General features: G+C 63.3%; 50 protein-coding genes and 1 pseudogene (2 of these 51 cut by a window edge). 11 read left to right on the forward strand and 40 right to left on the reverse strand.

The annotated features are described in order from the left end of the window. The 6 genes from ACX12D_RS14815 to rfbB all read right to left on the reverse strand — a co-directional run. On the reverse strand, positions 1–942 hold the 5' portion of the coding sequence (locus ACX12D_RS14815; RefSeq protein ID WP_459371695.1) for an NAD-dependent epimerase/dehydratase family protein. Its footprint begins 189 nt before the window's first position; 942 of the gene's 1,131 nt are visible here — the first part of the coding sequence; the start codon lies at positions 940–942; its stop codon lies beyond the left edge, outside the window. Between the two features lie 19 nt (positions 943–961). Further along, on the reverse strand, positions 962–2,239 hold the full coding sequence (gene tviB, locus ACX12D_RS14820; protein WP_459371697.1) for a Vi polysaccharide biosynthesis UDP-N-acetylglucosamine C-6 dehydrogenase TviB: 1,278 nt from the start codon (positions 2,237–2,239) through the stop codon (positions 962–964). 87 nt (positions 2,240–2,326) lie between these two features. Beyond that, on the reverse strand, positions 2,327–2,881 hold the full coding sequence (gene rfbC / locus ACX12D_RS14825; protein ID WP_459371698.1) for a dTDP-4-dehydrorhamnose 3,5-epimerase: 555 nt from the start codon (positions 2,879–2,881) through the stop codon (positions 2,327–2,329). Further along, positions 2,878–3,756 carry a glucose-1-phosphate thymidylyltransferase RfbA gene (rfbA, locus tag ACX12D_RS14830; RefSeq protein ID WP_459371699.1) on the reverse strand — a complete coding sequence of 293 codons (879 nt, stop codon included), beginning with the start codon at positions 3,754–3,756 and terminating at the stop codon, positions 2,878–2,880. The genes rfbC and rfbA overlap by 4 nt, the downstream gene beginning before the upstream one ends. Positions 3,757–3,766: 10 nt before the next feature. Then, on the reverse strand, positions 3,767–4,684 hold the full coding sequence (gene rfbD, locus ACX12D_RS14835) for a dTDP-4-dehydrorhamnose reductase (protein WP_459371700.1): 918 nt from the start codon (positions 4,682–4,684) through the stop codon (positions 3,767–3,769). Next, positions 4,674–5,738 carry a dTDP-glucose 4,6-dehydratase gene (gene rfbB / locus ACX12D_RS14840; protein WP_459374028.1) on the reverse strand — a complete coding sequence of 355 codons (1,065 nt, stop codon included), beginning with the start codon at positions 5,736–5,738 and terminating at the stop codon, positions 4,674–4,676. The genes rfbD and rfbB overlap by 11 nt, the downstream gene beginning before the upstream one ends. A 252-nt stretch (positions 5,739–5,990) precedes the next feature. Here rfbB and ACX12D_RS14845 point away from each other — a divergent pair, with 252 nt between their 5' ends. Beyond that, on the forward strand, positions 5,991–6,827 hold the full coding sequence (locus tag ACX12D_RS14845; RefSeq protein ID WP_459371701.1) for a symmetrical bis(5'-nucleosyl)-tetraphosphatase: 837 nt from the start codon (positions 5,991–5,993) through the stop codon (positions 6,825–6,827). Between the two features lie 123 nt (positions 6,828–6,950). Here the strand turns inward: ACX12D_RS14845 and ACX12D_RS14850 are convergent, their stop codons facing one another. Next, positions 6,951–8,003 (reverse strand): hypothetical protein, encoded by a 1,053-nt coding sequence (locus ACX12D_RS14850; RefSeq protein WP_459371702.1) that lies wholly within the window; start codon positions 8,001–8,003, stop codon positions 6,951–6,953. Positions 8,004–8,992: 989 nt separating this feature from the next. Between ACX12D_RS14850 and ACX12D_RS14855 the strand changes: the two genes are divergently transcribed. Beyond that, a complete protein-coding gene (locus ACX12D_RS14855) occupies positions 8,993–10,537 on the forward strand; it encodes a hypothetical protein (protein ID WP_459371703.1) in 1,545 nt (514 codons plus the stop codon). 465 nt (positions 10,538–11,002) lie between these two features. Then, positions 11,003–12,874, forward strand: coding sequence for a hypothetical protein (locus ACX12D_RS14860; RefSeq protein ID WP_459371704.1), 1,872 nt, complete (start codon positions 11,003–11,005; stop codon positions 12,872–12,874). A 55-nt stretch (positions 12,875–12,929) separates the two neighbouring features. Here the strand turns inward: ACX12D_RS14860 and rffA are convergent, their stop codons facing one another. After that, positions 12,930–14,078: a dTDP-4-amino-4,6-dideoxygalactose transaminase gene (gene rffA / locus ACX12D_RS14865; protein ID WP_459371705.1), complete on the reverse strand. Its 1,149-nt coding sequence runs from the start codon at positions 14,076–14,078 to the stop codon at positions 12,930–12,932. A gap of 100 nt (positions 14,079–14,178) precedes the next feature. On the opposite strand from rffA, the pseudogene ACX12D_RS14870 reads away from it, so the two are divergent. Then, a pseudogene (locus tag ACX12D_RS14870) lies at positions 14,179–15,173 on the forward strand (IS630 family transposase). 20 nt (positions 15,174–15,193) lie between these two features. Here the strand turns inward: ACX12D_RS14870 and ACX12D_RS14875 are convergent. The 14 genes from ACX12D_RS14875 to ACX12D_RS14940 all read right to left on the reverse strand — a co-directional run bounded on the left by ACX12D_RS14875 (position 15,194) and on the right by ACX12D_RS14940 (position 26,651). Continuing rightward, complete coding sequence (locus ACX12D_RS14875; protein ID WP_459371706.1) at positions 15,194–15,955, reverse strand: class I SAM-dependent methyltransferase; 762 nt, start codon at positions 15,953–15,955, stop codon at positions 15,194–15,196. 107 nt (positions 15,956–16,062) lie between these two features. After that, complete coding sequence (locus ACX12D_RS14880; RefSeq protein WP_459371707.1) at positions 16,063–16,509, reverse strand: GtrA family protein; 447 nt, start codon at positions 16,507–16,509, stop codon at positions 16,063–16,065. Between the two features lie 211 nt (positions 16,510–16,720). Further along, positions 16,721–17,407, reverse strand: a complete 687-nt coding sequence (locus tag ACX12D_RS14885; RefSeq protein ID WP_459371708.1) for a metallophosphoesterase family protein — start codon at positions 17,405–17,407, stop codon at positions 16,721–16,723. Further along, positions 17,388–18,362, reverse strand: coding sequence for an ATP-grasp domain-containing protein (locus ACX12D_RS14890; protein WP_459371709.1), 975 nt, complete (start codon positions 18,360–18,362; stop codon positions 17,388–17,390). Before ACX12D_RS14890 ends, ACX12D_RS14885 begins: the two co-directional genes overlap by 20 nt. Further along, complete coding sequence (locus ACX12D_RS14895) at positions 18,359–19,084, reverse strand: class I SAM-dependent methyltransferase (RefSeq protein ID WP_459371711.1); 726 nt, start codon at positions 19,082–19,084, stop codon at positions 18,359–18,361. Before ACX12D_RS14895 ends, ACX12D_RS14890 begins: the two co-directional genes overlap by 4 nt. Next, positions 19,068–20,021, reverse strand: a complete 954-nt coding sequence (locus tag ACX12D_RS14900) for a glycosyltransferase family 2 protein (RefSeq protein ID WP_459371712.1) — start codon at positions 20,019–20,021, stop codon at positions 19,068–19,070. The genes ACX12D_RS14895 and ACX12D_RS14900 overlap by 17 nt, the downstream gene beginning before the upstream one ends. After that, positions 20,018–20,707 (reverse strand): WbqC family protein, encoded by a 690-nt coding sequence (locus tag ACX12D_RS14905; RefSeq protein ID WP_459371713.1) that lies wholly within the window; start codon positions 20,705–20,707, stop codon positions 20,018–20,020. Before ACX12D_RS14905 ends, ACX12D_RS14900 begins: the two co-directional genes overlap by 4 nt. 308 nt (positions 20,708–21,015) lie before the next feature. Then, positions 21,016–21,831 carry a lysophospholipid acyltransferase family protein gene (locus ACX12D_RS14910; protein WP_459371714.1) on the reverse strand — a complete coding sequence of 272 codons (816 nt, stop codon included), beginning with the start codon at positions 21,829–21,831 and terminating at the stop codon, positions 21,016–21,018. Between the two features lie 21 nt (positions 21,832–21,852). Further along, positions 21,853–23,127, reverse strand: coding sequence for a dihydroorotase (locus ACX12D_RS14915; protein WP_459371715.1), 1,275 nt, complete (start codon positions 23,125–23,127; stop codon positions 21,853–21,855). A 75-nt stretch (positions 23,128–23,202) separates the two neighbouring features. Further along, positions 23,203–24,174, reverse strand: coding sequence for an aspartate carbamoyltransferase catalytic subunit (locus ACX12D_RS14920; protein ID WP_459371716.1), 972 nt, complete (start codon positions 24,172–24,174; stop codon positions 23,203–23,205). Positions 24,175–24,279: 105 nt separating this feature from the next. Continuing rightward, positions 24,280–24,807: a bifunctional pyr operon transcriptional regulator/uracil phosphoribosyltransferase PyrR gene (gene pyrR, locus ACX12D_RS14925; RefSeq protein ID WP_174422641.1), complete on the reverse strand. Its 528-nt coding sequence runs from the start codon at positions 24,805–24,807 to the stop codon at positions 24,280–24,282. Then, positions 24,804–25,241 (reverse strand): Holliday junction resolvase RuvX, encoded by a 438-nt coding sequence (gene ruvX, locus ACX12D_RS14930; RefSeq protein WP_441633340.1) that lies wholly within the window; start codon positions 25,239–25,241, stop codon positions 24,804–24,806. Before ruvX ends, pyrR begins: the two co-directional genes overlap by 4 nt. After that, the gene (locus ACX12D_RS14935; protein WP_043348720.1) at positions 25,234–25,806 is read right to left on the reverse strand and encodes a YqgE/AlgH family protein; all 573 of its coding nucleotides are present in this window, start codon (positions 25,804–25,806) and stop codon (positions 25,234–25,236) included. Before ACX12D_RS14935 ends, ruvX begins: the two co-directional genes overlap by 8 nt. 137 nt (positions 25,807–25,943) lie before the next feature. Beyond that, positions 25,944–26,651, reverse strand: a complete 708-nt coding sequence (locus ACX12D_RS14940) for a pseudouridine synthase (protein ID WP_441633478.1) — start codon at positions 26,649–26,651, stop codon at positions 25,944–25,946. Positions 26,652–26,838: 187 nt separating this feature from the next. On the opposite strand from ACX12D_RS14940, the gene ACX12D_RS14945 reads away from it, so the two are divergent. Next, positions 26,839–28,425: a cryptochrome/photolyase family protein gene (locus tag ACX12D_RS14945; protein ID WP_459371718.1), complete on the forward strand. Its 1,587-nt coding sequence runs from the start codon at positions 26,839–26,841 to the stop codon at positions 28,423–28,425. Between the two features lie 121 nt (positions 28,426–28,546). On the opposite strand, the gene ACX12D_RS14950 is transcribed toward ACX12D_RS14945, so the two are convergent. From ACX12D_RS14950 to hemC, 3 genes are read right to left on the reverse strand one after another with little or no spacing between them, the layout of a single operon-like run. Beyond that, positions 28,547–29,737 (reverse strand): heme biosynthesis HemY N-terminal domain-containing protein, encoded by a 1,191-nt coding sequence (locus ACX12D_RS14950; protein WP_459371719.1) that lies wholly within the window; start codon positions 29,735–29,737, stop codon positions 28,547–28,549. Between the two features lie 3 nt (positions 29,738–29,740). Beyond that, on the reverse strand, positions 29,741–31,903 hold the full coding sequence (gene hemDX, locus ACX12D_RS14955; RefSeq protein ID WP_459371720.1) for a fused uroporphyrinogen-III synthase HemD/membrane protein HemX: 2,163 nt from the start codon (positions 31,901–31,903) through the stop codon (positions 29,741–29,743). Positions 31,904–31,912: 9 nt separating this feature from the next. Beyond that, complete coding sequence (gene hemC, locus ACX12D_RS14960) at positions 31,913–32,914, reverse strand: hydroxymethylbilane synthase (RefSeq protein WP_459371721.1); 1,002 nt, start codon at positions 32,912–32,914, stop codon at positions 31,913–31,915. Positions 32,915–32,993: 79 nt separating this feature from the next. Here hemC and ppc point away from each other — a divergent pair, with 79 nt between their 5' ends. Continuing rightward, complete coding sequence (ppc, locus tag ACX12D_RS14965) at positions 32,994–36,014, forward strand: phosphoenolpyruvate carboxylase (protein WP_459371722.1); 3,021 nt, start codon at positions 32,994–32,996, stop codon at positions 36,012–36,014. 173 nt (positions 36,015–36,187) lie between these two features. Here the strand turns inward: ppc and ACX12D_RS14970 are convergent, their stop codons facing one another. After that, positions 36,188–36,823 (reverse strand): ferritin-like domain-containing protein, encoded by a 636-nt coding sequence (locus ACX12D_RS14970; protein WP_043348737.1) that lies wholly within the window; start codon positions 36,821–36,823, stop codon positions 36,188–36,190. Between the two features lie 279 nt (positions 36,824–37,102). Here ACX12D_RS14970 and ACX12D_RS14975 point away from each other — a divergent pair, with 279 nt between their 5' ends. From ACX12D_RS14975 to ACX12D_RS14995, 5 genes are all read left to right on the forward strand, one after another. Continuing rightward, positions 37,103–37,624, forward strand: coding sequence for a sigma-70 family RNA polymerase sigma factor (locus tag ACX12D_RS14975; RefSeq protein WP_459374029.1), 522 nt, complete (start codon positions 37,103–37,105; stop codon positions 37,622–37,624). Beyond that, entirely contained in the window at positions 37,621–38,367 is a 747-nt protein-coding gene (locus ACX12D_RS14980; RefSeq protein WP_459371723.1) for an anti-sigma factor, read from the forward strand. Before ACX12D_RS14975 ends, ACX12D_RS14980 begins: the two co-directional genes overlap by 4 nt. 145 nt (positions 38,368–38,512) lie before the next feature. Then, a complete protein-coding gene (gene argH, locus ACX12D_RS14985; RefSeq protein WP_459371724.1) occupies positions 38,513–39,922 on the forward strand; it encodes an argininosuccinate lyase in 1,410 nt (469 codons plus the stop codon). Positions 39,923–40,139: 217 nt separating this feature from the next. After that, positions 40,140–40,682: a TRAP transporter small permease subunit gene (locus ACX12D_RS14990; RefSeq protein WP_183036609.1), complete on the forward strand. Its 543-nt coding sequence runs from the start codon at positions 40,140–40,142 to the stop codon at positions 40,680–40,682. Continuing rightward, positions 40,679–42,427: a TRAP transporter large permease gene (locus ACX12D_RS14995; RefSeq protein ID WP_459371725.1), complete on the forward strand. Its 1,749-nt coding sequence runs from the start codon at positions 40,679–40,681 to the stop codon at positions 42,425–42,427. The genes ACX12D_RS14990 and ACX12D_RS14995 overlap by 4 nt, the downstream gene beginning before the upstream one ends. A gap of 122 nt (positions 42,428–42,549) precedes the next feature. Here ACX12D_RS14995 and ACX12D_RS15000 read toward each other — a convergent pair whose 3' ends face one another. From ACX12D_RS15000 to ACX12D_RS15065, 14 genes are all read right to left on the reverse strand, one after another. Further along, positions 42,550–43,530, reverse strand: a complete 981-nt coding sequence (locus ACX12D_RS15000; RefSeq protein WP_459371726.1) for a quinone oxidoreductase family protein — start codon at positions 43,528–43,530, stop codon at positions 42,550–42,552. Between the two features lie 143 nt (positions 43,531–43,673). After that, the gene (locus ACX12D_RS15005; protein ID WP_183036612.1) at positions 43,674–45,938 is read right to left on the reverse strand and encodes an arginine/lysine/ornithine decarboxylase; all 2,265 of its coding nucleotides are present in this window, start codon (positions 45,936–45,938) and stop codon (positions 43,674–43,676) included. Positions 45,939–46,080: 142 nt separating this feature from the next. Continuing rightward, positions 46,081–46,647 (reverse strand): dCTP deaminase, encoded by a 567-nt coding sequence (gene dcd / locus ACX12D_RS15010; RefSeq protein WP_017230746.1) that lies wholly within the window; start codon positions 46,645–46,647, stop codon positions 46,081–46,083. A 192-nt stretch (positions 46,648–46,839) separates the two neighbouring features. Next, positions 46,840–47,670 carry a formate dehydrogenase accessory sulfurtransferase FdhD gene (locus ACX12D_RS15015; protein WP_459371727.1) on the reverse strand — a complete coding sequence of 277 codons (831 nt, stop codon included), beginning with the start codon at positions 47,668–47,670 and terminating at the stop codon, positions 46,840–46,842. A 69-nt stretch (positions 47,671–47,739) separates the two neighbouring features. Further along, a complete protein-coding gene (locus ACX12D_RS15020) occupies positions 47,740–48,279 on the reverse strand; it encodes a superoxide dismutase family protein (protein ID WP_459371728.1) in 540 nt (179 codons plus the stop codon). A gap of 13 nt (positions 48,280–48,292) precedes the next feature. Next, a complete protein-coding gene (locus tag ACX12D_RS15025; RefSeq protein ID WP_459371729.1) occupies positions 48,293–48,694 on the reverse strand; it encodes a hypothetical protein in 402 nt (133 codons plus the stop codon). 36 nt (positions 48,695–48,730) lie between these two features. Then, the gene (locus ACX12D_RS15030) at positions 48,731–49,951 is read right to left on the reverse strand and encodes a formate dehydrogenase subunit gamma (RefSeq protein WP_459371731.1); all 1,221 of its coding nucleotides are present in this window, start codon (positions 49,949–49,951) and stop codon (positions 48,731–48,733) included. Positions 49,952–50,003: 52 nt separating this feature from the next. After that, entirely contained in the window at positions 50,004–50,237 is a 234-nt protein-coding gene (locus ACX12D_RS15035; RefSeq protein ID WP_150984024.1) for a hypothetical protein, read from the reverse strand. Then, entirely contained in the window at positions 50,234–50,899 is a 666-nt protein-coding gene (gene fdh3B / locus ACX12D_RS15040) for a formate dehydrogenase FDH3 subunit beta (RefSeq protein WP_459371732.1), read from the reverse strand. The genes ACX12D_RS15035 and fdh3B overlap by 4 nt, the downstream gene beginning before the upstream one ends. A gap of 37 nt (positions 50,900–50,936) precedes the next feature. Further along, a complete protein-coding gene (locus ACX12D_RS15045) occupies positions 50,937–53,960 on the reverse strand; it encodes a molybdopterin-dependent oxidoreductase (RefSeq protein ID WP_459371733.1) in 3,024 nt (1,007 codons plus the stop codon). A 55-nt stretch (positions 53,961–54,015) separates the two neighbouring features. Continuing rightward, a complete protein-coding gene (locus tag ACX12D_RS15050; protein WP_441633305.1) occupies positions 54,016–54,234 on the reverse strand; it encodes a formate dehydrogenase in 219 nt (72 codons plus the stop codon). A gap of 136 nt (positions 54,235–54,370) precedes the next feature. Then, complete coding sequence (locus ACX12D_RS15055) at positions 54,371–55,009, reverse strand: TorD/DmsD family molecular chaperone (RefSeq protein ID WP_459371734.1); 639 nt, start codon at positions 55,007–55,009, stop codon at positions 54,371–54,373. 32 nt (positions 55,010–55,041) lie between these two features. Beyond that, positions 55,042–57,216: a 4Fe-4S binding protein gene (locus ACX12D_RS15060; RefSeq protein ID WP_459371736.1), complete on the reverse strand. Its 2,175-nt coding sequence runs from the start codon at positions 57,214–57,216 to the stop codon at positions 55,042–55,044. Positions 57,217–57,317: 101 nt separating this feature from the next. Beyond that, on the reverse strand, positions 57,318–57,671 hold the 3' portion of the coding sequence (locus ACX12D_RS15065) for a DUF3306 domain-containing protein (protein ID WP_459371737.1). The gene runs 285 nt beyond the window's last position; only the last 354 of its 639 coding nucleotides appear in the window; its start codon lies beyond the right edge, outside the window — the gene reads right to left on this strand; it ends in the stop codon at positions 57,318–57,320.

The raw sequence follows: 57,671 nt of genomic DNA on the forward strand, positions 1-57,671 counted from the left end.
ACTCACACCATCAGACAAAAGATTTTCACGAAGCGAGGCAAATAGGCCATTCAAGGTCGTGCGATCACCAACTGCGACGTTGTAGACCTGGTTTCTGGCGCTAGGATTGTCCACGGTTGCGGCCAGCAAATTCGCCTGAACGGCGTTGGCAACATAGCAGAAGTCGCGACTGGTTTCGCCATCTCCATTGATGTAGACGTTCTCGCCTTTTAGCAGCGACGCCGTCCATTTTGGAATAACGGCGGCATAAGCACCGTTAGGATCCTGCCTAGGCCCAAACACGTTGAAATATCGCAAGCCAACGGTATTGAAACCGTAGCAGCGCGCGAAGACATCCGCATAGAGCTCGTTGACATATTTGGTCACGGCGTATGGACTCAACGGCTTGCCGATGCGATCCTCCACCTTTGGCAATCCCGGATGGTCCCCATACGTGCTACTGCTGGCCGCATAGGTAAAGCTCTTCACTCCGGCATCACGCGCCGCCACCAGCATGTTCAGGAAACCCGTAATGTTGGTCGCGTCAGTGGAAATGGGGTCCGCCAAACTGCGGGGAACGGAACCCAAGGCAGCTTGATGGAGAACGTATTCGACCGCAATGGATTGGCTGGCGGTCGACGCGTCCGTGCCAGGTGATCCAGCCGATTGGCCGAAGGTCATGGCGCGGCGGCAGTCATCCAGATTGCGGATGTCGCCTTCGACCAGCTGAAAGCCAGCCCACTGCCCCGCTGTCACCAGCGTTCGAACTTCATCCAGATTGCGCCGATACCCCGTGGCGAAGTTGTCCAGACCCACAACGCGCTGGTTTAGTCGAAGCAATGTCTCCAGCAAATTGCTACCGATAAAACCTGCAACGCCTGTCACAAGCCAGGTGTGTGATTCGTTGCTCAGACGCTGCTTGAGCTGCTCGAAGGAACTCGTTTGAGGAGAGAGGTCGGTCATATTGTTGCTGTCCTGGCTTTTACAGACGGCCGTCTGCCGCGCCCAGCGGCAGAATGCCCTTGACGTCAAACAGCACGGAGCCGGGCTGACCGAAAGCCTTGATACCCTGCTCGCCCAGAGCAACAAACTGGTGGTGACCCACAGCGAGCACAATGGCCGCATACTGGCCGCGGGCCGGCATTTCAGTCAGGCATTTCAGTCCGTATTCATGCTCGGCATCGGCCACATTGATCCATGGGTCATACACGTCCACGCTCGCGTTGTAGCCGTGGAGGGTACGCACGATGTCGACGACCTTGGTGTTGCGCACATCCGGGCAGTTTTCCTTGAACGTGAGGCCGAGAACCAGCACTTTGCTGCCAAGCACGGGAAGATTCTTGCGCAGCATCAGCTTGATTGTCTCGTCAGCAACATGGCTCGCCATGTTGTCGTTGATACGGCGCCCCGCCAGAATCACTTCCGGGTGGTAACCCACTTCCTGGGCCTTGTGCGTAAGGTAGTAAGGATCGACACCAATACAGTGGCCGCCTACCAGACCAGGGCGGAACGGCAAGAAGTTCCACTTGGTTCCAGCCGCTTGCAGCACTTCCAACGTGTCGATGCCTAGCTTATGGAAAATGAGGCTGAGTTCGTTCATCAGGGCGATGTTGACATCGCGCTGCGTGTTCTCAATGACCTTGGCAGCTTCGGCTACCTTAATGCTGCTGGCTTTGTGGGTGCCAGCGGTAATGATCTGCCCGTAGAGCTGATCGACAGCCTCAGCCACTTGCACGGTGCTGCCGCTGGTCACTTTCCTGATTGTGGGCAGGCGATGTTCCTTATCGCCAGGGTTGATACGCTCCGGGCTATAGCCGCAGTAAAAGTCCACGTTGAACTTCTTGCCGCTAACTCTCTCAAGCACCGGTACGCACATTTCCTCGGTGGCCCCTGGGTATACGGTGGATTCATAGATCACCACGGCGTCTTGCGGCATGACCCCACCAACGGTTTCGCTGGCTTTGATAAGGGGAGTCATGTCGGGACGGTTTGCCTGATCTACTGGAGTAGGTACCGTGACAATGAAGACTTGGCAGGCCCTCAAATCGTCCACATTGCTGCTGAAGCGCAGATTACTTGCGGTCTTCAGTTCTTCCGGACTGACTTCGAGCGTGCCGTCCTGGCCGGATTGCAATTCGGCGATCCGGCCAGGATTGATATCAAAACCCACCACTGCGCGCTGTTTACCAAATTCCACGGCCAGGGGCAGGCCAACGTAACCGAGGCCAATAACGGCGATTTTTGCGTGGTTCAAGTTCATGGGCAGAAAAAAACGTAAAAATTAAGCAGGTTCATCGACGTCCAGCAATAGCCATGGGGATTGCAGGCAGCAACTAACTACGCATCCTCAATCGAACACCTCAGCCTGCGTGAGCCTTTTGCCTTGCTGATCCTTGGCGGACAGCACGGGTGAGCCGCCAAGATCGGGCCACTCGATGGCGATATCCGGATCGTTCCAAGCAATGCAACGCTCGTGCTGCGGGGCGTAGTAGTCAGTGGTCTTGTAGAGGAATTCAGCCGATTCGCTCAGCGCAACAAAGCCGTGCGCGAATCCCGGTGGAATCCAGAATTGCTTGTGGTTGTCCTCCGTCAACTCAACGGCCGCCCAATTTCCAAACGTGGGCGAATGCTTGCGGATATCCACCGCCACGTCAAACACAGCCCCTCGCACCACGCGCACTAGCTTTCCTTGCGGCTGCTGAACTTGGTAATGCAAGCCACGAAGCACGCATTTGCTGCTCCTGCTGTGGTTGTCCTGCACAAAATTCAGGTTAAGCCCAGTCGCGTCGAAAAAGGCCTTCTGGTTAAAACTCTCGAAGAAGAAGCCGCGCGCATCCCCGAACACTTTGGGTTCGATGATCAGCACCTCGGGGAGGTTTGTACGAGTGACGTTCAAGCTCATTTGATCGCTTTCAGAATGATCTGCTGCAGGTACTGGCCATACCCGTTCTTGGAAAGCGGCGCAGCCAATTGCGCCACTTGATCGGCGCTAATCCACTTGCTGCGATAGGCTATTTCCTCCGGGCACGCCACCATTAGCCCCTGCCGGTTCTGCAGGGTCGCAATGAATGTGGCCGCTTCCAGGAGAGAATCGTGCGTGCCTGTATCCAGCCAGGCGTAGCCCCGCCCCATGATCTCCACGTTCAACTGCGCCATCTCCAGATAGCGCTTGTTGACGTCGGTAATCTCCAACTCCCCACGCGCTGACGGCTTGATGTCTGCTGCGATATCGCATACCTGGTTATCGTAGAAATACAAACCGGTAACTGCGTACTGAGAGCGCGGCTTGACAGGCTTCTCTTCAAGCGACAGCGCTCGGAAGCTATCGTCAAACTCGACCACGCCATAACGCTCGGGATCAAGCACGTGGTAGGCAAACACTGTCGCGCCATTTTGCTGAGTGCCCGCGTGCTCCAGTTGCCTCACCAGATCGTGGCCGTGGAAAATGTTGTCGCCAAGAATTAGTGTGGACGGATCGTTACCAACAAAGTCGCGGCCGATGATGAAGGCCTGCGCCAGGCCGTCTGGCGAGGGCTGCACTGCATATTGCAGATTGATGCCCCATTTGCTGCCGTCACCGAGCATGTCGGCAAAGCGCGGGGTATCCTCCGGCGTGGAGATAATCAAAATGTCACGAATCCCTGCCAACATTAGCGTGGACAACGGATAGTAGATCATCGGCTTGTCGTACACCGGCAGCAGCTGCTTGGACACCGAGCGGGTGATCGGATATAGCCGGGTGCCGGAGCCGCCCGCGAGAATAATGCCTTTGCGCATAGTGTATGAATTAGGGAAGAATCTGATCCAGCAGGTGCTGCATCCCCTGCCACCAATCTGGGAGATGGATGCCGAAGGTTTGACGCAGCTTGCTGGTATCCAGGCGCGAGTTCCCCGGACGCGGCGCCGGCAACGGGTAGGCGGCAGATGGAATCGCTTCGATACGCGTTAGATCCACCTTCAGGTCAACGCCACGTGCCGAGGCATAGCGCAGTACTTCAGTAGCATAGCCGTGCCACGTGGTTTCGCCGGCGGCGGCCAAGTGATACAAACCCGAGGGGAACGCTTCACGCTCGCCGTGCAGCCAGTAACGCGCCACGATCTGTGCGGTGACGTCTGCGACCAGTGCAGCGCTTGTCGGTGCGCCGAACTGATCGGCAATCACGCGTAGGCTATCCCTTTCGCGGCCCAACTTAAGCATAGTTTTAGCGAAGTTGCCGCCATGAACGCCTGCCACCCAACAGGTACGTAGGATGAGTGCCGCGCAGTCGGCGGCGGCAATAGCCTGCTCGCCCGCTAGCTTGCTCTTGCCATAGACGGATTGAGGATTGGCTGTATCCGTCTCCGTGTAAGCGGCGCCCTTGCTACCGTCGAACACATAGTCGGTGGAATAATGCACAAGCAAGCTACCCAGCGCCTTGGCCTCCTCAGCGAGCACTCCTGCTGCAGTGCCGTTGATGGCGTAGGCGGCATCAGCGTCCGTCTCGGCCCTGTCCACTGCTGTATACGCGGCCGAGTTGATAATCACGTCGGGGCGCAGCTCGCGCACGACGCGGCGCAACTCGTCCGGACGCGATAGGTCGCATGCAGCGCGACCCAGTGCCACCACCCGGCCCAGTGGCATCATGCTACGGCGCAACTCGAAACCAATCTGGCCGTTGCTTCCGGTTACAAGAAGGGTGGGAACGGAATACGCCTTATACGTCATATTGCTTGGCAACCCAGTTCCGATACGCACCAGACATCACATTTTGCACCCAAGGCTGGTTTTCCAGATACCACTGGACGGTCTTGCGAAGCCCGCTCTCGAACGATTCGGCGGGCTTCCAGCCGAGTTCGCGCTCAAGCTTACGAGCATCGATGGCATAGCGCTTGTCGTGACCCGGGCGGTCCTTGACAAAGGTGATCTGGTCCCGGTACGACCCCGCAGCTTTGGGGCGCAATTCGTCGAGCAGGTCACATAGCGTGTGCACTACCTCCAGGTTGGTCTTCTCGTTCCAACCACCAACGTTATAGGTTTCGCCCACCTGACCACGTGCAAGTACTTCGCGAATGGCAGCGCAGTGATCACCAACATACAACCAATCACGCACATTCAAGCCGTCGCCATAGATCGGTAGCGCCTTGCCGCCGAGCGCGTTGGCAATGATCAGCGGGATCAGCTTCTCCGGAAAGTGATATGGCCCATAGTTGTTCGAACAGTTTGTCGTCAGAACCGGCAAGCCATAGGTGTGATGATAGGCCCGCACCAGATGATCGGAGGCGGCCTTGGAAGCCGAGTAGGGGCTATTCGGTGCGTAGGCCGTGGTTTCCGAGAACTGCGGGTCGTTCGAGCCAAGGGAGCCGAACACCTCGTCTGTGGAGACATGGAGAAAGCGGAAGCCTGCACGAGCAACACCATCAAGCCCCCCCCAATACGCACGGACTGCTTCAAGCAACGTAAAGGTGCCGACGATATTAGTCTGGATGAACTCAGCTGGACCGTGAATCGATCGATCAACGTGGCTTTCGGCCGCGAAATGAATCACGGCACGTGGCTTGTAAGCCACGAAAAGCTGATCCAGTGCTGCCCGGTCTCCAATATCGGTTTGCGAGAAAACGTGACGGTTGTTGCCCTCCAGCGAGGCCAACGTCGCGAGATTGCCGGCGTAAGTGAGCTTGTCTACATTGACAATGCTGTCCGCCTCCTCCCTGCCTAGCCAGTTCAGGACAAAGTTGGCGCCAATGAACCCCGCGCCGCCCGTAACGAGAATATGAGACAAAACCTTTGCTCCCTGCTTATCGATATGTTCCGAGAACCCGACCAATGCCGAGCGCCCGCCTTGGTCCATTGTGGGGACGGCGGGATCTTAAGTGCCTGCAGAAGTGGCGGTATTCTAGCTGACCGAGGGCGGGGACTACCCTTCACCCCCCATCTTTTTGTAGCCTGATGTAACTCGTTGACAAATTTGTAGGCACAATGGTGTAGTGAAACATCAATTTAGCTGATCTGTCACGCTTAAGAATAGGTATTTGTGCCCACTACGCCTCATTACGCCATCGGCGACCTCCAGGGCTGTGCTGAGTCCCTTGACGATCTCGTTGCCAGGCGGCTACCGCCTTCAAGCCATTTGCGCTTCGTCGGCGACCTCGTCAATCGAGGACCAGACTCTGCCCGCACACTACGCATTGTTCGGAATCTAGGCAGCCGCGCCGAAAGCGTTCTCGGCAACCATGATATTCATTTGCTTGCTGTCGCCGCTGGCGTGCGCAAACAGGGTCGCAACGACACGCTAAACAACATCCTTGAGGCACCAGATTGTGATGAACTGATAACTTGGCTTCGTCACAGGCCACTAGCCCTCTTCGAAGACGGCTTTCTGCTCGTGCATGCGGGAGTCCTGCCACAATGGACCGCAGAACAGACACTCGAACTTGCGCAAGAGGTCGAATGTGAATTGCGCGGCAGCAACTGGAAGACGTTCCTATCTGAAATCTTCGGGAACACGGCGAATCGATGGGATCCGCGCTCGCACGGTATCGAGCGCCATCGCGTCGTGGTCAACGCGCTCACGCGCCTGCGCTTTTGCACCGTGGATGGGGTAATGGATCTCAAGACGAAGGACGGGCTTGGTCATGCATCGGACGGCTTCATACCGTGGTTCGACGTGCCTTATCGACGCACGGAGAACGTGACTGTGGTCTGCGGGCACTGGTCCACCTTGGGCCTGCTGATGCGCCCCAACCTGATGGCATTGGATACGGGCTGTGTCTGGGGAGGTAGGTTGACGGCAGCGAGGCTCGTTCCGGATCCTCTCGCACGTACCATTGTCCAGGTTTCTTGCCCGCAATCTTGCGATCCACTTGCGTAAGCTAGTGAGCATGCAACGACTTTGGGAACGGGGCTGCCCAGCTTCAAGGCTGAGCCACTACGGAATTCACGAGCACTGAAAATGGCGCATTGAGCCCCGCGGCATGGCATCTCCTCTCACGCTTCAAGAACCCCCACCCGGCTCCCCTGCGCTAGTTCTCTTGATGGCGTCCAATGAGAGCAGACCCAGGCATACGATCAACGTCGCCCCCAAAAGAGAAACAAGCAATAGCACGAAGAGATTCGGCCCCGAGCGATGATCCGCTATGGTCGGGCCGGAAACAAACCTAGCGTTCAGAAGATGCTTGGTTTGAAGTTGTTCGGCTATCACGTCTACGTCATTGAATACTTGTCGGATACTGTCGTCCTCAAGACTTACATTATCAAAAACCTCTTTTTGCAGCAACGAGTAATCCGCGAGCAATGCATTACCCGCTTTTGGCAATCTGCCTAGTACTTCCGCACGCGAAAAAAACTCTCCACGCAGCTTATTTTGCGCGGCCTCACGTTCAAGTGAAACAAGCTCAGCTCGAAGCCCAACAATCTCCGATTCGGCACCGACAAGCTGTATTACCGGAGACAAAAATTTCGAGCCATCGGAGTCAGAAGAGAGAAACTGCCTGTACCCGAGCCTGGAGGCTGCGGGATATTTATCCGCAATACCCTGCAAGGCATTCAACCTCCCAATCACCTCGTCAAGCTGCAACTTCTTCAAAATCAGCCGATTATCGATCGCCTGCTTCTTGACCTTGAATTCGGCGACCTTGGCATGCAGAATTTCCAGGAGCTCCTGGCGCAGCATCGCATCTTTGAGAAAATCACCCATCAACTTTACCCTCGCCGCAGCCTCAGCAGGCGACGAACCCGTGAAAGAAATGGAAAATCCCAGGATATCCGGATCGACGGCGCTCTTGAGATCGCCAATGTATTTGAGATCCGCCTTCGAATATGGCAGCACAACTCGCACATGCTTCTGCAGAAAGCTGTCCTTCAGGGCATGGGCCAGATAGATCCCGGCCGGATTATCGTTCAAATTATTGGACGCAAGGAAGCGCGACAGGGAACTTCTGTCGGAAAACGACGACTTTTGCGCATTATATTCAGTTAGCTTTCTGTACGCCTTCAGGAAGCCCTCACTCTTATAGTTAGAGCTGAGTGAGAACACAAAGAAAAACAAAAAAACTGCGACAAGCGGGACGCAAAATAATAAATGACTCCGACGCTCCCGAAGCGAAAGGCACATAGCACGAAGAGTGCTGACGAGATCCTGCTGATTCCTCGTTACCTCGCTTCCCTGCATAAATAGCCTGCCTAGTAACTATTCAATCGGACGTCAATAACCCACGATGACAGAAGTCAACCCCCACCCGATCGGACGTACATTATTGGTTGGCGCACAATGCGTCAAACATACTCTGAAGCGGGGCGGGCGGAAAAAATATGTCCACCAGTGCGATCTTATGCAACCTAGCATCTATGAAGTGTAACGCCGACCATACTAAATAAGTATTCTCGAGACAATTGTCACAATGTTCCGGGTGTTGTCGGCGGTTAGGTAAGCCAGCAGGACCTATCCGTCTTTGCTGCCGGAGGGGTCAGCCCTTGCCAATCCTGACCAGCCGCATTCGCAGCCATGTAGGCATCCAGTCACGTAGACGATCAAGCAAGCTGAACTTGGTGCTGACCACGTGGCTCGATATTTGGCACCTGCCCCCCTTGTGCCGGGAAAGCCGCCCCGGCGAACAATGCAGCATCATATAGCGCAAAACATAGGGACATTAGCGTCCACGCAGTCGACACTAGGGCAAGCCCCATCAAGCGCCACGCCCTTTCGTCAGCGACGCCTTGTCAGACGGCGCGCAGCCCTGTGCACGCTTTCGTTCATCAACCGTTGTTGCGTTCGCAGTGAAGTCGCTCCTGAATTCGGCGCACCGCCGAAGAGTCAGTACAATCGCGGGGCAAATGGAACACCCTCTCGTCAGAACGGCTAGTCGGGGAGCAGAGGAGACGCGGCAGTCATCTGGATTCTCATTGCAGCGCTTCATGAAGAATTCGGTGGGCTTGGCAGTCTGGAGTTGCGCTGATGCACCGAGTCGTACTTGGGTGGAAACGGGAGCCCTCCCCCGGGAATCCCGCGCGGACATTCTTAGAGTCAATTGGCTAACGATGCATTACCTGTCACAAAAGAAATTCAAACAGAATCTCCAGATACTGTTACTGGCAGCGGGAACCGTGCTGGCGCTCTTCCTCTGGCAAGGCCACAAGGGCTTTGAACTGTGGGATGAGGGCTACCTGTGGTATGGAGCACAGCGCGTACTGCATGGCGAAACGCCGTTGCTCGACTTCATGTCCTATGACCCCGGCCGCTACTACTGGTCAGGCGCATGGATGGCGGCTTGGAACGATACAGGCATCGTCGCCCTGCGCATGGCCGCCGCCATCTTTCAGGGGCTCGGACTCGCCCTTGGGCTCTGGGTCATTTCGAAGGAAGCGAAACGCGGGATGTGGCCGCTCATCGTGGTGGCGTCCGTCGTGCTGACAGCCTGGATGTTTCCCGCATTCAAGGTATTTGATGTTGTCTCCTCGATTGTGCTGGTCAGCGCCTACGCCGCACTGGTCCGGGCGCCGTCGGCCGCGCGCTACCTCCTCGCCGGTATCGCGGTTGGTCTGATGGCTGTCGTTGGCAGGAATCACGGCGTCTATGGCGTCTGCGGCGGCCTGGCGATCCTGGCTTTTCTCGCTGGCCGCACCGGCGGCCCGGGCATCTTCCGAGCGGTACTTTACTGGGGCGCAGGCATCGCGGTCGGATATTCACCACTACTCGTGATGGCAGCCACGATCCCGGGCTTTGGCGCCGCCATGCTGGACAGCATCATCTTCCTTTTCCAGATCAAGGCCACCAATCTGGCATTGCCAGTTCCCTGGCCCTGGACTGTCCAATACGGCGCACTTACGGCCTGGGAAGGTCTGCGTGGCTTTGTGCTCGGATGTCTCTTTATCGCCGTTCCACTTTTCGGCATCGTGAGCATCATCGCCTGCATCGTGAAGCGCATACGAAATCAGGCCGTGTCCCCGTTACTGGCTGCGTCGGCCGCCATGTCATTGCCGTATGCCCACTACGCACTCTCGCGGGCCGATATTGTCCATCTTGCCCAAGGCATCATGCCTTTCCTGCTCGGCGGTTTCGCGTGTATCGCTGCGGGAAGACATCCGGCGCGGTGGCTGGCCGCCATCGCATTGCTCGCCGCAAGCCTTGCCATCATGTTCCCGGTGCAGCCCGGCTGGCAATGCCATATCAGCCCAAGCTGCGTGAACGCAACCGTCGGCAACGACCGCATGAAGATCGAACAGGGCGCTGTCAACGATCTTGCCATGCTCGACGATCTGGCGAAACAGTACGCGCCCAGGGGACAGACATTCATCGCCGCGCCCTTCTGGCCCGCCGCATATGCGGTCTTCGACCGCAAATCGCCAATGTGGGAAATCTACGCACTGTTTCCCCGCGATGAGGCATTTCAGCAAGCGGAAATCGATCGAATCAAGGCATCGAATCCGGGTTTCGCGCTGATTCTGGATATTGCCATCGACGGCAATGAACAGACTCGGTTCCGCAATTCACACGCCATGGTCTTCGAATATATCGAATCGCATTTTGAGCGGCTCGGATCTTATAAAGGCAATTCCGCCTACCAGGTATACCATCGCCGCTAGCGCAACGGCAATCGATCTAACGTGCACCTTGCAAGGTGCGACAAGGGCAGATGAAACCAATAACCAGACTTCCCGATTACCGGTTGGCATTCCTTGCGTATGCGCTGCTGTTCGCCCTGTTGACATTCCGTTACTGGGGCGCACGGCGACGTCATCGCGCCGCACCGCCAGGCCCAGGAACTAGGTGTACCGTCCGCCATCGTCAATGAATCTCCAAAGAATCGGAAGTTTTCGGACTATACGAATGCTTATATTCCGGAGATCGAGCAACTGTTGCACGGCCGCCGCTCTGGCTGGCTTGGGCTGTGGTCCGACGCAAACGAGTTGGGCCGCCCGCTATTTCACCTAGGTGGGTTCAGTCCCGCTTACCCGCCAGCGGCGATACTCGCATACGTCGCGCCAGACCCGCAGCGATTCATTACGTTCCTGTCCCTGGGCTCCTGCCTGCTTGGCGGACTATTCATCATGCTGCTCTGCCGACAACTGGGGCTAGCGCCCTTGGCCGGGTTGATGGCGGGGAGCGGCATGGCCACCTCGCCATTGTTTATGTACTGGCTGACGTTCCCGGTATTCTCCGCAGTCGCTACGTGGTCTGCAGCCACACTGTATGGCATGACCCGACTGTCGAAGAGCAAGGACCTCGGTGGCTGGGCAATACTTTGCTTCAGCGTCTACAGCCTATTGATGACCGCGTATCCGCAGCCGGTTGTGGTTCACACTTACATGTTCGTTGCCTATGGCCTGGTATTGGTCACGCGACAATGGCGCGAAGCTGGAAGAATGGCGGCGCTACGCTATATCGGCTTACTGGTTGCGGCCTGTGTCGTGGCTGGAGCCCTGTGTGTGCCGGTCTACCTTGATCTGTATCGAATCACATTGGAATCGACGCGCCTCACCGCAGATCCATTGTTTTTTGTTGAGTATCTGCCTCATATTGAGAGCTTCGCAGATCTCGCGCGCTTTCTGACTTTGGCGCTCTATCCCGAAGTACTTGGCAACCCGATTGCGTCCAATTTTGCGTTGCCTTATGACGGGCTCAGCATGACACCCCCCGCTATCTTCTTTGCCATCTGTGCGCTGTTGATTGCGTTCAGGCGATGCTGGGGATGGTGGGTTGCCATTGCACTGACTGGTCTATTTACCTTTAGCCCTACTGCTTATCTGTTCGGGGTCAAGTATCTCGGATTCAACCTTTCACCGAGTGCGCCCTTGGGCAATGCCCTACTGCCGATGACCATCGTCGTCGCCTATGGTTTGGATTCGCTATATGACGCGACCCGGGCCCCTAGGTCGTGGAAAGCCGCGACAATCCTGGCGAGCATGGTTGCGTTGGCCGGCCTGGCAGGATCTCTGGCATTCGCGTTGCATAGCGGTCTCGCCATTAACTGGATGGCGGGATGCATGGCGCTGGCCGCCATTCTGATTCTCGGGGCACAGGTTGCCAGACGCTCGCTGCTGCTGCCCAGTGCTGCGCTCGCTGTGACTGTCGCATATTCGAGCTATCCCCTGATGTTGCATCAGGACCCGGCAAGTATATCGATATCGTCCCCATTGGCTAGCGCCGTGCGGGCTCACCTCCCACCGGATTCCCGATATGCAGTGCTCAGTCCAGGGCTAAAGGTGCTGCCGCCGAATCTCAATGCGACCCTTGGTCTGGATTCGATTCACAGCTACAACAGCCTTTCGTCATACCGCTACCGCAACCTGCTGAACGCACTAGGAAGCGATACACGCGCCTTCGGCCGGTGGAACGACGTTATACAACCGGACTTCAACAGCATTGCATTCTGGATGAGCAATATCGCGGTCGTTCTATCGCCAGCGGAGTTGCCGTCAGCGGCGGCCCTGCAGCAGGTGGAACGGCTCGGTACAGCTTATGTGTATCGTGTGATCTCGCGCATGGGTTGTTGCGTCCAGGTAAGAACCTCACAATCTGCCGCCGATCGCAACAACATCGATATCCCGGATGCGGCACTCCGCATGGGAAACGCAGTTACCAAGACAAGTGATATGGGTGATATCAAGGAGTTCGACATTCCCGACCGGGCGCCATCACTCTTGGTACTGAGCCAGAAATTCCATCAAGACTGGCATGCGCAGGCACTCACGTCGCGCGGATGGGAGCCCGTACCCACCGTGGCAATTGACGGCGTATTCCAAGGCGCCGTTTTGCCTGATGACGTGCGGCAGGTACGGTTGCGTTTCGAACCATACGCTAGGTTTGCCTGGATTGCCCACGCCTTCTGGCTGGTTGTACTGGTAGCAATCGCAGCCCAGTTTGCGATGCGGCGTGCGTCTCGAAAGGGCGCCTTCGAGACACGAGGCAGCGCGGCTTGACAGTCCATGCCCCACGAGGCGTGACCCGGTCAAGGCGCGCTATGCACGCTGCATCTCAAGCCTGTTCTAGCGCAACAGCCAGCTCGGCTACCACATAGTCCTGCTGCTCCGAGGTGAGCCCGATCCACAAGGGCAGACGAATGAGGCGGCTTGCTATGCTGTCCGTCACATCCAGCGTGCCATGCGTCCTTGCACAACGTACCCCTGCCGGCGCGGAGTGCAATGGTACGTAGTGGAAGACTGCATTGATGTTCCGCTTGCCCAGGCGCTCCAGAACCTTTTGGCGATCGATGCCTGGTGCCACGAGCACATAGTACATATGCGCATTGTGGGTACACTCCACTGGCACCACCGGGCGCCGGATACATCCGCCGCGTTCGAGCATGGCCAGCCGTTCGTGATAGTGCTCCCACAAGGCCAGACGGCGGGCCGTCAAATTGCCTGCCTCTTCAAGCTGTGCCCACAGGAATGCAGCAGTCATCTCGCCTGGCAGGAACGACGAGCCCACTTCCTGCCATGTGTACTTGTCTACTTCCCCGCGGAAATAGCGGCTCCGGTCGGTACCCTTCTCCCTGATGATTTCCGCCCGCAGCGCAAGTGCTGCATCGTTGACGAGGAGCGCACCGCCCTCGCCCGAAATCACGTTCTTGGTTTCATGAAAGCTGAAGGCCCCGAGGTCGCCAATGCTACCCAAGGCGCGTCCCTTGTAGCTCGCCATAACACCCTGCGCCGCGTCTTCCACCACGCGAAGTCCATGACGCCGCGCGATATCCATGATCGCGTCCATTTCGCATGACACGCCCGCATAGTGGACCGGCACAATGCCGCGCGTGCGGGACGTAATTGCTGCTTCGATCAGTCGCTCGTCGAGATTCAGCGTGTCTTCACGAACATCGACGAAAACGGGAACGGCACCCCTCAGTACAAATGCGTTCGCGGTCGACACGAACGTGTACGAGGGCATGATGATTTCGTCGCCAGGCTCCAGATCCATCAGCAGTGCCGCCATCTCCAATGCCGCGGTGCAAGAATGAGAAAGCAAAGCCTTCGCTGTATGGGTCTGGCTCTCAATCCAGCCATGGCATCGTTTGGTAAACGGGCCATCACCAGCGAGCTTCCCATTCATATGAGCCTCGGCAATATAGTGCAGCTCCCGGCCAGTCATGTGGGGCCGATTGAAAGGAATGAAGGAGAAATTGTTCATGGCGAATGATGCTGCGTGTTATTGAGATTTACAAAAAACATGACAGCGGATTCTGGGCTGGCACGTTTTATCTCTAACGGGTTGAATGGAGGTGCGCGCCGTGTCGAAGAAGCCGTTAGACGAAGCAACGAAGAAGCGCTTGCGCGCTGGTCGGATGCTGTTGGCTGGCAAGCGACCGGCCGAGGTGGCATTGGCCGTGGGGGTAGCCCGACAAACGGTGTACACGTGGAAGGCTCTGCTCGATGAAGGCGGAATTGATGCGCTACGAGCTGTGCCAGGTCGAGGCCGCCCAGCCAAGCTCGAGCCGGAGCAATTGGCCGAATTGTGCGGGGCGTTGCTGCAAAGCCCGACTGCGCATGGCTTTGGTACCGAGCTATGGACACTCAAGCGCGTCGGTTCGCTCATCAAGCGCACGTATGGCGTCGAGTTCAGCCAAACGCAGATCTGGCACATTCTTGGGGTGTTGGGTTTCAGCGCGCAGAAGCCAGATCGTCGCGCGATCGAGCGAGACGAAGTCGCGGTGCGCCACTGGAAGCGCCACACCTGGCCTGCGCTTAAAAAAAAGCCCAACGTGACGGCCGATTGATTGTCTTTATCGACGAGAACGGCATCAGCGAGCGCCCCACGCGTGTGCGTACCTGGGCGCCCAAGGGGCAGACACCGATCATCCAGTTTCATTTCAACTGAAATCATGTGTCGGCGATCGCCGGGCTCAGTCGCACGAACTACCTGTTTCGGCTGTACGAAGTCAGCGTCAAGAAAGAACAGGTGGTCGAGTTTCTCAAGGCGCTCAAAGCGCATCTGAAGCAGCCGTTGCTGATCATCTGGGATGGTGCCAGGCCCCGTCGTGTGGCGATGGTCCGCGAATATCTGGATTCTCTCGAGGGACATACTCATGTGACCTTCCTTCCACCGTACTGCCCCGAGCTCAACCCCGTCGAGTACCTGTGGGCATGGCTCAAGCGTCATGCGATTGCGAACTTCTGCCCCGACAACCTCAATGAGTTGCATACCGTCGCCCGCAACAAGCTCAAAAGCGCTCAACACCGGCCTTCGATCATCGCCGCGTGCTGGGCTCAGGCAACGTTGTGGTGACGTCATGATTTACGGAAAGATCAATAGCTACGTTTCCTGGCTACAACTAGCCGGGAGCCACCTGCAGGGAAATCAATTCCCATGCGCATGATTTGTCGCTCCACCGCAAGTATTCCTTCCAACGTGCGATTCAATGCAGGAGGAATATTAAACTCGGACAGAGGATCGAAAGGTTTGTCACGATGCTTACCGCGCCGAGACAACATCATTGCCGGCAACAGCAATGACGTAAAGGAGGTGGACCGCACAATATCGAAGCCGGCACGCTCCAGCTTTGCATGTAGTTCATCGGCATGGTATCTCCGCACGTGACATGCATACGTATCGGCCTCACTCCAGAGCCATTGATGTTGAGGAACCGTCAACAGGATGCCCCCGCCTGGCTTTAGGGCTTGCCAGCAATTACGCAGCACTAGCTCGTCTTCCTCGATATGCTCGAGGACATCGAATGAGGCGACGACATCGAACTCCTCGACGTATGGCATATGGCGCGCGTCCATTTGCACGAAGCGGGCATGTTGCACGCGCTCGGCCGCAAATGACAAACCGTCTATGAAAATCTCGCTACCGGTAAGCTGCGTCGAGCCACAAACCTTCGCGATACCGGAAAGCACAAAGCCGGTGCCGCATCCCACCTCGAGCAGCGATCGAGGCTCGCCGAAATACTTGCGCAGTGCCCACCCAACGATGGCATTGCGCGCACGAAACCAGAAGTTGCTCTCCTCCAACTGCACCAGTGTGGAAAAATACTCTGCCTTGAATCCGCCGCCGCCGGCAGCCATCTCAGGCGCCCAGGCAAGGATGCCGCGAAGTGTCTGGGGTTGAAATGCGCATGCAGGGCATGCTGCGGCAGCGGTCGAATAGTGCGTGCCGCATTGGGGACAAGCAATCATGATGGAAGCTTTGGGTTGCTATGCGGAAAAACGAACAACCTGAACATGACGAACAGAAACCCCGCCACGACAAACACTGCTACCGCCTGAACCAGCTGGTGTGGATAACCGAGACGGTCGGCAAATACATAGAGCAACAGGAAATTCAGGCCGAAGCCGATGCAATGTGTGATCCAGTAGCGCACCAGACTTGGAAGTGCTTTGCCCTCATAGGAAAACGCCCATTTACGATTTCCTATGAACCCAATCAATGCGCCCGCCGAGTATAGCAGCGACATGGCAACCAGCGGCGGAACTCCCGCCCAGGTTACAAGCACATAAATGCCATATCCGCAGGCATTGCTAAGCAGACCGACTACGCCGTAGCGGAGCAGCGTTGGGAAGAATCCTCTATCCCGCACAGTCGTAGATTGCAGGACCGAATCCCGATTTACCATATCCATTTCCGTTCCAGTGAATCAGCCAACACGCTGCCGTGCTCGAACACATGGAAATATTCGAGATTCTCCGAGACCCGACCAGCTTCGCCGCCAAAGCCGGCAAATCTGCACCAATCCCACACACACCACTTCAATATCATTCGTCCCGCAGACGGTCAAAAAGACAAGCAGAGCCGGGCGCCATTCGGGTCAGGCATAGCGATACTAGCGATCATCAGTCTACCGGACGCCGCGAGAGCTTCCCGCCAATTCGCGTGCCAGAGTACAGGTTCTCGTAGTAATACTCGCTGAAGCCGGCTGCCCGCATGGCTGTTGCGGTCCTGTCGATTTCATATGGAACACGATGCAGGCTGAAGTCCGCACCATCCCACGTTGCAAATGCGGCACTTGCATCGCCATCACGAGGCTGTCCGACCGCGCCAGGATTGCAGTAGGTTACACAATTGCCTTTCCAGACGTATTGCACATGCAGGTGTCCCGATACGAAGAACCTCCCGTTCATGTGCTCGAAATACTCGTCGGATGGCACCAAGTATTCCTCCAGCGGGTCTCGCCAGCCTCCATGGATCAGTTGCAAGCCATCCACCGCAAGATCACGCGGTAGGTCTCTCAACCAATCGAGATGCCCGGGCTCGATCACCGATCGCTGATAGTCGAGGCAATCGTTGGCACTTCGCGATCGCTCGCAGGATGCGCCGCTTGCCAAATACCAGTCGTGGTTACCCATGATTGTGGGGATTTGCCGGTTGCGAAGCATGGCACAACATGCATTGACCTCGCTGTAATACCCCGCGACATCTCCGAGGCATAGAATGCGCTCGACACCCAGGGCATCCAGCGACGCGAGCACTGCTTCCAGTGCGGCCGCATTTCCGTGAATGTCAGAAATCAGACCGATCATGAATGACATAGTCCTCGATATATCGCGCGGCGAAGCCTTGGCGAATGACGGGTTGCGCTGGCAGGCGTCCGTCGACATAGAAATCCACGCACATGCGGCTTTCGTTGTAACCGAATGCCGTTCGCAATGACGTCGAGGATGAGATCCGCGGATTGAACTCCAGCAACCGCCAGCCATCCGCATCCGCCCTGAACTGCAGGTTGGTAGGACCCACTGGGCGGAACCGCGCTACCAACCTTGCCACTTCGGCATCCAGCGTGCTGTCCTCCACAACCCATGCCTTGGCAGTCGATCCGTCAGTTGCCAGCCTCCGCCTGAGGGTAATGGATGCGGCAACCCCACCCTTGCCGTCGCCGAACAAGCCGACCGTGTATTCAGCGTCGTCGGAACCCACGATGGGCTGCGCCACCAGCCGCTCGCCCAGTGCATGGGCATGCATCGCGAAGACTTCTGACGATGTCACACGGACCAGCCCCTTCGATGCATAGCTGCGACGCGGTTTGAGCAGGAAGGGCACGCCAAGCTGCTCGGCAAGCTCTTGGTATGTACCGGATGCGAATGTGGGGATTCGCAGTGGATCGTTTTCCGACTGGAGCGCCTGAAACGTGTGCCACTTGTCCTTGGAAAGATCCACCAAGGCTTTGTCATTAAGTACGCACCGAATGCCCAGTCCAGGGAGCAGGTCACGTGCATCTGAGAGCCTGTGGAGATCCTGCTCGATACCCGGTATGACCAGATCCACCTGATGGCGCCGCACCACGTCGGAGAGCCATTTAAGGTAACCATCCGAATTTGTCAGCGGCGCCTGCTCGAATTCGTCCGCCCAGAACTGTCCCACAGCATCCGCGTAGATGTCGGTACCGACCAGCCTGTACTCCGGATTTGATGCGCGCAATGATCGCAGCACACCGTATCCAATGATGGCCCCGACGCCGGTCGTGAGAATAGTGGTCATTGTGCAATCACCGCTTCGGCAAGCAGCGCGCAACTCAGCTCCGGATAGCCAACGCCCAACTGGCAGAGCGCGTTGGTAACCGATTCCGGCAGCGCCAGGCTTTGCAGTTGCTGGGTCGTAAACGGCTTCAGGAAAATGCCTTCCACATCGCGGACTTCATATCCGGCGGCTTCCAACTGTGCAATCAGGCTGGACTTCGAGTACTGGCGAAGATGCCCCAGTGCAAGATCGCCCTGCCCAAGCGACATGACATCATCGAGCAGGCCGGCCAAATGGCCGAGTCGTCGGTGCATCGACTCGCCATTGGGTACCGCGACAAAACAGCGGCCGCCTGGGGCGAGATACCTTGCAAAATGCCGCAACACCAAATCTGGATCCGCGACGTGCTCGAGCACAAAGCCCATCACGATGACATCAAACCTTTCTTCGGTATCAAAGTGCTCGAAGTAGCTCTCAATGACCTCCGCCGTGCAGTCGGGAAATTCGCTATGGAATCGGGAAATTACCGCGGCAGAGCCATCTACCACGACCGTCCTGGCGAAATGCTTTGAGAATCGCGCTGTCGTATAGCCGTGACCGACGCCGAGTTCGAGCACGCGCGCCTGGGCGGGAACGCGTTGAATAATGCGCTGCGGATACCAGTTAAGCATTATTTCGTTGTCAAAGGCATAGGCAAACGATTGGCCATATGCCCCCACAAAAGCATCAAGCGACTGGCTCATTGGGACTGTTCCGGATGACATTTCGTACGATGTAGAGCGGGCGGCGCTTGACCTCCTGGAATATCTTGGCGATGTACAAACCGAGAATCCCGAGCACCAGAATCATCGTTCCGCTCAAGAACCAGAGTGACAGCATGAGCGACGCGAAGCCAGACAGGACGGTCTCTGGAGCAAAAAGCTTTTGCGCAAACAATACCAGGCCATATCCGATGGATCCCAGCCAGATCACCAGACCTGTCAGGAAAACCATCGTCAACGGTGCCACACTGAAGGAAGAGAAGGAATCTGCCACCTGCACGAGTTTTCGTGTCAGGTTATAGCTCGACGCTTGTCGCACCGGGCGAGTGCTTTTCACGCGCGGCAGTGCTTCCTGCCGGAAGCCCGTCCACGCGAAAACACCGGCAAGATAAAGGACCCGGTCCTCCACCGAGAGCAGTGCATCGACATAGCTTCGCTTCATCAGCCGGCAGGTCATTGGGTTGTGCCCGATGCGCACCGCCGAAAAAGCATTCAAGGCACGCCAGAACAACTCACCATAGACATTCGACCAGAAACTCGCCGTACGCTCCTGCTGCACGCCGTACACTACATCGGCTTGGGTTTGCTGCATGTGCGCCGCAAATTCACCCAGCCACTCCGGATGCTCCTCCAGATCGCAATCGATCAGGAAAACCAGGTCTCCCACGGCCTGGCCGAGCCCCGCCACGATGGCTGCGTGGTGCCCGAAGTTGCGCGACAGATTTACGACAACAACGCGCGGATCCCCACTACTCAGGCTGATCGCGCGGTCCAGGCTGTCGTCGGGCGACCCATCGTTGACGAAGATGAGCTCGTAGTCATCCCCGGCAAATGCACGCGCTGCGGCACTTACACGCTGATAGAACGCATCGAGGAATGGTGCCGACCGATACATCGTCGAGACAACGGACAGCTTCATTGACGTACATACCTCATGAAATTGGGGGCCTCTTTGCCACAGTTAAACAACAGGTCCAGAATCGAGACGGCGTGCTCGAATTCTCCCCAGAGCTGCGGATACTGTCGATAACCAACATAGTCAAACCAGCGAACACCGATCCCCTGTTCGGCAAATACCTCCTCACGGAGATATGCCTTCGCGGAAGGCCCCGATATATATTCGCCGGCTCCAGCCTGGCGGCACAGATCGACGAGCCGTTCGGACTTGCCGTCGCACGGCGCATAGTCCCAGGAATAGGAGAGCGTCGTCGTAATACCAAGGTATCTGCAGATTGCCTCGATCAATGCACGGTTCAGGCCGGACAGAAGCGTGTGCTCTCCTTCGAGATATAGCGGTGCAAGCCACTGCGCTACGTCTTCAAAATGTGCGGCTTTCCCATAGCTATGCTCCAGCGACTTCCAATGAGTCTGGGTCCATTTGCGTCCGTCAATAGCGGTGTCGCATATGTGCTGGCCAAAGTTGGCCCGCACAGGCACGGTCAACCACTGCAAGCCCTGCCGTGTCTTGATCTGATTGCGATTGCGCCAATCCTGGCGGGTATACTGCACATCGTCGTACAAAATGAACTCATCGACACTTGCAATCAGGTCGAAATATCCCTTCCAGGGAATGTAGTTCGATTGGAGAATGGCAACCTTCTTCATATGGCGTTATCAAAACCGACACACGGCCTCTCGGCGCGGGCCTTGGCGACGAGGGTGTGTTGATATTCACGGCGGGATATCTTAGCAATCATGGGAAGCTCTTCAAGGCAGGGGTGGCCTCATGCCTCTGCAATTTGTCGCAGTGGACTCTTGGTGTAGTGGGCGCTTGCGGCGATGGCCCGTATTCTATCCGAACCGCTTCGGGTGCCCATGCGTGCACACGCGGGCAGATTGCGTGCCGCCTGCCGCAAGGATGCGGCGAGTCGGTCCAGAATAGGCATCCCGGTAGTTGGAAGGAAAATTCGCCCTCAGGACGACGCTACCTCCGCACACGGCTCCAACGAAAGCGCCTGATTCACACGCCCCGCCGCCTTCGCCGCAGCCTCATGCGCCCCCTGGCTCAGATGCCCCACCACTTCCTGTGCTGCCTCGGCCAGCTCCCGCCGGCTGGCACTGGCGGCAGCAAGGGCCGGAGCAAGACACAGGCGCGCCGTGATCGGGCCCGCCCGCAGCACCGCGTCGAGCGTGTCCAGCAAGGTCAGATCCCCGATATACGCCGGCGCCGGCGTCGGTTTTCCCGTAGCCGTATCCAGGTAGGCCAGCCCGACCGGCTGCACCGGGAGCCCGCCGGAGATGGGGGCCTGCATCAGGTTGGCGTGGAACGGCAACACGCTGGCGCCATCCGTGGTGGTGCCTTCCGGGAACACGCAGACGAGGTCGCCCTGCAGCATCACATCGGTGATGGCATGCAGCACCCGATGCGCATCTCGCTTGCGCGCCCGTTCGATGAAGATGGTGCCGGTCTGCCCGCACAGCCAGCCGATCACGGGCCAGTCGCGGATCTCTGACTTGGCGACGAAGCGCACCGGGTACCAGGTGTTGATGACATAGATGTCGAGCCAGGAGATGTGGTTGGACACCACCATGGCGCCGCGCGGCGGCGCTTCCCCGAGCTTGAGCCCTTGCACTTCGACCGTGATCCCACAGATGCGCAGCAGCCGGCGCGACCAGCGCCGGATATGCCATTGGCGCGATTCGGTGCCCAGCCACGGGAACAGTACTGCGCAGGTGAGGATGCCGCGCAGCAGGTGGAGGATGAGCGCGGTCTTGCGCAACCAGATCATGCAAGGCTCTCCGGCGTAACGTCAGTGCAGTTCGTAGACGACGTGGCCGCCGACCAGCGTGGTGCGCACGCGCCCACGCATCTCGTAGCCGAGCCACGGCGAATTCTTGCCCTGGCTCTTGAGCGCGCGCCGCTCGACCTTCCATTCCTGCTCGGGATGGAAGATGCAGATATCGGCGGCACTGCCTGCGGCCAGTGTGCCGGCAGCCAGGCCGAGCACGCGAGCCGGCTCGGCCGTGATGCGGGCGAGCGCCTTGCCCAGCGGCACCTTGTGCTCCTCGGCCCAGCGCAGTGTCAGCGGCAGCAGCAGCTCCAGCCCGGTGGCGCCTGGCGAGGCTTCGGCGAAGGGCAGCAGCTTTTCGTCGTCGTCCACGGGGGTGTGGTCCGAGCACAGTGCGTCGATGGTGCCGTCGGCCAGCCCGGCCACGATGGCGTCGCGATCGCGCGCGCTGCGTAGCGGCGGTGAGAAGCGCATCTGCGAGTTGAAATAGCCGATGTCCATGTCGGTCAGCGACACATGATGGATGTTGACGTCGCAGGTCACCTTGAGGCCTTCGCGCTTGGCCTGGCGTACCAGCTCAATGCCCGCGGCCGACGACAGGCGGCACAGGTGCACGCGTGCGCCGCAGGCGCGCATCAGCTCGAAGATGGTGTGCAGGCGCACGGTCTCGGCAATCACCGACATGCCGGACAAGCCCAGGCGCGATGCCACGGCACCGCTGGCGGCCACGCCGCCACCAAGGTACGGGTCCTCCGGGCGCAGCCAGACCGTGAAGCCGAAGGTCTGCGCGTACTGCAGGGCGCGCAGCAGCACCTGGGTGTTGCGGATCGGCGCTTCGGCCTGCGAGAAGCCAATGCAGCCGGCCTCGGTGAGCTGCGACATCTCGGTCAGCGTCTCGCCCTTGAGGCCCAGCGTGAGCGCACCTAGCGGATACACGTGGGTCTGGTTGAGCGTGCGGGCGCGGTACTTGAGCATCTCGACCAGGCCGGGCTCGTCGAGCACGGGGTCGGTGTCGGGCGGGCAAACCAGGCTGGTCACGCCGCCGGCGGTGGCTGCGGCCACTTCGGATTCGAGCGTGGCCTTGTATTCATAGCCCGGCTCGCGCAGCCGCGCGGACAGGTCGACCAGGCCGGGGCAGACGACCAGCCCGCTGGCGTCGATCGTCTTGTTGGCGTGGAAGTCCGCCGGCGCGCTGCCCACGCCGACGATCTTGCCGGCGGCAATGTAGAGGTCTTGCTGCGCATCGACGTTCGCGGCCGGGTCGATCAGGCGGCCGCCCTTGATGTGGATCTTCATATCGTGTCGCTTGGCTTGTATTCGGTTGTTCTGGCTTGCCTGGACCTTGTCGGTCGGGCGCTATCCGTCATGAGGTCAGTCGTGGTTTCCAGCCACGATGCCCATCACGGCCATGCGTACCGCAATGCCGAAGGTCACCTGGTTGAGGATCACGGACTGCGGCCCGTCGGCCACGGCGGAGTCGATCTCCACGCCACGGTTCATCGGGCCCGGATGCATCACGATGGCATCGGGCTTGGCCAGCGCCAGACGCTCGGGTGTGAGGCCATAGGCCTTGAAGTATTCCTGCGCCGAGGGCAGCAGCGCGCCGCTCATGCGCTCGTTCTGCAGGCGCAGCATGATCACCACGTCCACGCCCTTCATCCCCTCTTCCATATTGTGGAAGACGCGCACGCCCATCTGCTCCAGCCCCGAGGGCAGCAGCGTGCGCGGGCCGATGGCGCGCACTTCGGGCACGCCCAGCGTGGTCAGCGCGTGGATGTCCGAGCGCGCCACGCGCGAGTGCAGGATGTCACCCACGATGGCGACCGTGAGATTGGTGAAATCCTTCTTGTAGTGGCGGATCGTGTACATGTCGAGCAGCCCCTGCGTGGGGTGCGCGTGGCGGCCGTCGCCCGCGTTGATGACATGGACATGGGGCGCAACGTGCTCGGCGATCAGGTACGGCGCGCCGGAACTGGCATGGCGCACGACGAACATGTCGGCCGACATCGCCGACAGGTTGTTGATGGTGTCGAGCAGCGACTCGCCCTTGCTCGTGGACGAGGCGTTGATGTTCAGGTTGAGCACGTCCGCCGACAGCCGCTTGGCGGCAATCTCGAAGGTGGTGCGGGTACGCGTGGAGTTCTCGAAGAACAGGTTGAACACGCTTTTGCCGCGCAGCAGCGGCACCTTCTTCACTTCGCGGTCGGAGTCCGACAGCGAGACGAACTGGCTGGCAGTGTCGAGGATGTGCGCGACCATATCGCGCGACAAGCCCTCGATCGAAAGCAGGTGCTTGAGCTCGCCGTTCTTGGTCAGTTGCGGGTTGCGGAACGTCTTGATCATGGCAGGTAGAAAGGGCCGGGCGGTGGCGTTGACTGGTCTGGGCAGGTCTGGGTCTGGCTTGCCGGCGTGCCGTTGCGGGCGCGCCGGCCGGTGGGCTGGGCAGGCTTAGTTGCCGGTGGCCTCGTCGGCGAAGGCAAAGCGCATGTCGGAGCCGGTGCCCTCATGCGACAGCACCAGCGTGGTCCCGGGCGGCAACGCGACGTGCGTGGCGGCAAAGTCCGCAGCCGCCGGCAGTTCGCGGCCGCCGCGATCGACCAGCACGGCCAGCGCCACGCGGGCCGGGCGGCCATAGTCGAACAGCTCGTTGACGGCAGCACGGATGGTGCGCCCGGTGGCCAGCACGTCATCGATCAGCAGGATCTTGCGGTCTTGCACGTCAAAGGGCAGCGTGGTCGGCTGGGCCTGGCTGTGCAGGCCCTTCTTGGCATAGTCGTCGCGGTGGAAGGCAACGTTGATGACCCCATGGGCCGCCAGTTGCAGGTCCGCGGCGAGCCGCTCGGCAATCCAGGCGCCGCCGGAATAGATGCCGGCGACCGACCATTGCGCGCGTTCGGCCTCAGGCAGCGCGGCCTGCACCTGGTCACGCAGCGTACGGTAGAGCGCCTCGGCGTCGAGAGAGGAAGTCTGGGTCATAGCGGATGCTGGTCGAAGTACTGTTGCAGGATGATGCTGGCGGCCTCGGCGTCGAGCGCGCCCTTGCGGGCGCCGGCCATCTCGGCGGCGATCGACGTGTAGCTTTCGTCCACCCAGGCCACCGGCAGGCCGAAGCGGCCGTTCAACTGGTTGCCGAAGCGGCGTGCGAGCCGCATCGATGGCTGCTGGCTGCCGTCCGGATTGGTGGGCATGCCCACCACCAGCTGCACCGGCGCCCACTCATTGATCAGCGCGGTCACCGCCTCGAAGCGGCCTTCCACGGTGATATTGGGAATGATGACGAGCGCACGCGCCTCGCGCGTGACGAAGTTGCCAAGCGCAACGCCGATCTTCTTTTCGCCGTAATCGAAGGCCAGGACGGTGCCGTCGGTGGGCAACTGGCGCGGCGCTGGCGTCGCTCCGTCGTCAGGCATGCCCAGCCTCGCCCGAGAGCATGGTGAAATCGATGCCCAACAGGCGTATGGCGGCGGCGAAGCGTTCCTCGGGGGGCACGCTGAAGATGATTTCGGGGTCGGCCTGGACGGTCAGCCAGCCATTGCGGCTAAGTTCTTCCTCCAGCTGGCCCGCGCCCCAACCGGCATAGCCGAGCGTGAGCAGGAAGCGTTGCGGGCCGCTGCCGTTGGCCACGGCCTCCAGCACATCCTTGGAGGTGGTCATCTCGAGTCCGCCGGGCACGGCCAGCGACGAGACATAGATGCCGACCGGATCATGCAGCACGAAACCGCGCTCGGTCTGCACCGGTCCGCCGAAATAGACCGGCTGCTGTGCCACCGGCTGGATCTCCAGCTTGAGGTCGATCTTGTCGAACAGGGTGGCCATATCGATATCGATAGGCCGATTGATCACCAGGCCCAGCGCGCCGCGGTCGTTGTGCTCGCACAAGTAGACGACGGAACCCGAAAAAGTCGGGTCTGCCATGCCGGGCATGGCAATCAGGAACTGATTGGTGAGGTTGATTGGGGCTTCCAGCGTCGCCATTCCTGCATTTTATCAAATCGTTGCCATCCGTCCGGAAAAGATTCGCGGAATGCCGCAACGCAACATTCCGACGCTTGCCCGGTGCGCTTGCTTGCTGGCCTCTGTGCCAGCGTCAATGCTTGCTTGCCGCCGCCCGCCTATTCCTTGCGCGTCAGGGCGGCCAGGTCTTCCGGCGTCAGCCAGCGCCAGTCTCCCAGCGCCAGGGTCGGCTCCAGCACCAGCCCGCCGATGGCGCTGCGGTGCAGGGCTTCCACATGGTTGCCAGCCGCGGCCACCATGCGCTTGACCTGGTGGTACTTGCCCTCGGTCAGGCTAAGGCGCAGGCTGCGCTCGCCGGTAGCCTCGCAGGCGGCCGCCGCGATCGGGGCCGGCTCGTCCTCGAGCTGCACGCCAGCCACCAGCGCATCGACCTGCTCTTGGGTGACCGGCTCGGCGGTCGTCACTTCGTAGACCTTGGGCACCTTCTTCTTGGGCGAGGTCTGGGCGTGGATGAACTGGCCATCGTCCGAGAGCAGCAGCAGGCCGGTGGTGTCCTGGTCCAGCCGCCCGACCGCCTGCACTTCGCGCTGGCGCAGCGGCACCGGCAGCAGGTTGTACACGCTGGGATGGTGGCGCGGGCGCTGCGAGCATTCGTAGCCCACCGGCTTGTTCAGCAGGATGTAGGCCTTGGTGTGGCCGATCCAGTCCTCGCCGTCCACGGTCAGGCGCAGGCCGTCGACCTCGAACTTGGCGCCCGGATCTTCGCACAGGGTACCGTCGACCTCCACCAGGCCGGCCCCGATCAGGTCGCCGCAATAGCGGCGGGTGCCGAAGCCTTGGGATTGGAGGATGCGGTCGAGTGTCATGGCCATGGCTTGCTTTTTGATATCTGGATTACTGGATTGCTGGATTACTGAAATACGGGCCGGCCTGTTCGGCGCTGCGGACAACGCCGGCCGGCATGCCGGGCCAGCCCGCGCGCGCGCGCGGCGCATGCCTGACGCTATGGTAGGGTAACAGGCTTCGCCAGCCCAACTTCCGGAACGCCCGATCTTGCCCCCATCCCCCTCCGACGCCCGCCTACCCTATCGGATCGACCGGCAGTTCGAGCGCGGCCTGGTGTGGTTCCGGCGCGACCTGCGCGCCGACGATCACGCGGCGCTGCATTATGCCCTCAAGCACTGCCGCCAGGTATGGTGCGTCTTCGTTTTCGACCGCGAGATCCTGGATCCGCTGCTGGCGCGCGGCCTGGCGGCCGACCGCCGGGTGGCGTTCATCCTGGCCTCGCTGGCCCCGCTGGACGAAGCGCTGCGCGCGGCCGGCGGCGGCCTGCTCGTGCTGCACGGCCACGCGCGCACAGCCATTCCCGAGCTGGCCGCCGAGCTTGGCGTCACCGCCGTGTTCGCCAACCACGACTACGAGCCCGCCTCGCTGGCCCGCGATGCCGAGGTCGGGCAAGCGCTGGCGGGCCAGGCCTGCGCCTGCTTCAGCTTCAAGGACCAGGTGATCTTTGAGCGCGACGAGATCCTGACCGGCCAGGGCAAACCCTTCTCGGTCTTCACGCCCTACAAGAACGCCTGGCTGAAGGCCTTGCTTCCGTTCGACCTCAAGCCCTACCCGGTCGAGCCTTATCTGAAGTCGCTGGCCGCCCCACCGAAGGCTTACGTACGGCCGCTGCCCACGCTGGAGGCACTGGGCTTCGCCCCCTCCAACCTGGCCGAGATTGCCATGCCCACCGGCAGCGCCGGCGCCCACGCGCTGTTCGACGAGTTCTGCGAGCGCATGGGCGACTACACGCGCCGGCGCGATTTCCCCGCCCTGCGCGGCCCGAGCTACCTGTCGGTGCACCTGCGCTTTGGCACCCTGTCGATCCGCACGCTCGCCCGCACCGCCCATGCCGCCACGCTGCGCGGCGGCGCCGAGAGCGCTGGCGCCGCCACCTGGCTGTCCGAGCTGATCTGGCGCGATTTCTACTTCATGATCCTGCACCACCACCCCCGCGTCGCAGTTGGGTGCGCCTTCCATCCCGCCTACGATGCCATCCGCTGGATCGATGGCGACACCGGCGAGCGCTACTTCCAGGCCTGGTGTGACGCCAGGACCGGCTACCCGCTGGTGGACGCCGCCATGCTGCAGATCCGGCAAAGCGGCTACATGCATAACCGGCTGCGCATGGTGGTAGCGAGCTTCCTGGTGAAGGACCTCGGCGTGGACTGGCGGCGCGGCGAGCAGTACTTCGCCGACCAGCTCAACGACTTCGACTTCTCCGCCAACAACGGCGGCTGGCAGTGGGCCGCCTCCACCGGCTGCGATGCCCAGCCCTACTTCCGCATCTTCAACCCGACCACGCAGTCTGAGAAATTCGACCCGCAGGGACGATTTATCAGGAAGTACCTGCCGCAACTGGCGCGCCTGCCGGACAAGTACATACACGCACCGTGGACAGCCTCGGAAGACGTGTTGCTCGCAGCCGGGGTCAAGCTAGGGGAAAACTATCCGCGGCCGATCGTGCAACACGACGTGGCACGCAAGGAGACCCTGGCGCGGTATGCGGTAGTGAAGGAAAAGGCGGGGCTTGAGCCGGCCTCGGGCAAGGACGATCGATATGGAGACCCTGAGGCACAGAACGAAGCCGCCTGACTGGCCCAAACCGCTTGCGATGACGACGGCTGTCTCTCCCTCTCCCCTCAGGGGGAGAGGGCCGGGGAGAGGGGTGGCTTAGCTAGGAGCCACTGGAGCCGAAGCCCTCGGTTTTGCGCGGTCAAGCCGCCAAAATCGCACCCTCCCGATAATGCCGCTGCGCCTCCTCGGGCCGCTCAGTCTCCTCGAACATCTTGGCCAACGCCAGATGCGCCCGAACCCGCAACCTGCGCTGCAGGTCAGCATCCGCATATTTCAACGCCCGCTCAAAGCTGGACTGCGCCTTGCCCCACAGCTTCTCGCCCAGGCACAACACGCCTAGCGTGAAGTAAAGATCCGCATCCACCGGATGCTGCGTCAGCCATTTCTCGGCCTGCTGAATCTGCGGCAGCGCACGTCCCGGCTCCGCGCAGTCGGCATAGCGCAAGACCAGCCGGCTATCCCAGTTGACCTTGAGCGCGTCCTCCACGATCTTGCGCGCTTCATCCTGACGGCCCAGCGCCGCGAAATAGCGCGCCGCGGGCTCGGCGATGCGGGCTGTGCGGCGTTCGTCGGTGGACAATGAACGCCAGAAATCCTGCAGGCCCTGCACGTCATGGCGGCGCTCCTCCAGCAGGGCCTCGCAGGCCAGTTGCTTGAGGCGCAGCGCCAGCACAGGATGCAGGGCGTTGCGCTTTTCCAGCGAGCGCGCCAGGCGCAGGACTTCGGTCCAGTTCTTCAGGTGCTGGTGGGCACGCAGCGCGATGCGCTGCACATGGATCTGGCGCGCGCCCTGGGCCTGCAGCTGCGCGATGGTTTCCAGCGCGCCGTCGGCATCGCGCGCGTCGACCAGCAATTCGGCCATCGACACCAGGCGGGCCTGCTCGCGCTCGGGGTCGGTCACCTGCGCCATCCAGGCGTCGCGCCGCTCGGTTTCCTGCATGCGGTGCGCCGCGCGGGCGCCGATCAGCGCCGCCGTCTGGGCCTGCTCGGGCCAGGCCTGGGCCTCGCGCGCGGTACGCTCGGCGCGGGCAAAGCGGCCTGCGAACAGGTTCTCGATGGACTCGCGCAAGGCCGCCTGCGCGCGGTTCATGCGGCTGCGCTCGCGGTAGGCCGCGGCACGCGCCGGCATCTCGGACAGATGGCGCGCGGTGCTGAGGATGGTCCAGACCACGAAGAACGTCAGCAGCAGCAGGGCCAGCGCCAGGTTCAGCGACAGCTCAACCCGGTAAGGCGGGTAGAACAGGACCAGGTTGCTCTGGTTGAATTGCGTGAACAGCGCGAGCCCGACCGCGCCGCCAAACAGGATAGCTACCCAGAAAAGAAGCCGCATGCGCTACTCCTTCTTGAGCGCTTGCAGCGCGCCGAGGCTTTCCGCCATGGTGGGCAACTGCACCGTCACGGCGCCGGCCTGGGCCTGCTTGAGCAGGGTCAACACGGCCTGCACGCGGCGCGACTTGGTGTCGCAATAGCGTCCGATCATGGCTTGCGCGGCCGCCAGGTCATTGCGGAACACGGGCTCGTTGCGCGACAGCAGCGCCAGGCGCGCATTGAGCAGGCGCAGCTTGACGTTCTCGCGCAGGAACCAGCCCTGGTCGCCGGTCAGCAGCAGTGCCTGGGCATCATCCACGCGGCGGATGCGGATGACTTGCATCAGCTCGTCGCGCACATTGCCCCACAGGCGACCAAACCAGTTGCCGATCGCGTTGCCGGCCGACACTGCCTCGTCCTTGGCGGCAATCTTGCCAGCCTTGGCGCCGGCGGGCTTGGCGGGCTTGTCGACAGCCTCGGCCTTCGCGTCCGTCTTGCGCGCGTCCGCTTCACTGCGTTCGAGCATGCGCTCGCTCGACAGCAACGGCAGCGTATCAATCTGGTTGATGGCTTCGTCGAGCTTGATGGCGGCGCCGGTCAGGTCCGTATCCGGCACGGCCTTCATGCGCGCCACGTCGCGCGCGATGGCACGGCGCAACAGGTTGTACTGCGGCTTGTCGGTCCGTGCAAGGCGCGTGTCGGCGCTTTGCAGCGCGGCCAGCGCTACCTGCACATTGCCCGTCAGCTGGAGTTGCTGGCCGGCGTTGGTGAGCAGTTGCTGGATCTCGGCGATCTCCCAGTCGTCGCGGTTGCGCATCAGGTCCTGGTAGACCTGCTCCAGCGCGGATTGCTTGTCACGCGCCTCGCCCACCTGGCCGTCCAGCGAGCCAACCTTGGCCTGCAGTTCCTTGACGGTGTCCTGCGCATTGCGCGAGAGCACCCGGGTTTCCTGCACCAGCGCATCGTTGCTCTGCTGGCGCCGCGCCAGTTCCTGGGTCAGGTGGTCCACGCGCTGCTGCAGCCACCAGAAACCGCCGCCTATGGCGAGGATCAGCAGGAACAGCAGCAGCCACCACGGATTGACGCGGGGCGCGCCGCGCGCGGGCAGCGAGGCGCCAGCCGCGGGAGGCGGGCTGGAGGCGGGAGGAGCGGTATTGTCTTGCGTCACGCGATCGACCTTCGTTGACGTTGCGGGCGGTGGGTTAACTGGTGGTGCTGCCGGGAGCGGCGGCGGCATCGTGGCGAGCGGGACGGGCGCGGCGGCAGCCGGCGGCGCCGCGACAGGCATCGGCGCCGGCGGGCCGGCATGCGCCTGCGCCCACTGGCGGCAAGCCGCCAGCAGGCCTTCGTCTCCGGGCGCCGCGCGCAGCAGGTGCGTGAAGCCGAGGGCCAAGGCCTGTTCGGCGATTCTCGCATGGGGCGCGATGCACTGCACCTGGCGCAGGCAGGCGAGCTCTTGCGAGCTCAGGGCCTGGCGCGCCATCTCATCGAGATTGCGCACGGCTTCGGAGCTGGTCAGCAGCCAGGCCTGCGGTGCCGCGCCCGGCTTGAGAGCGTCGCGCACGGCTTGCCATTGCATGCTGCCGGGTGTGGGGACCGAGCGCTGGTAGGCCTCGACCGCCTGCACCTCGGCGCCGGTGGCGCGCAGGCGCTCGGCCAGCCAGTCGCGTCCGCCGTTGCCACGGATGATCAGGACCTGGCGCCCGGCAAGCGCCCCGGCGCCAAGCTGGGCTTCGAGCTGTTGCCACAGGGCCTCGGAATCGAAGCGCGCCGCGGTGCCGTCGCCACCGTTGGCGGCGTCGCCGTTGTCTGCCTCATGGCCGGTCGTGCAGCCGGCCGGGGCGATCACGCGGTCGTTGGGCGCGGCAATCCCGCGCTCGGCCAGCGCAGCCACGCTGGCGGGGCCAACCACGGCTACCGCTACGGATGCCGGCCACTGCGGCGCGGGCTTGTCCTGCACCTGGGCCAGTGCATCGAGCGCGAAGGCCACGGCATTGGGGCTGACGAAGACCACCAGCGCGAAGTCCGCCAGTTGCGCCAGCGCCGCGCGCAAGGGGGCATCGTCGGCCACGGGGCCGATCGCCAGCAGGGGAAAGCCAAGCACGTCCAGGCCGGCGGCCGACAAGGCCTCGGTAAGTTGCCGGGACTGCCCGGCGGGTCGTGTTACAACGACGGTCGGGCGGGGCATGGGCCGGTCTCAGGCAGGGGCTTGGGGGGACGCCGGATCCGCCAGCGCCGCGAGAATGTCAGCCGCGCCCTGCCCCAACAGGTCCTGGGCAACGGCCTTGCCAAGCGCTTCGGCCTGGCTGGATGCATCGGCGCCTTCCACCACGGCGGCGGACTGGGCCCGCACACAACGGCTGCCATCGGGCAGCGCCACGAAGGCGTCGATGTGCAGTTGCGCGCCGTCCCAGCGCGCATGCGCGGCAAGCGGCACCTGGCACGAACCGCCCAGCATGCGCGACACGGCGCGCTCGGCGGTCACGGCCAGCGCGCTGGGCTCATGGTTCAGCGGCGCCAGCCAAGCGGCCAGCTCGGGGCGGCCGGACCGGATCTCGATGCCCAGCGCACCTTGCCCGGCTGCCGGCAGCGAGCTGACCGGATCCAGCACGGCACGGATACGATCGGCCAGGCCAAGGCGCTTGAGGCCGGCAGCAGCCAGGATGATGGCGCCGTAGTCGCCACGGTCGAGCTTGGCCAGGCGGGTATCCAGGTTGCCGCGCAGCGGCTGGATCACCAGGTGGGGGTAGCGGGTGCGCAACGCGGCCTCGCGGCGCAGGCTGGAGGTGCCTACCACGGTGCCGGCGGGCATGTCGTCCAGCGAGGCGAAGCCGCTTGAGACCAGCGCATCGCGCGGGTCCTCGCGCTCCATGATGGCGGTCAGGGCAAACCCCTCAGGTAACTCCATCGGCACATCCTTGAGGGAGTGCACGGCAAGGTCGGCGCGGCCTTCGGCCATCGCGATCTCGAGTTCCTTGACGAACAGGCCCTTGCCGCCAACCTTGGACAAAGTACGGTCTAGAATCTGATCTCCGCGCGTAGTCATTCCGAGAATGGACACATCGCACGCGGGATAGTATTGTTGCAATGCAGCACGCACATGCTCAGCCTGCCACATAGCCAAACGGCTTTCACGGGAGGCAATGACTAGCTTGCGCGGCGCAGCGCTGGAAGACGACGGGGAGACGGATGCTTGCATCCGCGAATGTTAGCACGCACCCCAAGCCGCTCCGGGCCAACAGACAATACACAATAGATAAGAAACGACAGGAGATTGCATGACGCAGCAAGCTGCGCGCCCCGCAGGCCGGCGCAAGCCAACCGCCAGCCGGGCAGACGCCCCCGACACCGCATTGGCTTCCGCCTCGATTCCCGCGACCGCCCCATCTGCCCCATCCGCCAAGGCCACCCGTACCAGGCGCGCCAGCGCCGCGAAGCCTGAAGCCGCGCCCGCCGCGACCCCGGCCCGCCGCGCCAGCGCCAGCGACAAGGACGTGCCCTTGCGCGAAGACATCCGCTTCCTGGGCCGCTTGCTGGGCGACTGCGTGCGCGAGCAGGAAGGCGAAGCCGCCTTCGAGGTCGTCGAGACCATCCGCCAGACCGCCGTGCGCTTTCGCCGCGAGAACGACCGCGCCGCCGGCGCGGAGCTGGATCGCCTGCTCAAGCGCCTGTCGCGCGACCAGACCAACTCGGTGGTGCGCGCCTTCAGTTATTTCTCGCACCTGGCCAATATCGCCGAGGACCAGCACCACAACCGCCGCCGTCGCGTGCACGCGCTGGCCGGATCGCCGCCGCAGCCAGGCAGCCTGGCGCATGCGCTACAGGCCATCGACGCGGCTGGCGTGACCGGCAAGACACTGCGCAAGTTCTTTGACGAAGCGCTGATCGTGCCAGTGCTGACCGCCCACCCGACCGAAGTCCAGCGCAAGAGCATTCTCGACGCCGAGCGCGAGATCGCCCGCCTGCTGGCCGAGCGCGACCTGCCCATGACCGCGCGTGAGCGCGAGCACAACACCGCGCTGTTGCGCGCGCGCGTCACCACGCTGTGGCAGACCCGCATGCTGCGCAATACGCGGCTGATGGTGGTGGACGAAATCGAGAATGCGCTGTCCTACTACCGCACCTGCTTCCTGCGCGGCATCCCGCAACTGATGAGCGAGCTGGAAGAGGACATCGCCGCGGTGTTTCCCGCCACGCGCAAGAGCAAGGCTGCGCCGGCCGCCTCTACCCAGCTCGCGCCCTTCTTCCAGATGGGCTCCTGGATCGGCGGCGATCGCGACGGCAACCCCAACGTCACCGCCGACACGCTGCAGCACGCCGCCAGCCAGCAATCGTCGCTGATCCTGGAGTGGTACCTGGACGAAGTCCACGCGCTGGGTGCCGAACTGTCGATGTCGAGCTTGATGGTGGAGGCCAGCCCGGAACTGCTGGCGCTGGCGGATGCCTCGCCCGACCACTCCGAGCATCGTGCCGACGAACCGTACCGCCGCGCACTGATCGGCATCTATGCGCGCCTGGCGGCAACCTGCCAGGCCGTCACCGGGCAGGCCGCGCCGCGCCACCCGGTGGCCGACTCCGCGCCCTATGCCGACGCGCAATCCTTTGCCGCCGACGTGCAGGTCGTGATCGACTCGCTGCGCGCCCACCACGGCGAGGCGCTGGCGCGCACCCGCATCGACGCGCTGGCCAAGGCCATCGCCGTGTTCGGCTTCCACCTGGCCTCGATCGACATGCGCCAGGTCTCCGACGTGCACGAGGCGGTGATCGCGGAACTGTTCGCCGCAGCTGGCGTGGAGACCAACTACGCCGGCCTGACGGAAGCCCGCAAGCTGGAACTGCTGCTGGCCGAACTGCGCCAGCCGCGCCTGCTGACGCTGCCCTGGCATGCCTATTCCGAGCAGACCCGCAGCGAGCTGGCCATCCTGAACATGGCGCGCGAGCTGCGCGCCCGCTATGGCGCGCGCGTGGCCCGCAACTACATCATCTCGCACACCGAGACGCTGTCCGACCTGGTCGAAGTGCTGCTGCTGCAGAAGGAAACCGGCATGCTGCACGGCACGCTGGGCAGCAAGACCAGCCCGGCGCGCCCGGAACTGATGGTGATCCCGCTGTTCGAGACCATCGAAGACTTGCGCAACGCTGCCGGCATCATGCAATCGCTGCTGGAACTGCCGGGCTTTGCCTCGGTGATCGCCCACCATGGCGGCGAGCAGGAAGTGATGCTGGGCTACTCCGACTCCAACAAGGACGGCGGCTTCCTGACCTCCAACTGGGAGCTGTACAAGGCCGAGCTGGCACTGGTGCAGGTGTTCGAGGCGCGCCGCGTGAAGCTGCGGCTGTTCCATGGCCGCGGCGGCACCGTTGGCCGCGGCGGCGGCCCGACCTACCAGGCCATCCTGTCGCAGCCGCCGGGCACGGTCAACGGCCAGATCCGCCTGACCGAGCAGGGCGAGATCATCAACAGCAAGTTCGCCAACGCCGAGATCGGCCGGCGCAACCTGGAAACGGTGATCGCCGCCACGCTGGAAGCCTCGCTGCTGCCGACGCAAAACGCGCCGAAGGACCTGGCGACGTTCGAGGCCGTGATGCAGCAGCTCTCGGATCGCGCGTTCACGTCGTATCGTCACCTGGTGTACGACACGCCCGGCTTCAAGGACTACTTCTTCGCCACCACGCCGATCACCGAGATCGCCGACCTCAACCTGGGTTCGCGCCCGGCCTCGCGCAAGCTGATGGACAAGAAGCAGCGCCGCATCGAAGACCTGCGCGCGATTCCCTGGGGCTTTTCCTGGGGGCAATGCCGGCTGCTGCTGCCGGGCTGGTACGGCTTTGGCAGCGCGGTCAAGGCGCTGCTGGACGAGGCGCCGGACGAGCGCGCGCACAAGGCCGCCGTGGCCACGCTGCGCCGCATGGTCAAGACCTGGCCGTTCTTCACCACGCTGCTGTCCAATATGGACATGGTGCTGGCCAAGACCGACCTGGCCGTGGCCTCGCGCTACGCCCAGCTGTGCGAAGACGCCGCGCTGCGCAAGACGGTGTTCGCGCGCATCAGCGCCGAGTGGCATCTGACGTGCGAGATGCTGGCCCTGATCACCGGCCGCCACGAGCGCCTCGCCGACAATCCGCTGCTGGCGCGTTCCATCAAGAACCGCTTCGCCTACCTGGACCCGCTCAACCACTTGCAGGTGGAATTGCTCAAGCGCTACCGCTCGGGCAAGGACGGTGACGACATCCGCGTGCGGCGCGGCATTCACCTGACCATCAACGGGGTGGCGGCGGGCCTGCGCAACAGCGGCTAAGGCGAGGCTGCGCGCGCTGCGCAAAAAAACCGCCATGGTGGCTGGCACCATGGCGGGGAACCCGTCCGGCCAGCAGGCCGGACGGCGCAGAGTGCGGCTCGTCTACCGAGGATAGCGGCTATCCGGACAGAAACGGCCGACCGGGCGCGCCATCCGATATTGACGGCCAGGCTTCAGCCGACGAACGCGCCCGGCACCGGGTCTTCGCCGAGCACCGAGAGCAGGATGGCCCAATGCATCGCTTCGTCACCCAGGATGCTGCCGGCGGCCTTGGTCAGCTCGCGATTGTGGAAGTTCGGCAATACACCCAGGTAGGCCGCGGTGGCACCTTTCTCAAGACCTGCGGCAAAGCGCAATACATCGGCCTGAGTCTTCAGCTGGTCGGTCGGGAAGCCGTATTCACCCGGCTTTTTGGTCATCACGGGGCTGCCGCCCATCTTGGACACCGTGCCAGCCAGCACCTGTGCGTGTGCCTTGTGGTGCGTCTGGAACTTGACCGCGGTTTCCAGCACGGGTTTTTGCAGCAAACCGCTCTCCGCGCCAACCTGATAGGCCGCGATGGCCTGGTATTCCAGCCCGAGGGCAACATTGAGAATGGCGATGTCGTCCTTGGTGCTGCCGGACTGAACCTGCGCCCATGCTGGCATCGACTCGCCCAGGCTCATCACCGCCAGCGATCCCAGCGCAAATAGGCCGGGGACTTTCAGCAAGCCGCGCCGGCGCGCATCCGGCGCAACAAGGATGCGGCTGTCCGTGTCCTCGCCGGCCTGGCGCTCGTGCTGCGCGGTGCTCGACTGCATGCGTTCCATGGTGTTCTCCTGTACAGGGGTGGATGGCGCCTTGATGGGGTCGCATGCACTCGGATGCGGCTTGCATCGCGACTGCAACGGCGGCGCCTGTCTCTTCTACGCGCGCAATTGGCAATCGGATGCAGCGATCCTTCGCATGCCGCACGCAAGCCGTGCCTATAATCCGGGAACGTCACTTGCTGATATCCACCCCCGGTGCCCTCCTCCTCCGCCGACTCCTCTTTTGCCCCCAGGCCGGCCGACGCCGACCTGCTTGCCGCGTTGCTGCAAGGCACGGCCATGGGAGACCGGCACGCCTTGCGGCAGCTCTACGACCAGACCGCAACGAAACTGTTTGGCCTCGCGCTGCGTATAACCAGCAGGCATGATTGGGCGGAGGATGTTGTGCAAGAGAGTTTCGTCAGCATCTGGCATCACGCCGGCGACTACCGGCCGCACCTGGCTGCCCCGATGACCTGGATGACAGCCATCGTGCGCAACCGGGCGCTGGATTGCCTGCGCCGCCAGGCAGCTGCCCGCACCAGCCAGACCGTGGAGCTGGACGACAGCCTCGGCGAGTGGCTGGCCGACGAAGCGGCCGGCCCGGCGGAACTTGCGCTCGCCAGCCAGGAGGCGCGGGCGTTGAACCAGTGCCTGCAGCGGCTGGAACAGCCGCAGCGGCAGGCGATCTCGCTGGCCTACCTGAAGGACATGAGCCATAGCGAGCTGTCTGAACAATTGCAGGTGCCGCTTGGCACCGTCAAGTCATGGATACGGCGCGGCCTGGAGCGCCTGCGCACGTGCCTGGAAAGCCTGTCATGAACCTCAGCCGCCGTCCCGACCTGATCGACCGCCTTGCCGCGCAGTACGCGCTGGGCGTGTTGCGCGGGGGCGCGCGCCGCCGGCTGGAAACGCTCGCCCGCGAGGAACCCGCGATCCGCGCGGCCATCAGCCACTGGCAGTCCAGGCTGTCTGGGCTTGCCGAACTCCAGCCTGCCTCGGCGCCGGTGGAGAAGGTGTGGTGCGGGATCGAACAACGGCTGGGCTGGCAAGCCATGAAGGCGTCCGACGCGGCGGGCCCAGCCGGTGCGGCACCCGCAGCCTGGTGGCAACGGCTGTGGGCCGCCCCCGGCTTCTGGCGCGGCGCCACCATGGCGACCGCCGTGCTGGCGGCCGTGGCAATCGGCCTCAACGTGCGGATGGTCCGCCAGTTGGACACTGCCCCGCTGGTCAATGCGGTGGCCGTACTCAACGACGATCGCGCCCAGGCCGCCGTGCTTGTGACTTGGGATGCACGTTCGCAGGCGCTGACCTTGCGCCGCCTGGACCACCTGCCACTGAACGATGCGCAGGCCCTGCAGCTTTGGGCCCTCCCGGCCAACGGCAAGCCGCAGTCGCTCGGCGTGATCGGGCACCAGCGCCAGTTGCGCCTGGCGGTCGCCCAGGCGCTGGGCAAGGTGCCGGCGCTGGCCATCAGCGTGGAGCCGCGCGGCGGCTCGCCCGACCCCAACGGCCCCACCGGGCCGGTGGTGTTCAAGGGCCAGGTCATCGACAACACCTTATAGGGCGTATAGGGCGGGCCGGGAGGTCCTCTCGGACCCGCTACCGTCTGCGCAGAGCCCGGCAGCGATATAATCGCGCTTTCCCCGAATTTTCTCGTTCGCCCCGCGGCCCGCCGCCGGCTTGCGAGCTAACCCAGCCTTACCGCCCATGACCTCCCAACTTGCCAAGAAAGGCGAAGCCTGGTCCGCCCGCTTCTCCGAACCGATGTCCGACCTGGTGAAGCGCTACACCGCTTCGGTGTTCTTCGACAAGCGCCTGGCACTCTTCGACATCCAGGGTTCGCTGGCGCACGCCGCCATGCTGGCCAAGCAGGGAATCATCGCCGAGGCCGATCGCGCCGAGATCGAGCGCGGCATGACGCAGATCCGTGGCGAGATCGAGGCCGGCGGCTTCGAGTGGAAGCTCGACCTGGAAGACGTCCACCTGAATATCGAAGCGCGCCTGACCGCGCTGGTCGGCGACGCCGGCAAGCGCCTGCACACCGGCCGCTCGCGTAACGACCAGGTCGCTACCGATATCCGCCTGTGGCTGCGCAGCGAGATCGACACCATCATCGGCCTGCTGGGCGCCCTGCGCGGCGCGCTGCTGGACCTGGCCGAGAAGAACGCCGACACCATCCTGCCGGGCTTCACCCACCTGCAGGTGGCCCAGCCGGTCACCTTCGGGCACCACCTGCTGGCCTACGTGGAAATGTTCACGCGCGACGCCGAGCGCATGGCCGACTGCCGCCGCCGCGTGAACCGCCTGCCCCTGGGCGCCGCCGCGCTGGCGGGCACCAGCTACCCGATCGACCGTGAGTTCGTGGCGCAGCAGCTGGGCTTCGACGGCGTGTGCCGCAACTCGCTGGACGCCGTCTCCGACCGCGACTTCGCCATCGAGTTCTGCGCCGCCGCCGCGCTGGTGATGACCCACATCTCGCGCTTCTCCGAAGAACTGGTGATCTGGATGAGCCCGCGCGTGGGCTTTATCGACATCGCCGACCGCTTCTGCACGGGCAGCTCGATCATGCCGCAGAAAAAGAACCCGGACGTGCCCGAACTGGCGCGCGGCAAGACCGGCCGCGTGAACGGCCACCTGATCGGCCTCCTGACCCTGATGAAGGGCCAGCCCCTGGCGTACAACAAGGACAACCAGGAAGACAAGGAGCCGCTGTTCGACACGGTCGACACCGTGGCCGACACGCTGCGCATCTTCGCCGACATGGTGCCGGGCATCTCGGTCAAGCCGGACGCCATGCGCGCCGCTGCGCTGCAAGGCTACGCCACCGCCACCGACCTGGCCGACTACCTGGTCAAGCACGGCCTGCCCTTCCGCGATGCCCACGAAGCCGTGGCCCACGCGGTGCGCGCCTGCGACGACCGCCGCTGCGACCTGGCCGACCTGACGGTGGCCGAGCTGCGCGACGTCACCGGCCTGGGCGACAAGGCCGCGCTGATCGGCGATGACGTGCACGCGGTGCTGACGCTGGAGGGCTCGGTCGCGGCGCGTGACCATATCGGCGGCACCGCACCGGCGCAGGTGCGCGCGGCGATTGCCGCAGCGCGCGCTACGCTCTAAACACAGGCTGCGGATTCCATGCAGCGCAGCGTGCCGATGTAAGTTTCACGTAAGTTTTGTTTTGAAAGAAAGCCGCCAGGGCAGGCCCCTCCTGGCGGCTTTTTTTATTGTCTCCCGGCGCTTTTGATTTTTGCGCGATGCGGTAGGTATTAGCCCCAAGCGCCGAAGTATTTTGTTACAGATAAACTAATCGCCGCAAAAACAGGGGAGACAACCCATGTATTACTTGCTTGGTCTGTCACGACAGATCGACAGGTTGAATCAGCACACGGGCAGGCTTGCAAACATCATGATCCTGCTGTCGTGCCTGATCAGCGCAGGCAACGCCCTGCTGCGTTACGGCTTCAACCTCAGCGACAACTGGCCGCTCGAGCTGCAGTGGTATATGTTTGCCATCGCGGTGATGTTCGGCGCTTCCTACACCTTCCAGCGCAACGAACACGTGCGCGTGGACCTGATCTACGGCAACGTATCGGAGCGCGCACAACACTGGATCGACATCTTCGGGATCATCTTCTTCCTGCTGCCTTCGTGCGTGCTGTTTGCCTGGCTGTCGTGGGATTCCCTGTTCCTGCCCTCGTGGCGCATCCTCGAGCAATCCGGTAATTCCGGCGGCCTGCCGCGATACCCGATCAAGCTGGTGGTGCCCCTCGGCTTTGTCCTGCTGGGTCTGCAGGGCGTGTCCGAGCTGATCAAGCGCATCGCCGCCCTCAAGGGCCTGGTGCGCATCGAATCGAAATACGAGAGGCCGGTGCAATGATTCCATTGGAATATATGCCGCCGCTGATGTTCGGCGGCCTGGTGGTATTCATGCTGATCGGTTTTCCGGTCGCATTTTCGCTGTCGGCGGTGGGCCTTGCCTTCGGTATCCTGGCCATCGAGTTCGGCTACTTCCCGGTCAGTTTCCTGCAGGCGGTGCCGAGCCGCGTGTTCGGCAGCGTGCTGGCCAACGAGTTGCTGCTCGCCATCCCGTTCTTCACCTTCATGGGGGCGATACTGGAGAAGTGCGGGCTGGCCGAGGACATGCTGGACTCCATGGGCCAGTTGTTTGGCCCGGTGCGCGGCGGCCTGGGCTACTCGGTGATCATCGTGGGCTTCATCCTCGGCGCCATCACCGGCACCGTGGCGGCGCAGGTGATCGCCATGGCGATGATCTCGCTGCCGGTGATGATGCGCTACCGCTACAACATGAAGTACGCCACCGGCGTGCTGGCGGCGTCGGGCACCATCACCCAGCTGGTGCCGCCGTCGCTGGTGCTGGTCGTGCTGGCCGACCAGCTCAAGACGCCGATGGGCAGCGCCGACGTGGGCAGCATGTACCTGGGTGCCTGGGGCCCGTCGGTGATCCAGATCGCGCTGTTCGCGCTTTATACCTTCGTGCTGACGCGCGTCAAGCCCGACTGGCTGCCGCCGGTGCCGGTGGAAGAACGCACGCTGCGCGGCTGGCCGCTGTGGCGCAAATGCCTGCGCGGCATCATTCCCTGCGCGGTGCTGATCTTCCTGGTGCTGGGCACGATCATGCTGGGCATCGCCACGCCGACCGAATCCGGCGCCATGGGCGCGGTCGGCGCGCTGGTGCTGGCGGTGCTGCGCGACCCCGGCTTCGGCAAGCTCGACCGTACCTTGTACCGCATCGGCATTGCCGCCACGGGCGTAGCCGTCATCGCCGGCACCGTCGCGTTCGGCTCGCATGCCTTCCGCATTCCGCTGGCGGTGGTCTACCTCGTGATCACGTGGCTGCTGCTGCGCGCCGGGCAACTGAGTGCGCTGCGCGGGCTGATCATCGAGGCTTACCAGTCCACCGCCCGCATCACCGCCATGGTGGTGTTCATCCTGATCGGCTCCACCTGCTTCTCGGTGGTGTTCCAGGGCGTGGATGGCGGTGCCTGGGTGGAGCACATGTTCACCTCGCTGCCGGGCGGCTGGATCGGCTTCCTGCTGGTGGTCAACCTGTTCATCTTCTTCCTCGCCTTCTTCCTGGACTTCTTCGAGATCGCGTTCATCGTGGTCCCGATGCTCGCCCCCGTGGCGGTCAAGGTGCTGGCGCCGGTGGTCGCCGATTCGATGGGCGGCAATCCGGAGGCGGCAGCCACCGCGGCGCTGGTGTGGTTCGGCGTGATGCTGTGCGTGAACATGCAGACCTCCTTCATGCACCCGCCCTTTGGCTTCGCGCTGTTCTACCTGCGCGGCATTGCGCCCAAGGAAGTGAAGAGTTCCGACATCTACTGGGGCGCGTTGCCCTGGGTCGGCCTGCAGCTGATCATGGTCGTGCTGGTGATGTTCTGGCCGGGCTTGGTGACGATGTTCCTGGACAAGGGGTCGTTGCACCATAGCAATGCGGCGGAGGTCTCGATCCCGCTGGGCGGTGAGAGTCCGGGCGGTGCGGCCTCGGTGCCGGCGCCGGTGCCGGGCGGGCGTAGCGAGCCAGGCACGCTGGAGCTGCCGTCAGCGCCTGCCGACAGCGAGCCCGCCACGCCGCAGTTCGAGTTCGACAAGAAGAAGTAGTTAGTGAAAGCGCCGGGGGCTGCGGTCGCCGGCATGGAAAAAAAGGCCTCGGGTTTGAACTGAACCCGAGGCCTTTTTTTGATTTCCGGGGCTGCCCCCGCGTCTTGTCTGGTTAGTTCAGGTCACGGCAGCAGCAGGATGGCGCCCGTGGTCGCGCGCGCCTCGGCCACCCGATGTGCCTCGGCCACCTGCTCAAGCGGGAAGCGCGCGCCGATGGCCGCCCGGATCGCGCCCTGCCCGATCGCCTGGAACACATCCGCCGCGTTGGCGCGGAACGTCTGCGCGTCGGCGTTGTGCGGGAACACCGATGGCCGCGTCAGGAACAGGCAACCCTTCTTGTTGAGCAGTTCCGGCTCGAACGCCGGCACGGGGCCCGAGGCGGCGCCATAGAGCGCCACCAGCCCGAATGGCGCCGCGCAGTCCAGCGAGCCCATGAAGGTATGCTTGCCCACCGAGTCATAGACCACGCGCGCCTTGCGCCCGCCGGTGGCGGCAATCACCTGCTCCACCCAGTCCGCCTGCGAATAGTCGATGGCGGCATCGCACCCTGCCGCGCGGGCCACTTCGCACTTCTCGGCCGAGCCGGCGGTGCCGATCACGGTGGCGCCGAGCGCCTTGGCCCAGCTGCTGAGGATCTGCCCTACGCCGCCCGCGGCGGCATGCACCAGCACGATGTCGCCGGCTTGCACGGGATGTGTCTTGCGCACGAGGTATTGCGCGGTCATGGCCTTGAAGAAGACCGCCGCGGCGGTGAGGTCGTCAATGCTATCGGGCAGCTTGACCAGCTTGTCGGCGGGCACGTTGCGCCGGCTGGCATAGGCACCGATGCCAGCATGCATGTAGACCACGCGGTCGCCTTCGCGCAGGGCGGTCACGCCCTCGCCCACCGCTTCGACCACGCCGGCGGCCTCATGGCCCAGCCCGGTCGGCGACGGCAGCGGGTACTTGCCCGAGCGCTGGTAGACGTCGATGTAATTGAAGCCGATCGCGGTCTGGCGCAACCGCACCTGGCCGGCCGCCGGCGCGGGCAACTCGGCATTCACCAGGCGCATCACTTCGGGGCCGCCGAACTCCGTCAATTCCACCACGCGTGCTGATGTCATTTCCACTCCGTCGAGGTTGCATAGATTTGTGAGCGCCACTCTATCGCAATCTCGCGCGGCGCGTCGGCCGTGCACAAGGCATGAGCGAGCGCAGAAAAAAGGCCTCGCACGCGCGAGGCCTTTTTTCCTGTCGCCAGCCTGCGTTACTTCACGCAGTCGACGAAATACGCCTTGCCACCACCCTCGACCTCTTCCTCGACCAGGCCGTGGATGTCGGTCTCGAAGCCGGGGAACAGCTTGTTGAACTCACGCGCGAACTTCAGGTACTGCACGATGATGCGGTTGAAGCGCTCGCCCGGGATCAGCAGCGGAATGCCCGGCGGGTACGGCGTGAGCAGGATGGCGGTGACGCGGCCTTCCAGCTCGTCGACGGCCACGCGCTCGATCTCGCGGTGCGCCATCATCGCCCACGCGTCCGACGGCTTCATCGCCGGTTCCATGTCCGACAGGTACATCTCGGTGGTCACGCGGGCCACGTCATTGGCCTTGTAGACGCTGTGGATCGCGTCGCACAGGTCGCGCAGGCCGAGCTTCTCGTACTGCGGATGCTTGCCGACGAATTCCGGCAGCACGCGCCACAGCGGCTGGTTCTGGTCGTAGTCGTCCTTGAACTGCTGCAGCTCGGTCACCAGCGAGTTCCAGCGGCCCTTGGTGATGCCGATGGTGAACATGATGAAGAACGAGTACAGCCCGGTCTTCTCGATGATGATGCCGTGCTCGGCCAGATACTTGGTGACGATGGCCGCAGGAATGCCGCGGTCGCTGAACTCGCCGTCCACGTCCAGGCCCGGGGTGATGATGGTGGCCTTGATCGGGTCGAGCAGGTTGAAGCCATCGGCCAGGTCGCCGAAGCCGTGCCAGCGTTCGTTGGCCTTGAGCATCCACTCTTCGCGGTCGCCGATGTCGTCCTCGACCAGCGCCTCGGGGCCCCACACCTTGAACCACCAGTCGCCGTTGTTGCCGGCATCGTAGTCGCCTTCCACCTTGCGCATGGCGCGGCGGAAGTCCATCGCTTCCTGGATGCTTTCTTCGACCAGCGCGGTGCCGCCCGGGGCTTCCATCATCGCCGCCGCCACGTCGCACGAGGCAATGATCGAGTACTGCGGGCTGGTGGACGTGTGCATCAGGTACGCCTCGTTGAACCGGTAGCGGTCCAGCTTGCGCGTGTCCGAATCCTGCACGAGGATCTGCGATGCCTGCGACAGGCCGGCCAGCAGCTTGTGCGTGGACTGCGTGGCGAACACCAGCGCGTCCTTGCTGCGCGGGCGGTCCTTGCCGATCGCGTGCATGTTGCGATAGAAGTCGTGGAATGCCGCGTGCGGCAGCCAGGCTTCGTCAAAATGCAGCGTGTCGATCTCGGTGGCCAGCATTTCCTTGATCTGTTCGGCGTTGTACAGCACGCCGTCGTAGGTGCCTTGGGTGATGGTCAGGATGCGCGGCTTCTGGTTCTTGGCCTGGCTGGCGAACGGGTGCGCGGCAATCTTGCGGCGAATGGTCTCGGGATCGAACTCGCTCTTCGGGATCGGGCCGATGATGCCGTAGTGATTGCGCGTGGGCATCAGGAACACGGGAATCGCGCCCGTCATCATGATCGCGTGCAGGATCGACTTGTGGCAGTTGCGGTCCACCACCACGATGTCGCCCGGCGCCACGTTGGCATGCCACACCATCTTGTTCGAGGTGGACGTGCCGTTGGTGACGAAGTACATGTGGTCGGAGTTGAAGATGCGCGCGGCATTGCGCTCCGAGGCCGCCACCGGGCCGGTGTGGTCGAGCAGCTGGCCGAGCTCGTCGACGGCATTGCAGACGTCGGCGCGCAGCATGTTCTCGCCGAAGAACTGGTGGAACACCTGGCCGACCGGGCTCTTCAGGAACGCCACGCCACCCGAGTGGCCGGGGCAGTGCCACGAGTACGAGCTGTCCTGCGCGTAGGCGATCAGCGCCTTGAAGAACGGCGGCGCCAGCGAATCCAGGTAGACCCGGGCTTCGCGGATGATGTGGCGCGCGACGAATTCCGGCGTGTCCTCGAACATGTGGATGAAGCCGTGCAGCTCGCGCAGGATATCGTTGGGGATATGCCGCGAGGTACGCGTCTCGCCGTACAGGAAGATGGGCAGGTCGGTATTGCGGCGGCGCACTTCGTTGACGAAGGCGCGCAGCTTCTCGATGGCCGCGGCTTCGGGCCGGTCGTCTTCGCTGACGAACTCGTCGTCGTCGATCGATACGATGAACGAGGAGGCGCGGCTGGACTGCTGGGCGAAGGAGGTCAGGTCGCCATAGCTGGTCAGGCCCATCACCTCCATGCCTTCTTGCTCGATGGCCTGCGCCAGCGCGCGGATGCCCGAGCCGGAAATGTTCTCGGAGCGGAAGTCTTCATCGATGATGATGACGGGGAAGCGGAATTTCATTTGGCATCCTTGGACGGCAAGAAGGACTTGAGCCACATGGCCCGGGGATTCGTCCCCCTGGGTCGGCATGTGGCTCGACGTTCAGGCTTGGCGCGCGGCCCCGGGGTTACCCGTAACACCGCAACGCGCGCATTGTATGCGATCAGGTCTTCGGCAGTGTGACACCTTGCTGACCCTGGTACTTGCCACCGCGATCGCGGTAGGAAGTCTCGCAGATCTCGTCGCTCTCGAAGAACAGCACCTGGGCACAGCCTTCGCCGGCGTAGATCTTGGCAGGCAGCGGCGTGGTGTTCGAGAACTCCAGCGTCACATAGCCTTCCCATTCCGGCTCGAACGGGGTCACGTTGACGATGATGCCGCAGCGCGCGTAGGTGCTCTTGCCCAGGCAGATGGTCAGCACGCTGCGCGGAATGCGGAAATACTCCATCGTGCGGGCCAGCGCGAAGGAGTTCGGCGGGATGATGCAGACATCGCCCTTGAAGTCGACAAAGGACTTTTCGTCGAAGTTCTTCGGATCGACGATGGTGCTGTTGATATTGGTGAAGATCTTGAATTCGTCGGCGCAGCGGATGTCGTAGCCGTAGCTCGAGGTGCCGTACGAAACGATCTTGCGGCCGTCTTCTTCCCGTACCTGGCCGGGCTCGAAGGGCTCGATCATGCCGTGCTGTTCCGCCATGCGGCGGATCCACTTATCGGATTTGATGCTCATAGGGGTATCGGGATGAACAAATGAGGGCAGGCTCGGGCGCGGTCCATGCTGACCGGGAACGCTGCTCGCATTTGCTCACAGGCGCGCCGGACCTGCCGGGGCCTTGCGATGGGCCGCATTGTACAACCAAAATCCGGCATCACCGCCTTAAATGCCACCCCGGCCCCGGAACGGGCCGTCCGCCCCCGGGCGTCAGGCCGTGGCCTGCTCCGGCAACTGGTGCCGGAAGCGTTCGCGGCCGGTATAGAGCAGGAAGTGGCGCCCCGTGCACCGGGCAAAGAGAGCCAGGTTGACGCGCTGGGCCATCTGGTAGCCCATCTGCGTGACACCCGAGCGCGACAGCAGGAAGGGGATGCCCATCTGGGCGCCCTTGATCACCATCTCCGAAGTCAGCCGCCCGGTGGTGTAGAACACCTTGTCGGCGCCGCTCATGCCTTCGAGCCACATCAGGCCCGCGATGGCATCCACGGCGTTGTGCCGGCCCACATCCTCGATGAACATCAGCAGCTCGCGCCCGCGGAACAGTGCGCAGCCATGCACGGACCCGGCCTGTTTGTAGACCGACTGCTGCAGCCGGATGGTGTCGATGATGCCGTAGAGCGTTTCCTGGTCCAGGGTGGCGTCGTCCGGCAGCCGGATGTTGTCCACTTCGTCCAACAACGAGCCAAATACGGTGCCCTGGCCACAGCCGGTGGTCACCACCCGGCGCGCCGTGCGCTCCTCGATGCGATCCACGCCCGTGCGGGTCGTGACGGCGGCGGATTCGGTTTCCCAGTCGACCTGGATCGCGGCGATATCCTCGACCGATTCGACCAGGCGCTGGTTGCGCAGGTAGCCCAGCACCAGGGCCTCGGGCGCCCCGCCCAGCGTCATTAGCGTCACCAGCTCGCGTTTGTCGAGGTAGACCGTCAGCGGGCGCTCGCCGGGCAGGAAGGCCTGGCGCACGCGCCCCTGCTCGTCGACCACCTCGACCTCTTCGATCAGGGGGACGCACGCGTGGGTCATTTCAGGGCGCAGGGGCATGGGCTTGGGGGATGCGGGATGGACGGCGCGCGCCGGGAACTGCCGGCCCGTGCCGCCCCGCCCCATCCGTCAGGACTTGGCGATCACGCCGCAAGCGATGCGGCCGCCGGAGTTGCCGGTGGGCTGGGTCTTGTAGTCGTCCGGATCCTTGTGGACGACCACTGCGCGGCCCACCAGGCTGGTGGGGCCGGCGCCCAAGGTCACGCCGGTCAGCTCGAAGCTGGCCTGGGCGCGGCCGGTAGCGTCGGCCTTGAGGTTGTTGATGTCGCCGGCATGATGGTCGGGCATCGACATCGAGCCGTGCGGCTTGCCCGTAGGGTTGAAGTGGCCGCCCGCGCTCATGGCGTCGGGGGCCGAGCAGTCGCCCTTCTCGTGCACGTGGAAGCCGTGCTCGGTATTGGGCGGCAAGCCGGTTACGTCGGCCTTGACCAGCACCTTGTCACCGCGCTGGGTGAAGGTGATGCTGCCCTGCGTCGCGGTGCCGCTCTTGGACGCCAGCGCGGCGACCGCGGTATCGGAGCTGCCCATCCCCATGCTCCCGCAGCCAGCCAGAGTGCCTGCCAGGGTGCCCGCTACCGCCAGACCGAAAAGTACACGTACACGCTTCATGCCGAACCTCCTCTCACGGTGATGTCCGGGGCGATTGTACCGCTCCCGTGCCCGGCGCTGCGGCCGGTTTGTGATCCGAAGGCGTGGCGGCAGGTGCGGTGGAAGGCCCTCCAGCAGTGCTTGCTGCGGCTTGCGCAGCCGGCGCTTGCGCCACGAACGGGCCCGGATCGGCGCACGGCGCGGACGTGGCAGCCGCCGGCACCGCCTTGCCTTTGGCCTGCATGTCGCTGTAGTAGCGCGCCGCCGCCTTGTCTTGTGCTCGGCAGAGCTGATAGGCAGCCACCTTGTCGGCCCAGGCGGCGCGCGCCTTGGCCTCGTCGGCCTTGAGCTTTTGCGCCTCCGTGGGCGGCGGCAGTTTGGCCAGGGCGCCTGTGGCGCCAAGGGCCAGGGCGAGCACCAGCAGAATGCGGTTCATGGATCGGGCTCCTCGTTGGGGATCGGCCATGCGCGCTCAGACTTCGCCCGGGCTGGCCCGGCCGCCGGCACGCTCGCCCGGCTCCGGCTCGGCCGCGCGCTGCGCGGGGATCTTGCCTGCCTTGATATCGTCGTACCAGAGCTCGTGGTGCTCCTTGGCCCAGGCTTCATCGACCCAGCCGTCGCGCATGGCGCGGTAGGCCCCTTCCATGCCGATGGTACCCATGTAGATATGGCCGCAGGCCATGGCGATCATCAGCACCGCCGCGATGCCATGGATGATGTTGGCGATCTGCATGGTGGCGCGGTAGAAATCCATGCCAGGCACGATCATGTCGAGCACCCAGCCGGAGGCCGACAGGATCAGGCCGAAGACCACCAGCCCGCCCCAGAACCAGGCCTTCTCGCCAGCGTTGAAGCGCCCGCTTGGCACGTGCTTGCCGGACACGAGCCCGCCAAGCTTGACGAGCCACTGCCAGTCCTCCCGGGCGGGGAAGTTGTCGCGCACGAAGATCACGAAGCCGACGATCACCGACAAGGTAAAGACCGGGCCGACAATGTTATGGACGTTCTTCAGCAGGTAGGTGAGCCAGCCGAACAAGGTGTGGCCCGTCAGCGGCAGCAGGAAATGCTTGCCGAACAGCATCACGATGCCCGAGACCGCCAGCGTGACGAATGAAATCGCCATGGTCCAGTGCACCATGCGCTCCAGCGGCGTGAAGCGCTGGATCATGCGGCCGGTACGCGGCGTCTTGAGCGGGATCGTGCCGCGCCAGAAGAAAAAGGCCAGGATCGCGGCGGGCACCACCACGATCAGCCAGCCGCCCCAGACGGTGATCACCCCGTTGCGGAACAGGCGCCATTTCTGTCCGGTGCGCTGGATCAGCACCCCGGCTTCCTTGGCTGGCAGGCTGCTGTAGTGCGCCTGGTCGGAATTCGCCTCGCGCCAGACCGGCGCATTGTTGCCAGGCTGCGCCTTGCTGCGCGCCTGCTGGGCCTGCGCCTCGGCCGCGAGGTCGCGGCGCGGCACGTTGAAGATATTCTCGGAGGCAATGCCCGCGAAGGGCTGGGCCGGATTCGTGGCGGGGTTGTTGGCATCGGCGGGTGCGCCGGCGGCCGGCGGCGCGGAGGCGGCCTGGGGAGCCTGCGCCCGCGCGGCCCCTGGCGATGCCAGCAAGGCGAGCACGGCCAGCAAGGCCAGCGCGCAGGCCACGGCCGCCAGGAAGCGGAACCAGCCAGGATTGTGCATCGGCTTCATAGGCCCTCCGTCGGGTCGGCCAGGGTGCGCCTCGGGCTTCGCATCGCCGCTGTCATGGCGTGCGGTTGTATTCGTTCTGGTACTGGTTGCGTTCGCGGATCTGGTTTTGCCAGCTGGTCTTGTCGCCCGGCGTCCAGCCCTTGGCCACGAAGGGGTCGCCCGGCGCGCCCTCGTACGCCGGCGCGTCGGATTTCTTGTGCGCCGCCGTGGCGGTCTGCGCGCGCTCGCCGCAGGCGGCCAGCGCGGTGCAGCCGGCGGCCAGCAGGATCAGCAACAGGCGGGTCATGATGGCTGCGCTCCTGAAGCGGGTGGCGCGGCGGGCGGCGCCGCGCCCGCGCCCGCTGAACCCTGCGCGGCGCCCTTGTTGCCGTAGGCCGTGCCCCAGCCGAACACATCGCCGCCCTTGCCGCGCTTGATCACGCGGTTGCGCAGTATGTCGGCAATCACGTCGCCGTCGCCACCCAGCAGCGCCTTGGTCGAGCACATTTCCGCGCACAGCGGCAGCTTGCCTTCGGCCAGCCGGTTGCGTCCGTACTTCTCGAATTCTTCGTCGCTGCCGTTTTTCTCCGGCCCGCCGGCGCAGAACGTGCACTTGTCCATCTTGCCGCGCACGCCGAAGGTCCCGGCGCTGGGGAACTGGGGCGCACCGAACGGGCAGGCGTAGGAGCAGTAGCCGCAGCCAATGCAGACGTCCTTGTCGTGCAGCACCACACCGTCGTCGGTACGGTAGAAGCAGTCGACCGGGCACACCGCCATGCACGGCGCGTCCGAGCAGTGCATGCAGGCGACCGAGATCGATTTCTCGGCGCCGACGATGCCGTCGTTGATGGTCACCACGCGGCGCCGGTTGACGCCCCACGGCACCTCGTGCTCGTTCTTGCAGGCGGTGACGCAGCTGTTGCACTCGATGCAACGCTCGGCGTCACAGATGAATTTCATGCGTGCCATGGTCGTTCCTTGCCCTTGCTCTCGCGTTTGCTTTCGATCAGGCGAACCGTGCGATCTGGCAGATCGTGGTTTTGGTTTCCTGCATCATCGTCACCGAGTCATAGCCGTAGGTGGTGGCCGTGTTGACGGCCTCGCCGCGCACGATCGGCATCGCGCCCTCCGGGTAGTAGTCCTTCAGGTCCTTGCCCTGCCACCAGCCAGAGAAGTGGAACGGGATGAAGGCGGTATCCACGCCGACGCGCTCGGTCACCAGCGCGCGCACCTTGATGTGCGCGCCGGTGGGCGTGCTGACCCAGCAGAAGTCGCCGTTGCGGATGCCGCGATCGGACGCCGCGCGCGGGTTGATCTCGACGAAATTCTCCTGCTGCAACTCAGCCAGCCACGGGTTGGACCGGGTTTCCTCGCCCCCGCCCTCGTATTCGACCAGGCGGCCGGAAGTGAGGATGATCGGGAATTTCTCGTAGAGCTTGTTCTCCACGTTGCGCTGCTGCAGCGACTTGTACAACGTGGGCAGCCGCCAGAACGCCATCTTGTCGTCGTGCGTGGGGTACTTGGCGACCATGTCGGGCCGGGTGGAATACAGCGGCTCGCGGTGCTGCGGGATCGGGTCGGGGAAGTTCCACACGATGGCGCGCGCCTTGGCGTTGCCAAAGGGGTGGCAGCCATGGTTCTTCAGCACCACGCGCTGGATGCCGCCGGACAAATCCGTCTTCCAGTTCTTGCCTTCGGCCTTCTGCTTCTCGGCGTCCGTCAGCTCATCCCACCATCCCAGCTTCTTGAGCAGCACGTGGTCGAACTCCGGATAGCCGGTGGTGATGTCCGCGCCTTTCGAGTACGAGCCGTCCTCGGCCAGCAGGCTGACGCCGTCGCGCTCCACGCCGAAGTTGGCGCGGAAGTTGCCGCCGCCGTCCATGACGTTGCGGCTGGTGTCATACAGGTTGGGCGAGCCGGGGTGCTTGAGCTCCGGCGTGCCATAGCACGGCCACGGCAGGCCGAAGTAATCGCCGGTCAGGTCGTAGCCGGTCAGCGGATCCTTGCCGCCCAGGCAACGCAGCGTGCGCACGTCGAACTTCTCCATATTGCGCATATGCGACTTGAGCCGCTCGGGAGATTGCCCGGTGTAGCCGATGGTCCAGTTGCTGGCGTTGATCTCGCGCAGGATGGATTCGACTTCGGGCTCCATCCAGGTCCGGCCCGCGCGCTTGACCTCGTTGAGCTTGAAGTTCTTCGACAGCTCCTTGCCAAAGCCGAGCCGGTCGGCGAAGGCCTGCATGATGGTGTGGTCCGGCATTGACTCGAACAACGGTTCGATCACCTTCTCGCGCCACTGCAGCGAGCGGTTGGAGGCCGTGCAGGACCCCGTGGTCTCGAACTGCGTGCACGCCGGCAGCAGGTAGACCGCGCGGTTCGGGTTGACCTTGTCGCCTTCCGCCGGCGGCATGTTGGCCATCGCGGCGGTGGCTGACGGATAAGGGTCGATCACCACCAGCAGGTCGAGCTTGTCGAGCGCCTTCTTCATCTCCAGCCCGCGCGTCTGCGAGTTGGGCGCGTGGCCCCAGAAAAACACCCCGCGGACGTTGTTGTCCTGGTCGATCAGCTCAGGCTTCTCGGTAACGATATCGATCCAGCGCGACACCGTGGTGCCGGACTTCTCCATCATCGCCTGCGAGGCGTACTGCTTCTTGATCCATTCGTAGTCGACACCCCACACCGCGGCATAGTGTTTCCACGCGCCAGTGGCCAGCCCGTAGTAGCCCGGCAGGGAATCCGGGTTGGGGCCCACGTCGGTCGCGCCCTGCACATTGTCGTGGCCACGGAAGATGTTGGCGCCGCCGCCCGACACGCCGATATTGCCCAGCGCCAGCTGCACGATGCAGGAGGCGCGCACGATGGCGTTGCCGATGGTGTGCTGGGTCTGGCCCATGCACCACACCAGCGTGCTGGGCCGGTTCTTGGCCATGATCTCCGCCACCTGGTAGACCTGCGCCTCGGGCACGCCGCAGACTTCCTCGACCTTGTCCGGCGTCCACTTGGCAAGGACTTCCTCCTTGACCTTGTCCATGCCGTAGACGCGATCGTTGATGTACTTCTGGTCTTCCCAGCCGTTCTTGAAGATGTGGTACAGCACGCCGAACAGGAATGCGATATCGGTGCCCGAGCGGACCCGTACGTAGTAATCGGACTTCGCGGCCGTGCGGGTGTAGCGCGGATCGACCACGATCACCTTGCAGCCGCTCTCCTTGGCGTGCAGCAGGTGCAGCATCGACACCGGGTGCGCCTCGGCCGCGTTGGAGCCGATATACAGCGCCGCGCGGGCGTTCTGCATATCGTTGTACGAGTTGGTCATCGCACCATAGCCCCAGGTATTGGCCACGCCGGCCACCGTGGTGGAGTGGCAGATGCGTGCCTGGTGGTCGGTGTTGTTGGTGCCGAAGAACGATACCCACTTGCGCAGCAGGTAGGACCCTTCGTTGCTGTGCTTGGAGGAGCCGACGAAGAACATCGAGTCCGGCCCGGTCTGCTGGCGGATCTCTTTCATCTTGGCGGTGATCTCGTCGAGCGCCTGATCCCAGCTGACGCGCTGGTATTTGCCGTTCACCAGCTTCATCGGGTACTTCAGCCGGTACTCGCCGTGGCCGTGCTCGCGCAGCGCGGCGCCCTTGGCGCAGTGCGCGCCCATGTTGATCGGCGAATCGAAGACCGGGTTCTGGCGCACCCACACGCCGTTCTGCACCACGGCGTCGACAGCGCAGCCCACTGAGCAGTGACCGCATACGGTGCGGCGCACAACGATATTGCCCTGGCCTTCGCCAGTGCCGGCGGCACCTGACGCATCCGCGGCATCGGCCCGGCGCAACAGCGTCAGCTGCGAAGCCGCCAGCCCCACGCCCACCCCGATGCCGGAGCGCTTGAGAAAGCTGCGCCGGTCCATGGTGGGCATGGCACCCGCCAGCCCCGCAGCCAGACGCTCGGAGAGCCGGCCGCCAGCGCGCTCGCCCGAGCCGCTAGCCAGTTGCGAAGATGCGCTGCCCTGCGCCGCGCGTTTGCGGGTCAAGATCATGTATCACCCCAGGATGGAAACGAGGTAGAGCGAGGCGTGCGCCGGGCGCGACCACTCACACCAGCGTAGTCCGGTAGTACTTGCGAATATGTTCTGTGACCCGGTAGCCGTCGCCGTCGGTCGGCGTGGCATCGGGAATGGCCGCGGCCAGGCTGGGCACGGCGGGCATGGCCGGACCGCGCGACGTCAGCGCGGCGGCGGCGCCGGCAGCGGCAACAACCCCGGTGCCGGCAAGGAAGGCGCGGCGCGCGGCCTTCGGCTGCTTGTCTTTCATTTTGGGGGGCTCCTCGGTCAGTCCAGACCGATTACCAATCCTGTTATGAACGCTATTGCCTATTTTAGAATGATATGTGTCGAAAGACCATGGATCTGCGGGATTTCCATGATGGCAATCAAGAACTTGCGTGCGATCAATGCATTTCCAGCGCGATCGCCTCGACCGCCATGAAGGCCTTCAGCAGCGCGGCCACGCGGGCATAGAGGCGCGCGTGCGGATGCGCCGCCGCGCTGTCGCACAGGGTTTCCACCCATGACTGCAGATGGCGCGAGAAAAAATGCTGCTGCTCGGCAAGGTTTGCCACGCCGGCATCCTCGCCCGCCACCAGGAAACGCATCACCTCGCACAATGTGGCGATGTGATCCTCGGTCTCGCTGACATTGTCCTGGCGCACCAGGCCATAGCGCGCCAGGTCGTCGCGCAGCGCCACCAGCGGGCGCTCGTTGAGGAAGCCGGTCTGGTAGTAGGAGCCGTACAGCAGGACTTCCGGCTTGCCCACGCCGACGAACAATTCCTGGTATTCGTCGCTGGCTTCCTCGGCCGTGGTGACCGATGCTGCGTCGCACAAATCGTTCCAGGCGTCGCCCAGCGGCGTGGCGGCGTCCTCGCCGTGCGCGCGGTTGGCGGCGATATGGTGCAGCAGCGCGGCATCCGGCGCGCGATACAGCAGCGTGGCCAGCAGGCCGTAGAGGTCCGCCCGGGCGGTGTCTTCTGCGTCGGGCGCCGCGTGGGCGACCGGAGGGATCAGCTGGATAGGCTGGAAATCTGTCATGTCGTGATGATTCTCAAGGATGGCCTGCTTGGCTATTGCAAGGCGTTGCCGCTGGCCTCGCCGCTGTTCTTTTCCAGCATGTCGACGACGCGGCAATCGCCGCACATCTTCAGGCGCTCGGCGGCCTCGCCGGCAAACGCCGGGTGGCTCGCCAGCCGGGCCAGCATGGCATGCACCATCTGGGCGGTGCCAAACGGCTTGGCGCAGCGAATGCAATGGAAGGGCTGGGTCTCGGCCAATGTCACGGTGCGCCGCGCTTGCTCACCGGTGAGCAAGCGCGGCACCAGGGTGATGGCGTCTTCCGGGCAGGTCTTCTCGCACAAGCCGCACTGCACGCAGTTGCGCTCCAGGAAGCCCAGCACTGGCTGCTCGGGATTATCGCGCAGGGCTTGCGAGGGACAGGCGCCAACGCAGGCCATGCACAACGTGCAACGCCCGGTGTCCACCGCCACCGCGCCCAGCGGCGCCCCGGCAGGCAGCGCAACGCTGGCGGCCGGGCGCGGCGCATTGCGCACGAGATGATCAAGCGCAAAATCCAGCGTCTCGCGCTTGGCGGCCGCCGCGTGGAACACGGCGGGTGGCGCGGCTGGCCGGTCGCCTCCCGGCGCGGCCAAGGCCGATAGTTGCGCATCCAGCGTGGCGGCATCCGGGCCGTCCACCAGCGACAGGCGTTCGCCGTCATAGCCGAGGCCCGCCAGAATGGCCTGCCCCACGGCTACCTGCCCGGCCAGCGCCGTACGGTATTGCGGGGCCTCGTCACCGGTGAGCATCACGGCGACGCGGCCAGCGCCCCAGCAGATGGCCGCCAGCCACAGCTCAAGCCCGCACGCAGCCGGGTGGAACAACCCCACCGGAATCACATTGGGTGGCATGCCGTGGGCCTGTCCGGCGCGCGCGGCGCGGCCCAGCGCCAGGATGGGCGCATTGCCGTGCTCCTCGCCATGCAGCAACAGCACAGCGTCGCGCCCGCCCGCAGCGCGGTAGGTCGAGATCAGGGTGCGCAGCCGCTCGCCGAGGTGATCCGGCTTGGGATAGGCATAGCTGATGGCGCCGCTCGGGCACACCGTGGTACACGCGCCGCAGCCCATGCACAGGTTCGGCGTGACCTCAATGCGGCCGCGCCCGTCGTGCCATTGCGAGCGGATCGCTTCGGTGGAGCAGATGTCGATACAGGCCGTGCAACCCGTGGTCTGGTTGCGGCCATGCGCGCAAAGTTTCTCCTTGTACTGGAAGAACTTCGGCTTCTCGAACTCGCCCACCAGCTGGACCAGCGCCAATGCCTGCGCATGCTGGCGCAGCGCATCCGCGCCGGCGTACAGGTAGCCCTGCGGCGGCGCGTGCATGAGGAAGGCTGGCGTGTCGGCCAGGTCGAACACCAGGTCAAAGCGTTCCGTGGCCGTGGCGGCCGGGCGGTCGAAGTCGATCGCGGCGGCGGCGCCGCAGGCCTTCACGCAGGCGCGGTGCGAGCGGCAGCGGTCCAGGTCCACCTGGTAGCTGAAATCGATGGCGTCTTCCGGGCAAGCGTCGATGCAGGCATTGCAGCGCGTGCACAGGTCCAGGTCGATCGGGTTGCTGCGTCCCGCGCCGGTCTCCCAGCTGGCCTCGAAGGCGCCCAGCCAGCCGCCGAGCTTGACCAGCTTGCCGCTGTGCACGGGGAATGCCCGCGAGGCGGGCAGGCCGGCCGGGGCCATGGCCCCGGCGGCGGCGGCGCTGAGCAGCACCGAAACATCCATGCCGGCTTCGGCCAGCTTACCGGCCCAGGGGATCGCGCGGTCGGCGGGGCCTAGCACCAGCACAGCGCCGCCGGAGCGGTAGTCCACCACGGGCACCGGATCCGGGTCCGGCAGCGCGGCGGCGGCCAGCAAGGCGGCGATCTTGGCGTTGGCGGTTTTCGGGTCGCGCCGCGCCCCCTGCGACCAGCCACCGGTCTCGCGGATATTGACGAAGCGCACGGGCGCCGTCATGGTGCCCTCGGCCTGGCGCCGGGCGGCTACCTCGGTAAACAGCGCGCGTTCCTGCGTGCAAGCCACGATGACATCGTCGGTGCCGGCGAGCGCGGCGTTGAAGTCTCCAATCTCGCGGCGGCACAGCAGGTGATGGACCTTGAGTGGCGTCTTCACGCCACCCGCGGGCGCAGGAACATTGCCCGACAATGCCGCCCCGTCAAGCGGCATCGTGTCGTTGCAATTGCAGATCAGCGTCGGCATGGAGAGTGCGGCTGGCCGGCCTGGCCGCTCCCTTTGTCGGGAGTCTTGCCGCCGGCGGAATGTGGGGGGAAGCCTATTGTAGGCCGCGCCGAGGGCAGCGACTACGCGTGTTTGCCTGGGGCGGAATGGTCGGCCCGGGACGCGGCAGGAGACACGCCGGCATCGGCATCGGTGGCGGCGCCGGTGGCGGTCGCAATGCCGGGCTCCCCAGCCTCGCCGGCTGTCTGTGGCAACGTGGCAGGCGGCTCTGGCGGCGCCAGGGCAGCGTCTTGCACATCGGGCCCTTCTTGCTGTGCGCGAGCCGCCGCCAGTTCCTCGTCGGTGGGCGCGAACAGCCCCAGCGTCTCGGACTGGCGCATGCGCCGCAGCACATCCAGCGGAATCGGATCGGGCTGGCTGTAGTCGTCGATATAGGTATCGAGGCCGTCCATCACGTTGAAATGCGGATCGGCGAA

The organism is Cupriavidus sp. PET2-C1 (assembly GCF_054515855.1).

Excerpts from the sequence above, each read along its gene's own strand:
- tviB (WP_459371697.1), bottom strand. The coding sequence starts at position 2,239 with ATGAACTTGAACCACGCAAAAATCGCCGTTATTGGCCTCGGTTACGTT.
- rfbC (WP_459371698.1), bottom strand. The coding sequence starts at position 2,881 with ATGAGCTTGAACGTCACTCGTACAAACCTCCCCGAGGTGCTGATCATC.
- rfbA (WP_459371699.1), bottom strand. The coding sequence starts at position 3,756 with ATGCGCAAAGGCATTATTCTCGCGGGCGGCTCCGGCACCCGGCTATAT.
- rfbD (WP_459371700.1), bottom strand. The coding sequence starts at position 4,684 with ATGACGTATAAGGCGTATTCCGTTCCCACCCTTCTTGTAACCGGAAGC.
- ACX12D_RS14855 (WP_459371703.1), top strand. The coding sequence starts at position 8,993 with ATGCATTACCTGTCACAAAAGAAATTCAAACAGAATCTCCAGATACTG.
- ACX12D_RS14860 (WP_459371704.1), top strand. The coding sequence starts at position 11,003 with ATGCTGCTCTGCCGACAACTGGGGCTAGCGCCCTTGGCCGGGTTGATG.
- rffA (WP_459371705.1), bottom strand. The coding sequence starts at position 14,078 with ATGAACAATTTCTCCTTCATTCCTTTCAATCGGCCCCACATGACTGGC.
- ACX12D_RS14875 (WP_459371706.1), bottom strand. The coding sequence starts at position 15,955 with ATGGCTGCCGGCGGCGGCGGATTCAAGGCAGAGTATTTTTCCACACTG.
- ACX12D_RS14880 (WP_459371707.1), bottom strand. The coding sequence starts at position 16,509 with ATGGATATGGTAAATCGGGATTCGGTCCTGCAATCTACGACTGTGCGG.
- ACX12D_RS14885 (WP_459371708.1), bottom strand. The coding sequence starts at position 17,407 with ATGATCGGTCTGATTTCTGACATTCACGGAAATGCGGCCGCACTGGAA.
- ACX12D_RS14890 (WP_459371709.1), bottom strand. The coding sequence starts at position 18,362 with ATGACCACTATTCTCACGACCGGCGTCGGGGCCATCATTGGATACGGT.
- ACX12D_RS14895 (WP_459371711.1), bottom strand. The coding sequence starts at position 19,084 with ATGAGCCAGTCGCTTGATGCTTTTGTGGGGGCATATGGCCAATCGTTT.
- ACX12D_RS14900 (WP_459371712.1), bottom strand. The coding sequence starts at position 20,021 with ATGAAGCTGTCCGTTGTCTCGACGATGTATCGGTCGGCACCATTCCTC.
- ACX12D_RS14905 (WP_459371713.1), bottom strand. The coding sequence starts at position 20,707 with ATGAAGAAGGTTGCCATTCTCCAATCGAACTACATTCCCTGGAAGGGA.
- ACX12D_RS14910 (WP_459371714.1), bottom strand. The coding sequence starts at position 21,831 with ATGATCTGGTTGCGCAAGACCGCGCTCATCCTCCACCTGCTGCGCGGC.
- ACX12D_RS14915 (WP_459371715.1), bottom strand. The coding sequence starts at position 23,127 with ATGAAGATCCACATCAAGGGCGGCCGCCTGATCGACCCGGCCGCGAAC.
- ACX12D_RS14920 (WP_459371716.1), bottom strand. The coding sequence starts at position 24,174 with ATGATCAAGACGTTCCGCAACCCGCAACTGACCAAGAACGGCGAGCTC.
- pyrR (WP_174422641.1), bottom strand. The coding sequence starts at position 24,807 with ATGACCCAGACTTCCTCTCTCGACGCCGAGGCGCTCTACCGTACGCTG.
- ruvX (WP_441633340.1), bottom strand. The coding sequence starts at position 25,241 with ATGCCTGACGACGGAGCGACGCCAGCGCCGCGCCAGTTGCCCACCGAC.
- ACX12D_RS14935 (WP_043348720.1), bottom strand. The coding sequence starts at position 25,806 with ATGGCGACGCTGGAAGCCCCAATCAACCTCACCAATCAGTTCCTGATT.
- ACX12D_RS14940 (WP_441633478.1), bottom strand. The coding sequence starts at position 26,651 with ATGACACTCGACCGCATCCTCCAATCCCAAGGCTTCGGCACCCGCCGC.
- ACX12D_RS14950 (WP_459371719.1), bottom strand. The coding sequence starts at position 29,737 with ATGCGGCTTCTTTTCTGGGTAGCTATCCTGTTTGGCGGCGCGGTCGGG.
- hemDX (WP_459371720.1), bottom strand. The coding sequence starts at position 31,903 with ATGCCCCGCCCGACCGTCGTTGTAACACGACCCGCCGGGCAGTCCCGG.
- hemC (WP_459371721.1), bottom strand. The coding sequence starts at position 32,914 with ATGCAAGCATCCGTCTCCCCGTCGTCTTCCAGCGCTGCGCCGCGCAAG.
- ppc (WP_459371722.1), top strand. The coding sequence starts at position 32,994 with ATGACGCAGCAAGCTGCGCGCCCCGCAGGCCGGCGCAAGCCAACCGCC.
- ACX12D_RS14970 (WP_043348737.1), bottom strand. The coding sequence starts at position 36,823 with ATGGAACGCATGCAGTCGAGCACCGCGCAGCACGAGCGCCAGGCCGGC.
- ACX12D_RS14975 (WP_459374029.1), top strand. The coding sequence starts at position 37,103 with ATGGGAGACCGGCACGCCTTGCGGCAGCTCTACGACCAGACCGCAACG.
- ACX12D_RS14980 (WP_459371723.1), top strand. The coding sequence starts at position 37,621 with ATGAACCTCAGCCGCCGTCCCGACCTGATCGACCGCCTTGCCGCGCAG.
- argH (WP_459371724.1), top strand. The coding sequence starts at position 38,513 with ATGACCTCCCAACTTGCCAAGAAAGGCGAAGCCTGGTCCGCCCGCTTC.
- ACX12D_RS14990 (WP_183036609.1), top strand. The coding sequence starts at position 40,140 with ATGTATTACTTGCTTGGTCTGTCACGACAGATCGACAGGTTGAATCAG.
- ACX12D_RS14995 (WP_459371725.1), top strand. The coding sequence starts at position 40,679 with ATGATTCCATTGGAATATATGCCGCCGCTGATGTTCGGCGGCCTGGTG.
- ACX12D_RS15000 (WP_459371726.1), bottom strand. The coding sequence starts at position 43,530 with ATGACATCAGCACGCGTGGTGGAATTGACGGAGTTCGGCGGCCCCGAA.
- ACX12D_RS15005 (WP_183036612.1), bottom strand. The coding sequence starts at position 45,938 with ATGAAATTCCGCTTCCCCGTCATCATCATCGATGAAGACTTCCGCTCC.
- dcd (WP_017230746.1), bottom strand. The coding sequence starts at position 46,647 with ATGAGCATCAAATCCGATAAGTGGATCCGCCGCATGGCGGAACAGCAC.
- ACX12D_RS15015 (WP_459371727.1), bottom strand. The coding sequence starts at position 47,670 with ATGCCCCTGCGCCCTGAAATGACCCACGCGTGCGTCCCCCTGATCGAA.
- ACX12D_RS15020 (WP_459371728.1), bottom strand. The coding sequence starts at position 48,279 with ATGAAGCGTGTACGTGTACTTTTCGGTCTGGCGGTAGCGGGCACCCTG.
- ACX12D_RS15025 (WP_459371729.1), bottom strand. The coding sequence starts at position 48,694 with ATGAACCGCATTCTGCTGGTGCTCGCCCTGGCCCTTGGCGCCACAGGC.
- ACX12D_RS15030 (WP_459371731.1), bottom strand. The coding sequence starts at position 49,951 with ATGAAGCCGATGCACAATCCTGGCTGGTTCCGCTTCCTGGCGGCCGTG.
- ACX12D_RS15035 (WP_150984024.1), bottom strand. The coding sequence starts at position 50,237 with ATGACCCGCCTGTTGCTGATCCTGCTGGCCGCCGGCTGCACCGCGCTG.
- fdh3B (WP_459371732.1), bottom strand. The coding sequence starts at position 50,899 with ATGGCACGCATGAAATTCATCTGTGACGCCGAGCGTTGCATCGAGTGC.
- ACX12D_RS15045 (WP_459371733.1), bottom strand. The coding sequence starts at position 53,960 with ATGATCTTGACCCGCAAACGCGCGGCGCAGGGCAGCGCATCTTCGCAA.
- ACX12D_RS15050 (WP_441633305.1), bottom strand. The coding sequence starts at position 54,234 with ATGAAAGACAAGCAGCCGAAGGCCGCGCGCCGCGCCTTCCTTGCCGGC.
- ACX12D_RS15055 (WP_459371734.1), bottom strand. The coding sequence starts at position 55,009 with ATGACAGATTTCCAGCCTATCCAGCTGATCCCTCCGGTCGCCCACGCG.
- ACX12D_RS15060 (WP_459371736.1), bottom strand. The coding sequence starts at position 57,216 with ATGCCGACGCTGATCTGCAATTGCAACGACACGATGCCGCTTGACGGG.